The 54,722-nt window shown below is 61.3% G+C and carries 60 protein-coding genes, 2 pseudogenes and 1 riboswitch (2 of these 63 running past the window's edge); of the genes and pseudogenes, 32 read left to right on the forward strand and 30 right to left on the reverse strand.

Annotated features, from left to right (window positions below):
- From BM416_RS04875 to BM416_RS04890, 4 genes are all read left to right on the forward strand, one after another.
- Positions 1-610 carry the 3' portion of a DNA/RNA non-specific endonuclease gene (locus BM416_RS04875; RefSeq protein ID WP_092486092.1) on the forward strand. It extends 320 nt beyond the left edge of the window, so only the last 610 of its 930 coding nucleotides appear in the window; the start codon falls outside the window, past its left edge; it ends in the stop codon at positions 608-610.
- A 36-nt stretch (positions 611-646) separates the two neighbouring features.
- Positions 647-841: riboswitch (cobalamin riboswitch) on the forward strand.
- A 113-nt stretch (positions 842-954) separates the two neighbouring features.
- The gene (locus BM416_RS04880; protein ID WP_092486096.1) at positions 955-1,965 is read left to right on the forward strand and encodes an ABC transporter substrate-binding protein; all 1,011 of its coding nucleotides are present in this window, start codon (positions 955-957) and stop codon (positions 1,963-1,965) included.
- Entirely contained in the window at positions 1,962-2,966 is a 1,005-nt protein-coding gene (locus BM416_RS04885) for a FecCD family ABC transporter permease (RefSeq protein WP_065940391.1), read from the forward strand. Before BM416_RS04880 ends, BM416_RS04885 begins: the two co-directional genes overlap by 4 nt.
- The gene (locus tag BM416_RS04890; protein WP_092486099.1) at positions 2,963-3,727 is read left to right on the forward strand and encodes an ABC transporter ATP-binding protein; all 765 of its coding nucleotides are present in this window, start codon (positions 2,963-2,965) and stop codon (positions 3,725-3,727) included. Before BM416_RS04885 ends, BM416_RS04890 begins: the two co-directional genes overlap by 4 nt.
- 99 nt (positions 3,728-3,826) lie before the next feature.
- On the opposite strand, the gene BM416_RS04895 is transcribed toward BM416_RS04890, so the two are convergent.
- The 6 genes from BM416_RS04895 to BM416_RS04920 form a co-directional block, all read right to left on the reverse strand.
- Positions 3,827-4,300, reverse strand: coding sequence for a DUF1203 domain-containing protein (locus tag BM416_RS04895; protein WP_092486102.1), 474 nt, complete (start codon positions 4,298-4,300; stop codon positions 3,827-3,829).
- A 76-nt stretch (positions 4,301-4,376) separates the two neighbouring features.
- Positions 4,377-4,829 carry a GNAT family N-acetyltransferase gene (locus BM416_RS04900; protein WP_092486105.1) on the reverse strand — a complete coding sequence of 151 codons (453 nt, stop codon included), beginning with the start codon at positions 4,827-4,829 and terminating at the stop codon, positions 4,377-4,379.
- Positions 4,826-5,365 carry a hypothetical protein gene (locus BM416_RS04905; RefSeq protein ID WP_256577443.1) on the reverse strand — a complete coding sequence of 180 codons (540 nt, stop codon included), beginning with the start codon at positions 5,363-5,365 and terminating at the stop codon, positions 4,826-4,828. The genes BM416_RS04900 and BM416_RS04905 overlap by 4 nt, the downstream gene beginning before the upstream one ends.
- A 208-nt stretch (positions 5,366-5,573) precedes the next feature.
- Positions 5,574-6,500: an alpha/beta hydrolase fold domain-containing protein gene (locus tag BM416_RS04910; RefSeq protein ID WP_092486108.1), complete on the reverse strand. Its 927-nt coding sequence runs from the start codon at positions 6,498-6,500 to the stop codon at positions 5,574-5,576.
- Complete coding sequence (locus tag BM416_RS04915; RefSeq protein WP_065925072.1) at positions 6,500-6,940, reverse strand: tryptophan-rich sensory protein TspO; 441 nt, start codon at positions 6,938-6,940, stop codon at positions 6,500-6,502. Before BM416_RS04915 ends, BM416_RS04910 begins: the two co-directional genes overlap by 1 nt.
- Before the next feature lie 68 nt (positions 6,941-7,008).
- The gene (locus BM416_RS04920; RefSeq protein WP_092486111.1) at positions 7,009-7,581 is read right to left on the reverse strand and encodes a nucleotidyltransferase family protein; all 573 of its coding nucleotides are present in this window, start codon (positions 7,579-7,581) and stop codon (positions 7,009-7,011) included.
- Positions 7,582-7,710: 129 nt separating this feature from the next.
- Between BM416_RS04920 and chrA the strand changes: the two genes are divergently transcribed.
- On the forward strand, positions 7,711-8,919 hold the full coding sequence (gene chrA / locus BM416_RS04925; RefSeq protein WP_092486114.1) for a chromate efflux transporter: 1,209 nt from the start codon (positions 7,711-7,713) through the stop codon (positions 8,917-8,919).
- Positions 8,920-8,954: 35 nt separating this feature from the next.
- On the opposite strand, the gene BM416_RS04930 is transcribed toward chrA, so the two are convergent.
- Entirely contained in the window at positions 8,955-9,188 is a 234-nt protein-coding gene (locus BM416_RS04930) for a hypothetical protein (protein WP_074847337.1), read from the reverse strand.
- Between the two features lie 223 nt (positions 9,189-9,411).
- Here BM416_RS04930 and BM416_RS04935 point away from each other — a divergent pair, with 223 nt between their 5' ends.
- A complete protein-coding gene (locus tag BM416_RS04935; RefSeq protein ID WP_092486117.1) occupies positions 9,412-10,563 on the forward strand; it encodes a hypothetical protein in 1,152 nt (383 codons plus the stop codon).
- Positions 10,564-10,701: 138 nt separating this feature from the next.
- Here BM416_RS04935 and BM416_RS04940 read toward each other — a convergent pair whose 3' ends face one another.
- The gene (locus BM416_RS04940) at positions 10,702-11,388 is read right to left on the reverse strand and encodes a tetratricopeptide repeat protein (protein ID WP_174562739.1); all 687 of its coding nucleotides are present in this window, start codon (positions 11,386-11,388) and stop codon (positions 10,702-10,704) included.
- A 14-nt stretch (positions 11,389-11,402) separates the two neighbouring features.
- Entirely contained in the window at positions 11,403-12,068 is a 666-nt protein-coding gene (locus tag BM416_RS04945) for a hypothetical protein (RefSeq protein WP_092486120.1), read from the reverse strand.
- 192 nt (positions 12,069-12,260) lie between these two features.
- Here BM416_RS04945 and BM416_RS04950 point away from each other — a divergent pair, with 192 nt between their 5' ends.
- Together BM416_RS04950 and BM416_RS04955 are read left to right on the forward strand one after the other, a co-directional pair.
- A complete protein-coding gene (locus BM416_RS04950) occupies positions 12,261-13,214 on the forward strand; it encodes a hypothetical protein (protein WP_092486123.1) in 954 nt (317 codons plus the stop codon).
- A gap of 60 nt (positions 13,215-13,274) precedes the next feature.
- Positions 13,275-13,646, forward strand: coding sequence for a hypothetical protein (locus BM416_RS04955; RefSeq protein ID WP_092486126.1), 372 nt, complete (start codon positions 13,275-13,277; stop codon positions 13,644-13,646).
- A 97-nt stretch (positions 13,647-13,743) separates the two neighbouring features.
- Here the strand turns inward: BM416_RS04955 and BM416_RS04960 are convergent, their stop codons facing one another.
- Entirely contained in the window at positions 13,744-14,466 is a 723-nt protein-coding gene (locus tag BM416_RS04960) for a hypothetical protein (RefSeq protein WP_092486130.1), read from the reverse strand.
- A 142-nt stretch (positions 14,467-14,608) separates the two neighbouring features.
- On the opposite strand from BM416_RS04960, the gene BM416_RS04965 reads away from it, so the two are divergent.
- From BM416_RS04965 to BM416_RS04975, 3 genes are all read left to right on the forward strand, one after another.
- Positions 14,609-14,989, forward strand: coding sequence for a cupin domain-containing protein (locus tag BM416_RS04965; RefSeq protein ID WP_027604035.1), 381 nt, complete (start codon positions 14,609-14,611; stop codon positions 14,987-14,989).
- Positions 14,990-15,295: 306 nt separating this feature from the next.
- Entirely contained in the window at positions 15,296-16,552 is a 1,257-nt protein-coding gene (locus tag BM416_RS04970; protein ID WP_092486133.1) for a hypothetical protein, read from the forward strand.
- 99 nt (positions 16,553-16,651) lie between these two features.
- Positions 16,652-17,278 carry a glutathione S-transferase family protein gene (locus BM416_RS04975; protein WP_092486137.1) on the forward strand — a complete coding sequence of 209 codons (627 nt, stop codon included), beginning with the start codon at positions 16,652-16,654 and terminating at the stop codon, positions 17,276-17,278.
- Between the two features lie 26 nt (positions 17,279-17,304).
- Here the strand turns inward: BM416_RS04975 and BM416_RS04980 are convergent, their stop codons facing one another.
- The 3 genes from BM416_RS04980 to BM416_RS04990 form a co-directional block, all read right to left on the reverse strand.
- Positions 17,305-19,044, reverse strand: coding sequence for an OPT family oligopeptide transporter (locus BM416_RS04980; RefSeq protein ID WP_092486140.1), 1,740 nt, complete (start codon positions 19,042-19,044; stop codon positions 17,305-17,307).
- A gap of 131 nt (positions 19,045-19,175) precedes the next feature.
- Entirely contained in the window at positions 19,176-19,634 is a 459-nt protein-coding gene (locus BM416_RS04985) for an REP-associated tyrosine transposase (protein WP_092486143.1), read from the reverse strand.
- A 520-nt stretch (positions 19,635-20,154) separates the two neighbouring features.
- On the reverse strand, positions 20,155-21,063 hold the full coding sequence (locus BM416_RS04990) for a hypothetical protein (protein WP_256577445.1): 909 nt from the start codon (positions 21,061-21,063) through the stop codon (positions 20,155-20,157).
- 126 nt (positions 21,064-21,189) lie between these two features.
- On the opposite strand from BM416_RS04990, the gene BM416_RS04995 reads away from it, so the two are divergent.
- Positions 21,190-22,311 (forward strand): lactonase family protein, encoded by a 1,122-nt coding sequence (locus BM416_RS04995; protein WP_092486146.1) that lies wholly within the window; start codon positions 21,190-21,192, stop codon positions 22,309-22,311.
- Positions 22,312-22,370: 59 nt separating this feature from the next.
- Here BM416_RS04995 and BM416_RS05000 read toward each other — a convergent pair whose 3' ends face one another.
- From BM416_RS05000 to BM416_RS05010, 3 genes are all read right to left on the reverse strand, one after another.
- Positions 22,371-24,428, reverse strand: a complete 2,058-nt coding sequence (locus BM416_RS05000) for a methyl-accepting chemotaxis protein (protein ID WP_092486149.1) — start codon at positions 24,426-24,428, stop codon at positions 22,371-22,373.
- Between the two features lie 311 nt (positions 24,429-24,739).
- Positions 24,740-25,435 carry a tRNA (adenine(22)-N(1))-methyltransferase gene (locus tag BM416_RS05005; protein ID WP_092486152.1) on the reverse strand — a complete coding sequence of 232 codons (696 nt, stop codon included), beginning with the start codon at positions 25,433-25,435 and terminating at the stop codon, positions 24,740-24,742.
- A gap of 13 nt (positions 25,436-25,448) precedes the next feature.
- Positions 25,449-26,159 carry a FadR/GntR family transcriptional regulator gene (locus BM416_RS05010; RefSeq protein ID WP_092486155.1) on the reverse strand — a complete coding sequence of 237 codons (711 nt, stop codon included), beginning with the start codon at positions 26,157-26,159 and terminating at the stop codon, positions 25,449-25,451.
- A 337-nt stretch (positions 26,160-26,496) separates the two neighbouring features.
- Here BM416_RS05010 and BM416_RS05015 point away from each other — a divergent pair, with 337 nt between their 5' ends.
- The 4 genes from BM416_RS05015 to BM416_RS30765 all read left to right on the forward strand — a co-directional run bounded on the left by BM416_RS05015 (position 26,497) and on the right by BM416_RS30765 (position 30,337).
- Positions 26,497-27,858 carry an MFS transporter gene (locus BM416_RS05015; protein WP_092486158.1) on the forward strand — a complete coding sequence of 454 codons (1,362 nt, stop codon included), beginning with the start codon at positions 26,497-26,499 and terminating at the stop codon, positions 27,856-27,858.
- Between the two features lie 19 nt (positions 27,859-27,877).
- Complete coding sequence (gene gudD, locus BM416_RS05020) at positions 27,878-29,203, forward strand: glucarate dehydratase (RefSeq protein ID WP_092486161.1); 1,326 nt, start codon at positions 27,878-27,880, stop codon at positions 29,201-29,203.
- A 144-nt stretch (positions 29,204-29,347) separates the two neighbouring features.
- Positions 29,348-29,989, forward strand: coding sequence for a hypothetical protein (locus BM416_RS05025; RefSeq protein WP_092486164.1), 642 nt, complete (start codon positions 29,348-29,350; stop codon positions 29,987-29,989).
- Positions 29,990-30,088: 99 nt separating this feature from the next.
- Positions 30,089-30,337, forward strand: coding sequence for a hypothetical protein (locus BM416_RS30765; protein WP_256577447.1), 249 nt, complete (start codon positions 30,089-30,091; stop codon positions 30,335-30,337).
- 15 nt (positions 30,338-30,352) lie between these two features.
- On the opposite strand, the gene BM416_RS05035 is transcribed toward BM416_RS30765, so the two are convergent.
- The 4 genes from BM416_RS05035 to BM416_RS05050 all read right to left on the reverse strand — a co-directional run bounded on the left by BM416_RS05035 (position 30,353) and on the right by BM416_RS05050 (position 32,096).
- The gene (locus BM416_RS05035; protein ID WP_092486167.1) at positions 30,353-30,595 is read right to left on the reverse strand and encodes a hypothetical protein; all 243 of its coding nucleotides are present in this window, start codon (positions 30,593-30,595) and stop codon (positions 30,353-30,355) included.
- A 12-nt stretch (positions 30,596-30,607) separates the two neighbouring features.
- A complete protein-coding gene (locus tag BM416_RS05040) occupies positions 30,608-31,087 on the reverse strand; it encodes a hypothetical protein (protein WP_092354986.1) in 480 nt (159 codons plus the stop codon).
- 128 nt (positions 31,088-31,215) lie between these two features.
- Positions 31,216-31,722, reverse strand: coding sequence for a peptide-methionine (S)-S-oxide reductase MsrA (msrA, locus tag BM416_RS05045; RefSeq protein WP_027604018.1), 507 nt, complete (start codon positions 31,720-31,722; stop codon positions 31,216-31,218).
- Between the two features lie 188 nt (positions 31,723-31,910).
- On the reverse strand, positions 31,911-32,096 hold the full coding sequence (locus BM416_RS05050; RefSeq protein WP_371856037.1) for a CGNR zinc finger domain-containing protein: 186 nt from the start codon (positions 32,094-32,096) through the stop codon (positions 31,911-31,913).
- A 491-nt stretch (positions 32,097-32,587) separates the two neighbouring features.
- Between BM416_RS05050 and BM416_RS05055 the strand changes: the two genes are divergently transcribed.
- Both BM416_RS05055 and BM416_RS05060 read left to right on the forward strand, forming a co-directional pair.
- Positions 32,588-32,926, forward strand: coding sequence for a DUF6124 family protein (locus BM416_RS05055; protein ID WP_092486170.1), 339 nt, complete (start codon positions 32,588-32,590; stop codon positions 32,924-32,926).
- Positions 32,927-33,056: 130 nt separating this feature from the next.
- Complete coding sequence (locus BM416_RS05060) at positions 33,057-33,395, forward strand: hypothetical protein (protein WP_092486173.1); 339 nt, start codon at positions 33,057-33,059, stop codon at positions 33,393-33,395.
- Positions 33,396-33,488: 93 nt separating this feature from the next.
- Here the strand turns inward: BM416_RS05060 and BM416_RS05065 are convergent, their stop codons facing one another.
- Positions 33,489-34,049 (reverse strand): hypothetical protein, encoded by a 561-nt coding sequence (locus BM416_RS05065; RefSeq protein WP_092486176.1) that lies wholly within the window; start codon positions 34,047-34,049, stop codon positions 33,489-33,491.
- A 384-nt stretch (positions 34,050-34,433) separates the two neighbouring features.
- Here BM416_RS05065 and BM416_RS05070 point away from each other — a divergent pair, with 384 nt between their 5' ends.
- Positions 34,434-35,480 carry a hypothetical protein gene (locus BM416_RS05070; RefSeq protein WP_092486179.1) on the forward strand — a complete coding sequence of 349 codons (1,047 nt, stop codon included), beginning with the start codon at positions 34,434-34,436 and terminating at the stop codon, positions 35,478-35,480.
- Positions 35,481-35,621: 141 nt separating this feature from the next.
- Here the strand turns inward: BM416_RS05070 and BM416_RS05075 are convergent, their stop codons facing one another.
- Complete coding sequence (locus tag BM416_RS05075; protein WP_027606721.1) at positions 35,622-36,137, reverse strand: GNAT family N-acetyltransferase; 516 nt, start codon at positions 36,135-36,137, stop codon at positions 35,622-35,624.
- A 311-nt stretch (positions 36,138-36,448) separates the two neighbouring features.
- Here BM416_RS05075 and BM416_RS05080 point away from each other — a divergent pair, with 311 nt between their 5' ends.
- The 3 genes and pseudogenes from BM416_RS05080 (at position 36,449) to BM416_RS05090 (ending at position 39,295) form a co-directional block, all read left to right on the forward strand.
- Entirely contained in the window at positions 36,449-37,069 is a 621-nt protein-coding gene (locus BM416_RS05080; RefSeq protein WP_092486182.1) for a hypothetical protein, read from the forward strand.
- A 65-nt stretch (positions 37,070-37,134) separates the two neighbouring features.
- Positions 37,135-37,683, forward strand: coding sequence for a hypothetical protein (locus BM416_RS05085; RefSeq protein WP_256577448.1), 549 nt, complete (start codon positions 37,135-37,137; stop codon positions 37,681-37,683).
- Between the two features lie 186 nt (positions 37,684-37,869).
- Positions 37,870-39,295 (forward strand): annotated as a pseudogene (locus tag BM416_RS05090) (IS1182 family transposase).
- 210 nt (positions 39,296-39,505) lie between these two features.
- Here BM416_RS05090 and BM416_RS05095 read toward each other — a convergent pair.
- On the reverse strand, positions 39,506-39,805 hold the full coding sequence (locus BM416_RS05095; protein WP_092486185.1) for a MafI family immunity protein: 300 nt from the start codon (positions 39,803-39,805) through the stop codon (positions 39,506-39,508).
- Between the two features lie 118 nt (positions 39,806-39,923).
- Complete coding sequence (locus BM416_RS05100) at positions 39,924-40,385, reverse strand: hypothetical protein (RefSeq protein WP_256577449.1); 462 nt, start codon at positions 40,383-40,385, stop codon at positions 39,924-39,926.
- Positions 40,386-40,588: 203 nt separating this feature from the next.
- On the opposite strand from BM416_RS05100, the pseudogene BM416_RS31095 reads away from it, so the two are divergent.
- From BM416_RS31095 to BM416_RS05130, 7 genes and pseudogenes are all read left to right on the forward strand, one after another.
- Positions 40,589-41,743 (forward strand): annotated as a pseudogene (locus BM416_RS31095) (FIST signal transduction protein); the annotation flags it as partial.
- Between the two features lie 372 nt (positions 41,744-42,115).
- Positions 42,116-42,610 (forward strand): methyl-accepting chemotaxis protein, encoded by a 495-nt coding sequence (locus tag BM416_RS31100; RefSeq protein WP_371263349.1) that lies wholly within the window; start codon positions 42,116-42,118, stop codon positions 42,608-42,610.
- 96 nt (positions 42,611-42,706) lie between these two features.
- Positions 42,707-43,747, forward strand: coding sequence for an alpha/beta hydrolase family protein (locus tag BM416_RS05110; protein WP_092486193.1), 1,041 nt, complete (start codon positions 42,707-42,709; stop codon positions 43,745-43,747).
- Between the two features lie 90 nt (positions 43,748-43,837).
- On the forward strand, positions 43,838-44,083 hold the full coding sequence (locus BM416_RS05115) for a helix-turn-helix domain-containing protein (RefSeq protein WP_092486196.1): 246 nt from the start codon (positions 43,838-43,840) through the stop codon (positions 44,081-44,083).
- Between the two features lie 16 nt (positions 44,084-44,099).
- Positions 44,100-44,432, forward strand: coding sequence for a low molecular weight protein tyrosine phosphatase family protein (locus tag BM416_RS05120; protein ID WP_092486897.1), 333 nt, complete (start codon positions 44,100-44,102; stop codon positions 44,430-44,432).
- A gap of 138 nt (positions 44,433-44,570) precedes the next feature.
- Positions 44,571-45,797: an MFS transporter gene (locus BM416_RS05125; RefSeq protein ID WP_027604008.1), complete on the forward strand. Its 1,227-nt coding sequence runs from the start codon at positions 44,571-44,573 to the stop codon at positions 45,795-45,797.
- Between the two features lie 11 nt (positions 45,798-45,808).
- A complete protein-coding gene (locus BM416_RS05130) occupies positions 45,809-47,197 on the forward strand; it encodes an aminotransferase-like domain-containing protein (protein ID WP_092486199.1) in 1,389 nt (462 codons plus the stop codon).
- Here BM416_RS05130 and panB read toward each other — a convergent pair.
- The gene (panB, locus tag BM416_RS05135; RefSeq protein ID WP_092486202.1) at positions 47,185-48,000 is read right to left on the reverse strand and encodes a 3-methyl-2-oxobutanoate hydroxymethyltransferase; all 816 of its coding nucleotides are present in this window, start codon (positions 47,998-48,000) and stop codon (positions 47,185-47,187) included. The genes BM416_RS05130 and panB overlap by 13 nt on opposite strands.
- A 164-nt stretch (positions 48,001-48,164) precedes the next feature.
- Between panB and BM416_RS05140 the strand changes: the two genes are divergently transcribed.
- A complete protein-coding gene (locus BM416_RS05140) occupies positions 48,165-48,326 on the forward strand; it encodes a DUF2986 domain-containing protein (RefSeq protein WP_092355016.1) in 162 nt (53 codons plus the stop codon).
- A 1-nt stretch (position 48,327) separates the two neighbouring features.
- On the opposite strand, the gene BM416_RS05145 is transcribed toward BM416_RS05140, so the two are convergent.
- A complete protein-coding gene (locus BM416_RS05145; protein WP_092486205.1) occupies positions 48,328-49,539 on the reverse strand; it encodes a YeeE/YedE family protein in 1,212 nt (403 codons plus the stop codon).
- Positions 49,540-49,842: 303 nt separating this feature from the next.
- Here BM416_RS05145 and BM416_RS05150 point away from each other — a divergent pair, with 303 nt between their 5' ends.
- Positions 49,843-50,022 carry a DUF1289 domain-containing protein gene (locus tag BM416_RS05150; RefSeq protein WP_027604002.1) on the forward strand — a complete coding sequence of 60 codons (180 nt, stop codon included), beginning with the start codon at positions 49,843-49,845 and terminating at the stop codon, positions 50,020-50,022.
- Positions 50,023-50,031: 9 nt separating this feature from the next.
- Here the strand turns inward: BM416_RS05150 and BM416_RS05155 are convergent, their stop codons facing one another.
- The gene (locus tag BM416_RS05155) at positions 50,032-50,829 is read right to left on the reverse strand and encodes a DNA/RNA non-specific endonuclease (protein ID WP_092486208.1); all 798 of its coding nucleotides are present in this window, start codon (positions 50,827-50,829) and stop codon (positions 50,032-50,034) included.
- Positions 50,830-50,985: 156 nt separating this feature from the next.
- On the opposite strand from BM416_RS05155, the gene BM416_RS05160 reads away from it, so the two are divergent.
- Positions 50,986-52,047: an SDR family oxidoreductase gene (locus BM416_RS05160; RefSeq protein WP_092486211.1), complete on the forward strand. Its 1,062-nt coding sequence runs from the start codon at positions 50,986-50,988 to the stop codon at positions 52,045-52,047.
- On the opposite strand, the gene BM416_RS05165 is transcribed toward BM416_RS05160, so the two are convergent.
- The 3 genes in view from BM416_RS05165 to BM416_RS05175 are tightly spaced (at most 8 nt apart) and all read right to left on the reverse strand, a layout consistent with a single transcriptional unit that may run on beyond the window.
- Positions 52,044-53,063, reverse strand: coding sequence for a sensor histidine kinase (locus BM416_RS05165; RefSeq protein WP_092486214.1), 1,020 nt, complete (start codon positions 53,061-53,063; stop codon positions 52,044-52,046). The genes BM416_RS05160 and BM416_RS05165 overlap by 4 nt on opposite strands.
- A gap of 8 nt (positions 53,064-53,071) precedes the next feature.
- Positions 53,072-54,547 carry an ATPase domain-containing protein gene (locus BM416_RS05170; RefSeq protein ID WP_092486217.1) on the reverse strand — a complete coding sequence of 492 codons (1,476 nt, stop codon included), beginning with the start codon at positions 54,545-54,547 and terminating at the stop codon, positions 53,072-53,074.
- On the reverse strand, positions 54,544-54,722 hold the 3' end of the coding sequence (locus BM416_RS05175; RefSeq protein ID WP_256577450.1) for a hypothetical protein. It continues 256 nt past the right edge of the window; 179 of the gene's 435 nt are visible here — the last part of the coding sequence; its start codon lies beyond the right edge, outside the window — the gene reads right to left on this strand; its stop codon occupies positions 54,544-54,546. The genes BM416_RS05170 and BM416_RS05175 overlap by 4 nt, the downstream gene beginning before the upstream one ends.

Consider the following 54,722-nt stretch of genomic DNA (forward strand, 5'->3'; position numbering starts at 1 on the left):
TGTGGAGATAGTCCGCAGCAACGACACCTGGGCCTACGACGGGCGCCTGCCGATCAGCGCCCAGGTGGGCGAAGAGCTCTATGCCAGCAATGGCCTGGATCGCGGCCACCTGGTACGGCGCCAGGATCCCAACTGGGGCGACGCGGCAAACACCGCCAACCTCGACACCTTCCACTTCACCAACTGCTCGCCGCAGATGAGCGGGTTCAACCAGAAGACCTGGCTGGAACTGGAAGACTACATCCTCAATAACACGCAACGTTGGAAAGCCCGGGCAACGGTGTTCAGCGGCCCGGTGTTCGCCGACGACGACCGCCTTTACCGTGGCATCAGAATCCCCAAGGCGTTCTGGAAAGTGGTGGCCTACCTCAGCGATGACGGCAAGCCCTCCGCCAGCGCCTATATGATCGACCAAAGCCGCGAGCTGGGTCAGCTCGACCTGATGTTCGGCCAGGTCAGGACCTACCAGCGCAGCGTGATCCAGATCGAACAATTGACCGGCATCCGCTTCGCCAACCTGGCGGACTACGACGGTTTCAGCAACGAAGAGCGCGCCACGGGCACGCGAATTGAAGCGCTGATCCGCGGCCCCGAGGATATTCGTCTTTGACTGGGCGCCCTTCGGGCTGTATCGCCTCGCCCTAATCAACTACCATACCGCGCCGGTTCCCGAATGGGACTAATAGGGAATCCGAAGCGCGGTACACCGCGTCAATCGGAACTGCCCCCGCAACTGTAGATGCCGAGCCTGCTCCCCACTGCCACTGGACCGCGTCCGGGAAGGCCGGAGCGTGGCGACGACGCATCAGTCAGGAGACCTGCCGGCCCAGTAATCACTAACCGGCGGGGTGTCCGGGAAGGACCTCCTTGCCTGCCCGTTCGGCAGCGTTCGAGGGCGTATTTCCGAACCGTACCTCCCCTGTTTCCACGTACGGTCCACACGGAGATTGCCTCATGCTGCCACGCGTTACCGCCCTGATCAGCGGCCTGGGTTTCTGCGCCCTGGCCCACGCCGCCCCCACGCATTACCCGCTGACCCTGGAAAACTGCGGCAGCCCCCTTACTTTCCCGCAGGCGCCCGCGCGCAGCGTGACCATCGGCCAGGCCGCCACCGAAATGCTCTATGCCCTCGGCGTGGCTGACCGCGTGGTGGGCACTTCGCTGTGGTTCAACAGCGTGTTGCCGCAGTTCAAGGCGCAGAACGACAGCATCGAGCGCCTGGCCAACAACGAGCCCAGCTTTGAAGCGGTAATCGCCAAGCGCCCGCAACTGGTGGCCGCCGAGCTGGAATGGGTGGTGGGCCCGCAAGGCGTGGTCGGCACTCGCGAGCAGTTTCACGACCTGAAGATCCCCACCTACCTGCTGCCCTCCGACTGCGAAGGCAAGGACAACCTGGTGGGCGCCGACGGCACGCGGCTGGAGCCGTTCCGTATCGAGACCATCTACAAGAGCATCCGCCAGCTGGCGCAGATTTTTGACGTACAGGATCGCGGCCAACAGTTGAACGATGAGCTCAAGGCGCGCCTGGCCCAATCCGTGGCCACCGTGCAGAGCAAAGGCCTCAAGCAGGCCAGCGCGCTGGTGTGGTTCTCCAGCGCCGAACTGGCCAGCGACCCCTACGTGGCCGGCCACAAGGGCATTCCGGAATTCATGCTCGAAACCCTCGGCCTGCACAACGTGGTGCAATCCGATGAGGAATGGCCCGCCGTCGGCTGGGAAACCCTCGCCAAGGCCAACCCGACCTTCCTGGTGATCGCCCGCATGGACCGCCGCCGCTACCCCGCCGACGACCATGAAAAGAAACTCGCCTTCCTGCGCAGCGACCCGGTCACGCGCAACATGGACGCGGTGAAAAACAACCGCATCATCATCCTCGACGCCCTGGCGCTGCAGGCCAGCATCCGCATGTTCGACGGCCTTGAACACCTGGCCACGGCCATCGACGGCTACGACCTGCCGCAATGATCCGGACCTTACTCGCCCTGGCGCTATTGCTGATCGCCGTGCTCGCCGGCGTGGCCATCGGCGAAACCGCCATCTCGCCCCAGGTGGTGCTGCAGGTGCTCGCCAACAAACTGTGGGCGGCCGGTTACGTGCTGGACCCCATCGATGAAGGCGTGGTGTGGAACTACCGCCTCACCCGTGCCCTGGTGGCTGCCGCCTGCGGTGCGGGGCTGGCCACCTGCGGGGTGATTTTGCAGTCGTTGCTGCGCAACCCGTTGGCCGATCCGTACCTGCTGGGCATCAGCGCCGGCGCTTCGACCGGCGCGGTGCTGGTGGCGCTGATGGGCGTGGGCGGCGGGCTGATTTCACTGTCGGCCGGCGCCTTTGTCGGCGCGATGGCGGCGTTTGCCCTGGTGATCCTGCTGGCGCGGGCCAGCGGTTCGTCCAGCGGCACCGGGCAGATCATCCTCGCCGGCATCGCCGGCTCGCAGCTGTTCAATGCACTTACCGCGTTCCTGATCACCAAGTCCGCCAGCTCCGAACAGGCGCGCGGCATCATGTTCTGGCTGCTGGGCAACCTCAGCGGCGTGCGCTGGCCATCGGTGTGGCTGGCGGTGCCGGTGGCGGTCACCGGCCTGGCGGTGTGCCTGTGGCATCGTCGCGCGTTGGATGCGTTTACCTTCGGCACGGATTCGGCGGCCTCCCTGGGCATCCCGGTGCGCCGCGTGCAGGTTGTGCTGGTGGGGTGCGCGGCGCTGGTGACGGCGGTGATGGTGTCGATTGTCGGCTCCATCGGCTTTGTCGGCCTGGTGATTCCCCACGCGGTGCGCCTGCTGCTCGGCACCGGGCATTCGCGCCTGCTGCCCGCCAGTGCGCTGGGCGGCGCGTTATTTTTGATTGCGGCCGATGTGTTGTCGCGCACCTTGATCAAGGGCCAGGTGATTCCGGTCGGCGTGGTGACGGCGCTGGTGGGCGCGCCGGTGTTTGCGCTGATCCTGATTGGCCGGAGGAATGCGCGATGAGCGTACTGAGTTGCACCGGCCTGGGCTTCAAGGTGCGTGAGGTGGAGTTACTGCGCGATATCCACCTGGAGGTTCAGTTGGGGGAAACCCTGGGGATTGTCGGGCCCAACGGCTCCGGCAAATCCACCCTGCTCAAACTGCTCGCCGGCCTGCGCACACCGGCCAGCGGCGACGTGCGCCTGGGCGGCCAGCGCCTGGGCGACCTGTCCCGCCGCGCCATCGCCCAGCAGCTGGCGGTGGTGGAACAACAGGCCGACACCGACGACGCCATCCGCGTGTTCGACGCCGTGGCGCTGGGCCGTACACCGTGGCTGTCGGCGCTGAGCCCGTGGTCCGGCGACGACGACGCCATCGTGCGCCAGGCCCTGCATGATGTGGACGCCACCCACCTGAGCCACCGCGCCTGGCGCAGCCTCTCCGGCGGCGAGCGCCAGCGCGTGCACATCGCCCGCGCCCTGGCGCAACGGCCGCAGATCCTGTTGCTGGACGAGCCGACCAATCACCTGGACATCCAGCATCAACTGGCGATTTTGAAAGGCGTGCAAGGCTTGCCGGTGACCACCCTCATCGCCTTGCATGATCTCAATCAGGCGCTGACCTGTGATCGCCTGGCCGTGCTGGACCGTGGGCGCCTGGTCGCGCTGGGCAAGCCGCTGGAGGTGCTGACGCCACAGCGGCTACAGGAGACCTTCGGGGTGCAGGCGCATTACCTGACGGACCCGTTCGATGGGGCGCAGATACTGCGGTTGCGGTCTAACTGAACAGGACATCCCCACTACACCGGATCCTAATGTGCGAGGGGGCTTGCCCCCTCCCACATTGGATCTACAGAGGCCTGCGCATATGGGCCGTCTGCCGGCTTAAGCCGGTACCCGATCTATCCGCCCTGAATAACACCCTTGCCTGGCGTTATGCACATGAATGTAGCTGACCTCGGGATTGGCCAACATCCGTTCAATCAAGGGCTCAATCACCTGCCCTTCCACGACATCTGCATCCACCATCATGCCTTCCTCGGAAAATGCCCGCAGGGACAGCAGCCGGATTCGCATCACCTCAGGCACCTGGTTAACCGCGTCATAAGCCTGCGTCGCCCCCTCGCGGATGAAAATCGCGTGCGACGCACGGTACGGCGAATGCGCCGGCTGGCTGACGTGATTGAGCAACAGCACGCTCTGCCCAACCTGAACGTCTTTCATCTCTATGCGGTCGGGAAAACCGGGGTGACGGTCGACTCGGTAACGCTTGATCCCTCGCGCGGCAAGCTCATCGTCGGGCAAACCAAATACACTGAGAAATGGATCGGGAGCAAGGCCCGTAATGCGGAAGTTCATGGTGGGCGCCTCTTAGGGTGAGCCCTATGAGACGAGCACCTGGACAGCGGTGGCTATCCGATTCTTGCGGTGATATTCACGGGCGGCTGGCTCGCTCGTAGCAAAGGTAGTCGTTCGAATCTATGCCCACACAGACAAACCCGGCACGCTCATACATCAGCCGGGCAGGGTTATCGGAACGTACGCTCAATCGCAACTTCAAGAAGTTATTCTGCCCAGCCGCCGCCGCGTAAGTGTCCAGCAACGTCCGACCGATCCCCTGGCGTCGGTGAGCGTCACTGACGTTGATCGTACACAGCTCGGCAACCCCCTCCTCTGCCGTCCACAGCGAATAACCGGCGAACTCCCCGCCCAGCATCGCGATCGTCAAGCGTTCGAAGTTTTCGACCCAGCGCGTAAGGTGGCGCTCCAACTGGAGCCGCCAGGCTGCTTCGTGGTCGGGCTCCCAGCGGCGGATGTAGTCCTGCTCTCCCCGATAGATCGACGGCAGATCGGTCACCGTCGCCGGCCTCAACGTCAGCGCGTTCACTCACGCAACTCACACACAGCGCTGCCCTTCATACCGGAGGCATGTACGCTCACGTGGCGCACGGAAAAACCGGGCTTGTCCACGAGTTTCCTCTCTTCCCAGGCCCCACCGCTGGCGACCTGATAACCAATGGCGCCGTCCGCTTGCCAGGTCAGGCGCAATGTATACACACCGCGTTGGTCGGGGGCCCGATGGAAGAAGGTGTCGATGACCGGCTTGGCTTTGTTGAAGGTGCGCAGTTGGAACAAGCGCTGGTCACTGTCGGCTGGCGTGTAGCTGGAAAGAAACAGGGTGTCGTCCTCGGCAGCGTCCTCGGCCGCCGCAAGAATCACCGACGGCACCCACTTTTCGCCGCGGTCCTGGTTGTCGGTGGTGACCTTGCAGGTCAACTGGCCTGTTCCGGTGACGTTCTGACGCAGAACGGTTTCATACATCCCATAGGGCACGTCGAACGTCAGTGTTTTTTCGGTGACCTGGCCACAGCCTGCCAGCAGATACAGCGCCGATAGACCGATTGCTCCTTGAAGAACCTTCACGTGCTTTCCTTTGCTTGGGGGGAATGTTGGGAGAAAAGAGGGTACCCGGCCTGCTGATAAAAGATAAGGAGGTTGTGGTGAATCGGTGCTTTCTGTGGGAAGCGGGCTTACTCTGCACTGGCTGGTTTTGGGGCTGCTTCGCAGCCCAACGCGAGCAAGCTCGCTCACCACAGAGGAATGGGTGAGCCTTAAAGAGGCGCCTATACAGTTATGCCTGTTCGCCATCAATGCACTGAGTGATCCACTGTCGGCTATAGGCCAACACCCCATCCGCCATCGCCACCGGAAAATGAATAAACCCATGGGCCGACTCCGGCAACAGGTGTGCTTCAGCGTTGGGCCACCGCTCAGCAATCAGCAGCGTATCGTCTTTGAGCGGGTCCAACTCCCCGACAAACATCAACGCCGGGGGCAGCCCTTCAAAGTCACCATACAACGGCGACAACGGCGGCTGTCGGCGCTCATCATCACTCAGCCCCGGCGTGAGCATGCGCAACGCTTCCACCATCCCCGGCCCGTCCAGCAGCAACGTTTCAGGCCCGGCCGCACGTACGCTCGGTGTACCGCTCAGGTCATAAACGCCGTAATACAGCACCGCGCCGCTTATGCGCTTGAGCAGTTCCGGCCATTGCTTGAGGGCCAGCAACGTCGCCGCCGCCAGATGCCCACCGGCCGACTCACCGACGACGATCACCGGCAGCCCGGCAAATTCATCATCCGTGAGCAACCAACGTGCGGCGTTCAGGCAGTCTTCCATCAAGCCTTCAACCGGCGTATCCACCGCCAACCGATAATCCACCGACACCACCGCGACGTCGCACGTCTGCAGCATGCCCAGGTTGAGGTCGTCATCCATCTGCGCATTGCCGATCACCCAGCCACCGCCGTGGATATCCAGCACCACGCCCTTGGGCTTGCCGCTCGGCCGCAGGATGCGCACCGGGACGTTGTCGACAATCCGGCTTTCAGCCGGTATGGCACGCTTGAGCGTTTGACTGACGCGCAACAGCGCCTGGATCAAACGCGGCGTAACGCGATTGCGGATCTTGAAGCGCGGCAGCCAGGCGAGCTTCTGATTGAAGCGGCGCATCTGCGCCAGTTCCGCCTCGCTGGCGGGCCACGGTTGGCGAGCCATCAGCGGTTATTACGCAGGATCGAGAAATTCAGTGCCGCCGCCACACACAGCCACGCCAGGTACGGGAACAGGATCAGGCCGGTGATCAGGTCCAGGCGCACGGCCAGTACCACCATCGCCGCCACGGTGATCCACAGCAACACGATGATCACCATCCCGGCCAGGAGGCGATGCGCGCCGAAAAATACCGGCGTCCACAGGGTATTCAGGGCAATTTGCGCAGCCCACAGCGCCAGCACCATTTGGCTGCCGGGGATCAGGCTCAAGCGATAGCCGGCCCAGGCCAGCAGCAGGTAGATGATCGTCCAGGCCACCGGGAACAGCCAATTGGGTGGGGTGAAGCTGGGTTTGACGAGGGATTCGTACCAGGCGCCGGGTTTGAAAATGACGCCGGTACTGGCGGCGGCGGCGCAGGCAAGCAGGAAGATAAAGAAGGTCATCGTCTGTCCTTGGCGGAAGTGATTTGAAGCTTGGACGTGCGACACCTACCTAAAAGTTCAGCGCCAATTCATTCCGGTATCTCCAACCCGACAATCCTCAGCCAAGGCCACCGCGCCTGATAACTGCGCGCCTTCTGCTCAAACAACGCCTGCTCCGGATGGAGTGGATTAATCCGCAAAATCCCCCGAGCCACATCCTCCAACCCATACGGCGCATACACCTCGCCCGTGGCAATCTCCAAGCCGATGCACGTACCGGCCACCAGATAACGGTCGACCCCGTCGCGCGCCGACTGCAACTGCGGGTAAGGCCGACCAAAGCGCTGAGCGTACCAAAGGTGCACCCGCGCCTGGTTCTTGACCTCGACATTCACGCCCAGGTCTTTGAACAGTTCATCCGCCGCACGAATTACCACATCCTCCGCCTCGTAGGACAGGTCGGTGTCGAAGTAAAAAACGTCGTAATCCTTCACGCCCTGAGCAGCCGGCAGATTCGCCTGATGATTCCACACCGCCTGGAACAGGCAGCCCGCGGTGAGCATGCACTGGTCCACACCAAGGTCAGGCAGGCGCGCAGTGATTTCGGCGTTGATGGGGTTGGCCATGGCCAGTTCGAGCAGGGTGTCGACGGTCAATGTCATGGAGGCTCCTTCATCATCGGTACGGTCCTGGAGAGCAACGGTACAACATTGAGCGCTGGCGCCGCTTCTTCACGTCATCAAAATTCGCTAAGGTGCCGCGATGCCCAGCCCTCACCGAGACCGCCCGCCTTGGCCCACTCCCCCGCTGATCGCCGCGAAAATCCCTGGTCGGTGTTCCTGATTTTCCTGCGCCTGGGCCTTACCTCCTTTGGCGGCCCGATTGCGCACCTGGGTTATTTCCGGGACGCGTTCGTGACCCGGCGGCGCTGGCTGAGCGAGCGCAGTTACGCGGACTTGGTCGCGCTGTGCCAATTCCTGCCCGGCCCCGCCAGCAGCCAGGTCGGCATCGCCCTCGGCCTGTCGCGCGCGGGGTACGGCGGCGCATTGGCGGCGTGGCTCGGGTTTACCTTGCCGTCCGCCGTGCTGCTGATCCTGTTGGCCTTGGGCATCACCCGACACAGCACCGCCATCCCGCCCGGCGCGTTGCATGGCCTTAAAGTGGTGGCCGTCGCCGTGGTCGTCCAGGCCGTGTGGGGCATGGCGCGCAACCTGTGCACCGACGCCCCGCGCGTGGCCGTGATGCTGCTCGCCGCCTGCGTGGCCCTGCTGCAAACATCGGCGTGGGGTCAGGTCTGCGTGATCCTCATCGCGGGCATGGCCGGCCTGCTGCTGTTCAAGCCCACACCGCCCACCGCGCACGACGCCCTGCCCGTGACCATCAGCCGTCGCGCCGGGGCGCTATGGCTGTCGCTGTTTGTGCTGTTGCTGGCCAGCCTGCCGATCCTCGCCCAGTTGATGCCCAACCCAACCCTGGCCGTGACCGACGCCTTCTACCGCACCGGCGCGCTGGTATTCGGCGGCGGCCACGTGGTGCTGCCCTTGCTGCAAGCCGAAGTCGTGCCCCGCCACTGGGTGAGCAACGACGTGTTCCTCGCCGGCTACGGCGCCGCCCAAGCCATGCCCGGCCCGTTGTTCACCTTCGCCGCATTCCTCGGCGCCTCGATGACCCAAGCGCCGAACGGCTGGCTCGGCGGCCTGCTCTGCCTGCTGGCGATCTTCACACCGTCGTTTTTACTGGTGCTGGGCGCACTGCCCTTCTGGGAAAGCCTGCGCCGCAGCCCGCGCACCCAAGCCGCGCTGGCGGGTGTGAACGCGGCGGTGGTCGGCCTGTTGCTGGCGGCGCTGTACCAACCGGTGTGGACCAGCGCCATCTTCACCGCCCAGGACGTCGCCCTGGCGCTGATTGGCCTGGTGTCGCTGATGGTGTGGAAACTGCCACCGTGGCTGGTGGTTGTAGGAAGCGGCGCGGCGGGATGGTTATTAAGTCTTACGGTGTGAGCCGCCCAGCCACCGCGCCGTGCTCCGGCTGATGATCAGCCTTTCAACTCACCCGCCCGATGACCCGCCGCATCGTCGTAAGCCACATACAACGACTCGGCGATTTGGCTTTTGATAGCCTTGGTGGACTCCAGTCCCAACACAAAACCTTCCGCCTTACCGCCGGCACGGTTGAGTTCTTCGGGGGTGGACGCGCCGGTGATGGCGTCAAGCAGCTTGATGGCGTGAGGGCCTACACCCTTGGGAAGGCTGATTTGGTCGATGGACATGGGCGATACCTTGAAAGAGAGAGATCGGTAGCGCGTGGAACCACTGCCGGGGGTGGCATGGTAGACCGTTATACGCCGCAAGGGGCTGTTTTCCGGGTGAGCCTGATGCCCCCTTTAAACTCAAGACGCCTTCACCATGTCATTTAGCTATCATGCATCACCCCGGCCTCGCGTCATCGCGCGGGCCCCGCACACTTCATCCAACAAAGACCAGGGACAGGCAATGCCGCCATTCAAGACACTGCTCGCCGCCAGCCTGCTGCTGCTCGCGTTCATGCCGGCCACCGCCAGCGCCGGGCTCTACAGTTCCGATAAAAACAACTTCGGCACCCTGAAAACCAGCCTCACCGACGCAAGCAAGTACCGCTACGCCACGCTGGTGTCTACCACGGTCGGTGGTGACAACTTTGAAACCCTGCACCGGCTTGCCCGGATCTACGCCGACATCCTGGAAAAGGACATGGGCGTTCCCGTCAGCCTGTACGACACCGACGCCCTGCAGCTGAAAAACATCGAAAACTACCGCACTTCGGCCATCGAACAGATCCAAGACAAAAACTTTAACGCCACAGTGCAGACCTGCGCGGTCGCCAGCACCTTCCTGTACCCGTCCACGGTCTCAAACCTGCTGCGCATCATGGCTCCCGACATGGTCATCACCCGCAACGACCCCGCCGTGCATGCGCAATTGGTCGATGTGTCCAAGCACTTCCTGGCGCAGGACCTGGGTGTGTTGATGAAAATGTGCGAGGCCGCCCCTTCACGCCAGCAAATCGGTGCGTTCAAGGCGTTTTTGGAAGCGCTGCAAAAAGAACAACCCTACATTGCCAGCACCGCACGCCTCAGCCAGCATCGCGTGCAGGCCAACGCCGAACAAACCAGCGAAGACGCCCGACGCGCAGAGATCGACCGGCAGGCATGGGCGCGCAAGGCCGAGCAAGATAAGGCCTACCAAGCCGCCGAAGACGCCCGCGACGCAAAAAGCCTCGCCGACCAAGCCGCCGTCCGCGAGGAAAAACGACTCAAGGCCCAACGCGACGAAGCCGCCCGCCAACAAGCCCTGGCCGCCCGCACGCCCGAGCAAGTGAATTGGGATAACCAACGCAACGAAGACGTGCAGCAATGCTACAAATATTCCGCCATGAACAAAGTCGCCACCGACGCCAACAACCAAGGCTTTTCCATCGAAAAAGCCGAGCAATACCTGGTGGATGCCAGGGGCCTCAAAGGCCAGGATGCCCAAGATATGCGGAGCATCATCCGAGTGGTGCGCTTGACTCACGCCAACGACACACCGAACCAAGCCTTCACAACTGAATACGACCGCTGCCTGGCGCTACGGGCCAAGAAGCATGCGGCAGCTGCAGCGAACTGACCAAGGCAAACGCTCCCCCCTGTGGCGAGGGAGCTTGCTCCCGTTGGGCTGCGCAGCAGCCCCCCAACCATTCGCAGCACAGATGAACAACAGAGCCTGGCCACCCCGTGCACATTCGCCCCTAAGCGGGTGCTCCAATTACGGCATGGAAATCCTGTATTCGGCGAGCTTGGCCTTGTTCTCCTGCTCCAGGTACTTCTTGTCGACGATCTGCGAGAACTTCATGAAGTCGGCCTTGGCGTCTTCCCTGTTGCCCAAATGGTCGTACGCGATCCCGCGCGCATAATAGGCCCAGGCGTAGTCCGGCTGGCGCTGAAGGCCGGTACTGAATGCTTCGGCGGCCTCCCGGTACTGACCCAGGTCTGTCAGTGCGAGGCCCAGATGATAGTAGGTCGGCATATTGAAGCCGGCCCCCTTTCCTGCTTCTCCCATTCCGTTGTCAAGGTTGAACTGCACGAGCTCAAGGGCTTTTTTCGGGTTACCAGCGGCGCGATACATGGCGCTCAAGTCCAGGTAGGCGCGCGGCTCAGGCTTGACCACCAGTTGCATGGATTTCTCCTTGGCGGCCAAGGCTTCGGGAAAGCGCTTGAGGTTGAGGTAGGCGTCGGCCTGCACCGCATAAATCAAACTATGCAGCGAGGCAGGCAGCGTAGCTTTCTGCAGGCATAGATCACCTTCCTGCAGCACCAGGGGGTAGTTTTCGGCTTTGGACGCCTTTAACTGATTAGCGCAGTGGGCAAGGTTGGCTTTTTGCGGGTTCTGCATCCCTGCACAACCGGTGAGGAGGGCGGAGCAGGCAATCAGTGCGAGCCAGCGAGTATTCATGATCAGCATCCTTGTCAGTCGAGCAGATGAGCGTTGAGGTCAGGGCGATAGACCTGCAGGAGCGGCGCGGTCACGGTGCCTTGCAGCGAGCAGAACACGGTGGTGTGTCCCACGAGCGACGGTGACGTGTCGCCCGCGTCGACCATCAGCACACGGTCTACGAAACCAAACGGCGTAGCGACGCCGGGACCGGTCAGCCCTTCGGTGCGCCATTGGCCGATCGGGTCACCGACACGGCGGATTTCGGCGCGGGTAATGGCTTTGCCCTGGCTGACAAAACGGGCGTTATCAACGATCAGCGGCTTGAGCTTTGCGGCCACCTCTTGCGGCGAGCCATCGGCTACAAAACCCCAGAACAGAAAATTGCCGACGTCCTTGATGGTTTGGGCCTGGTTGTAATAGCCGACCATACGCACGCCGTTAACGATCAGGGGCGTTTCGAAGTGTTGGTAAGTGCCACCTTCCTGCAGCGGACTCATGATGGTCGGTGCCTTGACCGAACCGTAGTCACTCAGGCGCAAGGTACCTGCTGGCAAGCGCGCATCGCGCAGGCTCTCGAAGAAGTGCGCATCGCAACGAGAGAACTCAGTCAACAGTTGTTCGGGCGTGGTGACGGTACGGGCGTGGACAGTGCAGGCGACGGCGAGCAATGCAACGCCGGAAAAAAGAGAGCGGAACATTAAAATCATCCGTGAAGTGGGAACAAAGGCTGTCGGCGGGTGAGTGGGAAACTTTAGCAATACGGGCCTGCCGGAGAATACCCGTGTGCGGCTGGTCCGGCCCTGCACGGCATAAGCTATCCTGCGCTGCGACATGCACCGCCTGTCACAGACTTTCGAGCAATCTTAAAAACGGCGCACCAGGAGAGCTGCATGTTGATCGGCCATCGCTTCGAGCGCACCGTCCAGGGTGACCTGCACATCCACTCGCGCAACCGGGTGCAAAGCGCATTCGTGCTGCTGACCGGTGCAATGGCCTTCATCCTGCCGTTGGCCTTCGTCGTGTTGGGGTTCAGCGCTGAAAATGCGTCACTGGCGGACCTGGACCCACTCTCGTCGCTGCTGATCGTGCTCGGGCTGCTGCTGATTCCTGCCCTTGGCCTGCTGCTGATGGTGTACACCGGCACCCGCGAAACCTTGCTGTTATCGCGGCACAGCGGTGAAGGCACGCGCCGCACCCGTAACTTTTTCGGCCGCCGCGAGCGGGTGCAGTCGGTGTTCAGCATCAACGCCCCCCATGCCCTCGAACTTCGCCGCCGCCCACAGGCCGAGCCGGTCTATACCCAGCTGTGGCTGGTGATGCGCGATGGCAGCGAGCAGCGTTTGACCACCGACAACGTGCCGGTGGTGCCGGGCAGTCAACGCACCGACAGGTGGCTGTATGAGCTGGCCGACTACCTGAACGTGCCGCTGCCCACCGAGGTCGTGGTCGATCCGGCGGCCAGGGCGACCGCCGCCTACAGGCCCGCTCCCGCCTGCGCCAGAGCGGTGAAGGGGGTCAAGCCGAAGGGGAAAGAGCTCACGTCTTCACACGAATCGAGCGAGAAACTCGGCCTTCCCGCCCGCGCCCTGCTCACCCTGCTGGGAGCGTTCCTGGCGGTGCTGGAGTTGACTCACGTGATCGCATTGATGCGTGCGCTGTTGACCGGACGGCTGCGGGTTAGCGGGCTTCGAACGGGGTCGACAAGTTTTTACTGGGCTGAGCAACCGATGGTTTTTTCATTCAACCTGCTTGTCGGCATCGCCGAGGTGCTGATTATCGGGCTGATCGCCTGGGGTTGCCTGCGCACGGCGATACTGGGCCGGCTGAAAGCCAATCCCAGATGAGTACTGCCACCCGCTTGCGCACGCTGCTATTCTCAGGCGTTTGGCTCCTGCAGACTCTCCATGCCCCTGACCCATCGCGAAACCGCCCGCCTCGACCGCCGCCTCATCGCCACCCTCACCGACGCCTGCGAAACCGCCAAGACTGAAATCCCCGGCTTCGACTGGCTGACCCACACCGTCGACTACAGCGCCTTCCCCCAAAGCCTGCGGGTGATCTGGGTGTTCGACAGCCGCGCCAGCAAGGAACACGCCCTCTCGACCGGGGCAGACACACGCATGCGTGAGCTGACCGCCGCCGCGCTCAACGATGCGGACGTGCACGGCGCGCCCATGGAGCGCTGCGTACACTTCGACTCCGAGGAAGAATGCCGCCTGCGCCATGACGGCGATTGGCGCGTGCGCCTGGCCAAGGTGCATACGGCCAAGGTGTGAGTGCGCATCTTCCTGGCGCCGGTTGTACAGTGGGCTGGGCATCTGCGAGCTTTCGCGATGTTCGCTGCACGGCTGCATTTTTACCCCACCAGGCAGGTCACGCCTGCGTACTGAACCGCTGTATTCCACGCCGCTCATACATCGCCGCTTCCGTCTCTTGCGTCGCCAGTTCGCCTTTGGAGGCCAGTTGATTAATAAAAATCCGATCCCTGGACCCTTTGAAGTCAGACGGGTCGAAGTCTCTTGAGAGCGGCGCCAGATCAATGGTCTTGGCGAAGTTTTCGTTAGTCAGGCTGTAAAACCCCAGGCCCGACCAGACCGAATCGGCGTCCACCGTGTCGATGGCGGCATCGCGGTAGGCAACGGCTGCGGTTTTCAGGCCCAGGGATCGGTTGAGCAAATCCGTCAGCCGCTGGGTATCCGAGCTGCTGAGCTGGCTGGCTGAATCCAGCACTTTCAGGCGGCCATCGGCTTCGACGGTGAAGCCGTATTTTTTGCCGGCCAAGTCGGGAGCAGTGGTCGACAGCGCTGACTCGAATGCCTTGAAGGATGCCTTCAGCGTATTGAGCGCGCCGGTGGAAATTTCGACGAGCCGAGGGTGGTCTGGCGACTGGGTCCGACCGACCCAGACGTCGACCACCTCCGGCGGTTCCACCGTGGTGCTTGCTGATCCACTGGGATGGTAGACGGCCGCCGGGGCGGCGTTTGCCAACGCTTCTTTCGTGGCATCTGTCAGTGGCTGGGCCACGAGCTTCTGGTCGGAAGGTGTAAGGCTGGTGTTGGCCGGCGGGAGATAGGCAGCGCTGACGGAAAGAGCCATTTCATCGATCCTTGATTGGCGGGTTCATACAGGTTATCGCCGGAAATCGGCCGAGCTTGAGGCGTCCAACCTGCAGGATCGTACAAGCCAGGCGCCCCGTGGCCTCGATAATCTGGCCGTCTTACCTACCAGAGGATGGATCATGGCTACGTCACAGCACTCGGCACAACCGGTAAACCTCGCGCAAAAGGCATCGCTCATCGACGCGCAGTGGAGCCCCAGGGTCGTCGCCGAAATGAACGACTACCAGTTCAAGGTGGTGCGCATCGAAGGGGAGTTCATCTGGCACTCGCACCCGGAAACCGACGAAGCGTTCCTGGTGCTCGAAGGGACGCTGCGTATCGATCTGCCGGAAGGACCGGTGTATGTGGCGGCGGGCGAGTTGTATGTAGTCCCGCGTGGCGTTGAACATCGGACCGCCGCCGAAGGTGAGGCGAAGCTGATGATGATTGAGCCTCGAGGCATCTTGAATACCGGCCATGAAGGCGGCGAACGTACGGCCACGAATGATCTGTGGATCTGAAAAGTGGCGCGGGTGAACCCATAGCCTTACAGCGTGAGGCTCTTGTAGTGAGCGGGCTTGCCCCGCGCTGGGCTGCGAAGCAGCCCCCATAAAGGCGCTGGGATTCTCCTGTCAGAACTCCGTGTCTGGTTTGGGGCCGCTTCACAGCCCAGCGCGGGCGGTGCGACGATTCGACAAGCCCGCTCACCACAGAGATCGGTGGCAGCCGTCAAAGGTGTATAGATACTCTCCGCCATTGAACCGAGCCTTTAGCGGGTAATTTCTGGATAATGCCCAGCTCCCGCCCCGATACGGACATCCCGCCCGATGAAGTTGCCTACCGCTGCCCTCCTCCTCGCCTCTGCGCTGCTGCCTTCCATCGCCCACGCCGACGACGCCGCGCTGACCGACACGTTCAAGGCCTTCACCCGCTGCGACGCGACGTTCTTCAGCCGCCTGAACAGCCACCGCGACGCCTGGCAGGCCTACGCACCGCTCAAGCAGGACAAAGACTTCGCGTGGATCGCGGTGGTTAACCGCGCGGACCGCAAGGCCAACGCGGTGCCGGTCAGCACGCCGCCGATCGCCGGCTTGAAGTTGTTGTCGTACGCCGACGAGGCCACCGACCTCGGCAACCTGGGGCTCTACTATTACTGGGGCTTTGTTGTGCAAGGCAACATCGACGAGGTTGCCCAACGCCTTGCCCCGCTGCTCGACCAACCGGCTCGCCTGCAAAAAGGCGACGGCGCCTACATCCGCAGCGAGCTCAAGGTCGGCGACCGCTGGCAGGCCATCAAGCCACGGCCCGGCACCGCGCCAGGCACCCGCGAAGTCGAGCGCGTGCTGCTGGTAGAGCCCGAGGGCAGCGACGGCACGCAATCGCGCATCAGTTGTTCGTTGCAGGGTGGTGTCGATGCGGCGCTGCTGGCCTGGTCGCGTCCAGACATCCAACCGGTGGACTACCCGCGCACTATCGTGGAACCAAGCATCAACGACGTCGCCGTTCCCGCCAGCGTGCTTCAGCGCCTCGACTCGGCCCTGCTGCAGCCGAAGTTCAAGACGTTGAACTACACCTACCTGTCGAAAAAAAGCGATGGCAGCAACGACACCCCCACCTCGGTGACCTTCACGGCGGTGGGTGGCTTGCTGAACAAGAACGAGATATACAGCGACACCTTCCATGTCGAGCGCCTGGTGCAGGCGGACCTGATCCAGTTGAAGTCGAAGATGAACGGCGTGGGCGACGGCCAGGTGCTGCTGACCCGCGAAGCCGAGCTGAGTATTCCGAGCAGCTGGACGCCTGGCCAGACGCTGAGCGCCAACCTGCACATGGCGAACGTGCCCGGCAAACCGACCGATACCCCGCTCGAGACCTCCGTGAGCTGCAAGATCGGCCAGCGCTTCCCGGCGCGACAGGTGTTTACCTCGTTGACCGGCGACGCCATTAAGCTTGAGTGCGAGCAAGGCGACTACAAGACCTCGCGCGCGTTTATCGAAGACCTGGGCATTGCCCTGACGCTGGCAACGACCTCGAGCAAAATGCGCTCGGCGTATGAATACACGGCGTTCGAGGTGGTGCGTTGATCGAAGGGACGTTTGCCAAGCAAACATCCCGCTGATTCAGGGCACTCTACGTTGCCGCAGCAGTCTGTTCCTACACACCCCATGCCCCGCGGAGTTCCCATGATCATTGTCCATCACCTCAACAACTCACGTTCGCAGCGCATTCTGTGGCTGCTGGAAGAGCTTGGCCTGCCGTACGAGATCAAGCGCTACCAGCGCGACCCGAAAACCAACCTTGCGCCGCCGGAGCTCAAGGCGATCAATGCGCTGGGTAAATCCCCGGTGATCGAAGACGGCGCCAACGTGGTGATCGAGTCCGGCGCCATCGTCGACTACCTGATCCGCCGACATGGCGATGGCCGCCTGCAGCCGGACCCGGCCACGGCCGCCTACGACCAGTACGTGCAATGGCTGCACTTCGCCGAAGGCTCGGCCATGCTGCCGCTGATGCTCAATCTCTATGTGGGGCGCCTGGGCGATGCCGGGGCACCGCTGCATCCGCGTATCGAATCGGAAGTGGCCAATTACCTCGGTTACCTCAACGAGGCGCTGGCACATACGCCGTATCTGCTGGGGGATGATTTGAGCGGCGCGGACATCCAGATGAGCTTTATCGGCGAAATCGCCAAGGCCCAGGGCAAGCTGCCGGCGTACCCGCACCTGGCGGCGTGGGTGCAGCGTTTCCAGGCACGCCCGGCTTATCGCCAGGCGCTGGAACAGGGTGGGGAGTATGCGTTTGCCAAGTGAGTAGCTTGCCCTCTACTACACAGAGGCTAAGGCGCCGCCATCTGCCACAGCGACGCGCCCACGCCAGTGATGCTCTCCCCCGCAATCAACCCCGCCGCTGCGGTAATCGCAAACCGCTCGGTGAGGCTCGGCCAGCGGCAGCTCACCAGCCAGGTGAGCACCGCACCCAGGGCCATCATCAGCGACACCGAAGCTGGCAGCACAAACGCCAACCCCAACGCGGCAGCACTGGGCAGGTAGCGGGCGCGATGGGCGGGTAACAGGCTGTCGAGTATGCCCAGCAACACCCCGGCCAGCCCTGCGATACCGATCGCCCAGCGAATACTTGCCGACAATGAATCCAGCCCATGGGTGAGGGTTTGCGCCACGGCTTTCCAGGTCGCCACCGCCGGCGCCGGCCATTCCTCGGTAAGCAGCATCGATTGTGGGTCAGGAATCAGCGCCAGGTACGCGAACACCCCGACGATGCTGCCAATGAAAATCCCCAGGATCTGCGCGATCACTTGCTTGTGCGGCGTGGCACCAATGGCCTTGCCGACCTTGAAGTCGTTCATCAGGTCGGTGCACTGCCCCGCCGAGCCGCCGGCGGTGTTGGCGCTCATCAGGTTGATCGGCACCTGCCCCGGCGCGACGATGCCGAAGCTCAGCTGGGACAACTGCCCGATGGCGCCAATCGGCGGAATCCCGGTGGCGCCCACCACACGGGCAGCGACGGCCGCCAGGCAGATCGCCAGGGGAATGGTCAGCAATGCCATCCACAGGTTGATGCCGAACAACAGTGCCTGCAGGCTCACCACCAATACGATCGACAGCACAAAACCAGCGGCCGGCCCGGGTTTGGGTACGCTCCAGGCTAGCCCGCCGGCGGACTTGGTCGAGGTGTATAACGCCCACAGACGAATCGTCAGCGACGCCAAGGTTGAGCACACCATCAGGCTCACTCCCGGCCACAGCAACCATTCCACCAACGCCGCGAATTGCGGGCCGCTGCTGCCGGCCGGCAAGGTCACCAGGCCTTGCGCCAGCAACCACGGGCCGAGGCCGCCCCAGGCGAGCAAGGCGCCGAGCAGCAGGGTCAGGCCGACGCGAATGCCGATAATGCCGCCAAACCCCAGCAGCAACAGCGAAGGGTCGGCAGTGAAGGTCAGGCGCTCCAGATGGGCGGTTGGCGACCAACGCGGGAAAGCCCACACAAAGGTGTCCACCCACTTCACCAGCCCGGACAGCAACGCCGCACTGAGCAGCACCTTCAAGCGCGTCGCCGCTTCGCGCCCATGGTTGTAGATATGCAGCAGGGTTTCCAGGGTGGCCATGCCTTCGGGAAATTTCAGCGCCTTGTCATTGAGCAACGAAGGCCGCAGGTACCAGGCGATCCAGATGCCCAGGAAACTCACCGAGAACACCCAGGCGATCATCGGCAGCGCATCCAGCTGGTTGCCGGTCAGCAGGGTATAGGCCGGGATCGGCGCCACCAGCCCACCGGAAATGATCGAAGCAGCGGCCGAGGCGACGGTCTGGTTGATATTGCTTTCATGCAGCGTCCACGGCAGCTGCTCCGACGACCGCCTCGCCAGGCCCTGCCAGATCGCATACCCCACCAGCAGGGCAATGATCGACATGTTGAACGACCAGCCGATCTTCAACCCGGCGTACACGTTCGAAGGGGTCAGCAGGATACCGAGCAACGTGCCGGTGATGACCGCGCGCAGGCTCAGTTCGCGTTCGACGGGGGGATGAAGGGGGACCGTTGATGAGGTGGCATGCATGCGGATTCCTTTCGGCTGGGGAACAGGGCGACATAACAAGTGAGCCCCTCAAGGCCTGAAGGTTCCTACGCGGCAAGCGGGCACCGTTTTTTGATGAGCGAGCTTCAACCACTGCGCCATCAATTACTCAATCAGAGCCATGCAGCATCCCATAACGAATAATCCCCTACCTGCTCCACCAACCCGGCCCGCAAAGGGTTGGCAATGATGTAGCGAGCCATCTTGCGAACATCATCCTCCGCGCGGACAGCCCTATCGTGATAACCGGGTTGCCAGACACGCTCCTTGCTTTGACGACGCCGGTTGATGGTCAGCGTGCTACGCGACTTCATACGCCGCACCACGTCGGGCAACGTTTTCTGCTTCAGCTCAAACAACCAGTGAATGTGGTCAGGCATGATGACCCAGGCCAGAGAGTCGACCAATCCCAGCTCATGAACCTGCCGGAATTCGGCAACCAGCAGACGACCCAGATAAAGGTCGGTGAATAGGCGCTGACGGTGATGCACGACAACGGTAATGAGGTAACTGCGTCCGTATTCAGAGTAACGACCGTGACGCAGGCGATGGGATTGGGGGGTGGGTCCCATTCCGTTGCTCCTGGGGACCGTCCTGAAGAGCATTAACACTAGCGCGCCGTAGCTGGCGAGCCAGTGTCATCGGGTGACTGAATGTATCCGCCCGGAGTGACCTGGCTTTTGTAGTGAGCGGGCTTGCCCCGCGCCGGGCTGCGAAGCGGCCCCAAAAGCTGTTATCCGGATTTACCTGGAAAAACGCGGTGTTCTTGATGGGGTCGCTTCGCGGCCCGGCGCGGGGCAAGCCCGCTCACCACAAAGAGCTCGTTCACCACTACGCGGGTGCCCTATCACAGAAGATCATCCCATTACAGAAAACCCGTCATCGGGTACCTGAATGTATCCAGCCCGGAGTGACCTGGCTTTTTTGTGGTGAGCGGGCTTGCCCCGCGCCGGGCTGCGAAGCGGCCCCAAAAGCTGTTATCCGGATTTACCTGGAAAAACGCGGTGTTCTTGATGGGGCCGCTTCGCGGCCCGGCGCGGGGCAAGCCCGCTCACCACAGAAGCCTGCTCACCACAAAAAGTCCGCTCACCACTAAGCGTGCGTAAAACCCGTTCCCCCGGCCACCTCGCCATCGGCTTGCGCCTTGTCCAACAGTTGCTGCACCCACGGCGCGTTCCGGGCATTGACCACGCCATAGCGGTCCGGCGGGAAAAACGCCCAGTGATGGGCGATTGCAGTAAGGCGCTTGAGCTCATCGGCCGCCAGCCAATATCCGGTGTCCAACAAGGGCAGCGGTTCGCCGTCGAAACGTTGGCCCAGCATCAGGTTGGTGCCGGGGGCGAAGGTAAAGGCCAGGTCCTGGCAGGGTTGCAGTTGTTTGTCCGGTGCCGGCATGCGGCCGACCCGGTTGTACGTGAAGTCACCGGGGTATTCGTCCTTGAATATCAGCCAGTGGCCCGCCGTGGTCTTGGCGACGATCCACTGCGATACCCCGCTGCTCTGGGTGCGTTCGAGCTGGCCGTTTTTCCATTGCATCAGGGCGTTGCAGTCGGGATCGTAGTCCGAGGCCCACAGGCTGGTGCCCGACACCAGCCTGTGGCGCTCCAGCTCGACCACCCCCTTATCCGGCATGGCCTGCCAATAGCGCTTGATGGGATCGCGGGTATCACGCAGGTAGTTGCGCAGCCCCCAGGCCGCCGTAAAGACCACCGCCGCCAATACCTGCCAGGCAAACGTGTCGCCGATGACACGGTCCACGTCCAGCCCTGGCGCAAACGCGGCCCCGTACAGCCACGCGCCCAGCATGAACACCAGGCTGGGCAGGAACACACCAAAGCACAGCGGCGGCAGCAGCACTTCGATCCAACTGAAGTGATGCCCGGCCGCATGCTCACGTGCCCAGGCCTGCTCCTGCGCGAGCATGGGTGCCTGTTCACGCGGGCCGATGCCGGGATCGGGGGCCTTGAAGCGCCAGTAAAGTGCCACGGGGTCGTTATTCATGCAGCGCATCATGCCCTTGGCGCGGGCAGAGATACAGCGCCCCGACCACCGCTAAAACAATCATTGCCCAGACCCGCCCACAGTCATACGATGACTGATCACACCCATAACAATAAAGGATCATCCGTGAACAAACCCCTGCTCCTGGCCGCCGCCGTTGTCTGCGGCTTCAGTGCCCCCGCCCACGCCGCCACGTTTGCGTATATCTCCAGCCCCGGTGACGGGCTGATTTCCCAGTACCGCCTCGACGAAAGCAATGGCGCCCTGAGCCTGGTCGAGCAAGTGACGGCCGGCGACCAGGTCAACCCCATGGCCGTCAGTCCCGACGGCAAGACCTTGTTCGCGGCCCTGCGGGTCAAGCCGTTTCAGGTCCAGGGCTTCAGCATCGACCCGACAACCGGCCGCCTGACGCCGCAGTCCAAGGCGCCACTGGCCGAAAGCATGGCGTACCTGGCCACTGACCGCGCCGGGCGCTATTTGCTCGCGGCGTCCTACGGTGCCGACACCCTCAGCGTCCAGCCCATCGACAAGCCCGACCCCATCCGCACCTACAAAACCGGCCTGCATGCCCACTCGCTGCGCACCGACCCCAGCAATCGCTTTGCCTACGCCGGCAACCTGGGCACGGACCGTGTGCTGCAATACCGCTTCGAGGCCAACACCGGCGCGCTCACGCCGATCGGCAGCGGCTACGTGAGCGTGCCGGCCAACACCGGGCCTCGGCACCTGGCGTTTTCGGCCGACGGCAAGTACCTGTATGTGGTCGGTGAAATGAGCGGCACCGTCACCGCGTTTGCCATCGATGACGGCACCGGCGCGCTGACCCAGATTGGCGTGGCCAATGGCATTCCCGAGCGTTTGAAACTGGCCCATGGTGAAGTGCGTGACGCGCGCAACAATGACCTGAAAGACGACCCGACACCGCGCATCTGGGCGGCCGACCTGCGCCTGTCGCCGGACGGCAGGCTGCTGCTGATGAGCGAGCGCACCAGCAGTTCGGTGTCGGCGTTTGCGGTGGATACGACCACGGGCGGCCTGAGCTATGTCGACAACTACCCGGTCGAGGAGAAGCAGCCGCGCAATATCGCATTCTCCCCCAACGGGCATTGGCTGCTGGTGACCGGTGAAAAAAGCGACAAGGTCGGCACCTATGCAGTCAGCGCCAGCGGTGCGTTGAAGCGGGTGGGGGAAGCGGCGTCGGGCAAGGGGGCGCTGTGGATTGAGGTGCTGCATACCTCGGCCAACTGACCTGAACCTGTGGGAGGGGGCTTGCCCCCACAGGGTTGGATCTTGAGGGTGTACAGGCCTCAGCTCAGGCGAAACCGTGCAGTGTTATCACTCAACGCCTGGCTGCCCTTGCTCAAGGTGTCCGCCGCACGGTTTACCGCGCGGGCGCCGTCCAGCAGGCGCCCGGCGGCCTGGTCGACTTGCTGGATATTGCCGCTCACTTCATCCGCCGTCGCTGCCTGCTCCTCCACCGCCGTGGCGATTTGCGCCAGGGTGTCGGTGACGTTCTGCACCGCGCCGGCAATCTCGCCCAGGCGCGTGCCCAGGCCGGTGACGGACTCGGCATCGGTCAACGCCTGCTCGCACGCGGCGCCCATCAGCGTCACCGCCTGGCTCACGGTGGCGCGCAGGCTGTCGACGGTGCCGGCGATCTGCGCCGTCGAGGCCTGGGTGCGTTGCGACAGGCTGCGCACCTCATCGGCGACCACCGCAAAGCCCCGGCCTTGCTCGCCTGCGCGTGCGGCTTCAATGGCGGCATTGAGCGCCAGCAGGTTGGTCTGCTCGGCGATGCCACGAATGGTGTCGACCACCGATTGAATCTGCTGGCCTTGCTGGCTGACCTGCTGCAAGGCGTCCGAGGTGTCGGTCAGGCGCTGGTTGAGCTGCTGGATGCTGGCGGTGGTGCGCTGGCTGTCGCGGCTGCTGTCCTCGGCGATGCGCCGGGTCTGCTGGGCACTGCCCGAGGCTTGTTCGCAGCTGCGTGCGACGCCCATGGACGTGGCGGCCAACTGCGTGGCGGCGGCGGCGATCTGGCTGATCTGGTGCTGCTGGTCTTCGACTTCGCTGAGGGTGCTGCCCGATTGCGAATTCAGGGTAAGCACCGCCGAGCCAAGCTGCTGGGTTTCGTGATTGACGCCGAGGAGGCTGGTGCGCAATTGCACCACCGCGACGTTCAGCGCGATGCTGATCGCCGCGAGTTCGTCGCGCCCTTCCACCGCCACTTCCACACACAGGTTGCCGTCGCGCAGGGACTCGGCCAACGTGGTAATGCCGCTGGCACTGCGACGGATGGAGGCTTGCAGGCACATGAACAGGTACAGCGCCGCCAGGGCCAACAGGCTGAATGTCGCCGCCATCGGGATGAATTGCTTGAGTGAACGGTCGTGGTAATAGCTCAGGCGCGCGTCCAGAGAGGTCAACGACTGCTTGCGCAGCGCACCGAGGCTGCCGAGCATGGCGTCGACACTGCGGTCGAAGGCGGCGGTGTCGAGCTTGATGGTGCCGCCAAACACGCCGTCGTCGAGCACCTTGAGTTCGTTATCCAGCACTTGCAGGCTGTTGTCGTACTGTCCGGTCCAGGGTTCCATGCCCGCGAACTGCTTGGCCTTGAGCGAAGAGGCGGCCTTGATCAACTGGTCGCGCGCATCGCCGATGCGGCTGCGCAAGTCGCGCATCTGCAAACGGCTCTGCAAGGTGAACTGCCCCGAAGAAATGGACGACTGCCCCACGCTGGCCATGCGCCCGATGCGCTCGATCAGGTCGGGCGCGTGCTGGGTGCCCATCTGCATGAGCATGTAGGTTTCCAGCCACGGGTCGAGGATCAGCCCGGCGTCCAGGGCGATCTGTTCGCGCAGCGCCTGCATCGCCGTCAGCGCGGTGGTGAAGCGGTCGTAGCCGTCCGGCCACCAGCCGACGGTGCGCAGCGATGACGAATCCATGCCCTTGACGGTGCCCTGCAACGCTTCGAAGCGGGCCAGGACATCAGCGCTGGCGTTCTGGGTTTTCAACGCCTCGCCGAGGGCTTGCAGGCTTTGCAGGATCAGCGGGAAATTGGCATCGACGTTATCCATCGCCGCCTTCGCTTCCGGCGTTGGGGCGTGCAGGATGTCCGCCGCCTTCCAGCGCGCCGCCAGGTTACGTTGCGCCGTCAGTTGGCCGTCCAGCGCATCCAGGGCCAGCAGCTGGCGAACGCCGGACTGTTCGTTGGAAATCACGCTTAATTTGTCGCGATAGTCCTGGCCGATCATCCACAGGCTGCCCGCCAGGGGCAGCATGAACAGGAAGAACAGGATCTGGAACTTACGCGCGAAGCCGAAACGTCCGAGCAGGCGGATACCGGGTGATAAAAGGCTGTGCATGTCCACTCCCAAAAACAACCCACGCGTTAGACGGCAGGCGAAGCCTTGAAATGACTAACGGCAAAATGCCATGTCATTGATTAGGTTGGCACTAGCAAGATACGGGCCGTGGCTGCACGGCCCTGAAACAGGGCACGCGACGCGCCAAAGCGGCCCGAAGCGTGCGCGAAAATGGGGCGAAAGCACTCAGTCGCGACACAGGCATTGTCACCCGCAGAGACGACTGCCCAAGGCGCGCACTGAAACGCCCTCAATCACCACAGCCTATCGGCCGCCCATGGCGAGAACTTGAAGGGAGTCCGGTGGCCTATTTACGCCAGCAGTCGGGTAATCCACTGGACCTGCTGGGCGATGGCTTGCGCCTTCGCCTGCGGCACCCGCTGCCGAGCCTGTTCAAAGCCCGCCAGGGTGCGTTTTTTCAGACGCAACGCACGCTGCCACTTGGCGAGGAATGCCGGGCTGCGGGCCTGCAGGTGCAAGGGGCCGAAGTACAGCTCCTCAGCGCTGTACACCACGGGTTCGGCGCGCTCGGCCGTGATGATTTCATAGTAGAAGCGGTTTTCGTGCAGCAGCTCCTCACTAAGGATGCGGTAGCCATTGCTCATCAACCAGTAGCGCAACGGCTGTTCGCCGCCGTTGGGTTGCAGGATCAGACGTTCGCGGCCGCTGAGGTGGGCCTTGCCGCTGTCGAGGATGTCGCGGATCGTCTCGCCGCCCATGCCGCAGACGCTGATCGCGGTGATCGCGTCCGCCGGCTCTATCGCCGCCAACCCATCGGCCAGGCGCACCATGACGTGCTGCTCCAGGCCATTATCGCGCACGGTGCGCTGCGCCGCGTGGAACGGCGTGCTCGCCACCTCGCCCGCCACCGCCGCCTCAATCACACCACGGCGCATCAAGGCCACCGGCAGGTAGGCGTGGTCCGAGCCGATATCGGCCAGCCGCGCGCCCCTCGGCACCTGCGCGGCCACACGCTCCAGGCGCATGGACAAGGTGTGTTCGTTCAACCTGCGTTCCTTTTTATTCGCCGGAAAATCGATCGCGGCTGTTGGTCAGATGCAACACCATCGCCGCCCTTGCGGCATCCGGGTCCTGGCGCTTGATCGCGTTGAAGATCGCCTCATGCTCCAGGTTCGCCAGTTGCCCGAGCTTGGCAAAGTCCGCCCCGCCGCGCTCGTCACCCTTCACCTGGGTACGCGGAATCATCGCATTGCCCAGGTGCTGCATGATCTCGGTGAAGAACGTGTTGCCGGTGGCTTCGGCGATCAACTGGTGAAAACGCTTGTCCTCTTCCACGCAGCTGTCGTTGTTGGCCAGCGAGGCCTGGTAGTCGTCGAGAGCAGCGCGCATGTGGGCCAGCTGCGTGTCGGACCTGCGCACGGCGGCCAGCGCCACCGCCTGCACTTCCAGGCCCAGGCGCAGCTCGAGCATGTTGCGCACGCTGGCGACGGTGTCCACATGCAGGCGCAAGCCTTGCTGGGCCCGTTGCGCCAGGACAAAGGTGCCGATGCCATGGCGCGTCTCCACCAGCCCCGAGGCTTGCAGCTTGGACAGGGCCTCGCGCACCACGGTCCGGCTCACCCCATGCTCGAGCACGATGGTGGATTCGGACGGCAGTTTTTCACCGGGCTTCAACTGCCCAAGCAGGATGCGCTGGGTCAGGGCGTCGAGCACGCCTTGGGCCAGGTTGTTGGAGCGTCTACGGACGGGAGGTCCACTATCAATGGGCATCGTTGCGGGTCCACGGGTTGGGCTGGAGGGAGCTTAACATCCCGATCGGGCACGAGGCGGCGTTGATTCAAAAGTCAGCCGACTTGTATGACAACTAATCTTAGCCCTGCCTTATCTCATCATCGTCACCATGAAGAACTCGCGACAGCCAGCGCTCTTCAACGCGCCAAAAAACCCAATAAACATTAAGCAAATAACCAAAATACCCGATAACCCTACGATCTTATAAGAACAAATCACTCACGACCGCATTGCGAACCTCAGAAACTCACTTGTATGATGTCTATCAACAAGACACGCAAACCCGCATAAAAACAATCAGGGGGAGTTTTGAATTGTGAACAATTCAAGCCATGCATCTGCCGCACCAGAAAGTGATCCGGTCCTCGCGCGCGCCGTGAGCAAAGTGAAGGGCCATGTGCTCCCACTGTTCGTGATCATGTTCATCCTCAACTACATCGACCGGGTCAATATCGGCTTTGTGCGCACGCACATGGAACATGACCTGGGCATCGGCGCTGCCGCCTATGGCTTCGGTGCCGGGCTGTTCTTCATCGGCTACGCGCTCTTTGAAGTGCCCTCCAACATGCTGCTGCAAAAGGTCGGCGCCAGAATCTGGCTGACCCGCATCATGTTCACCTGGGGCATCGTCGCCACGCTGATGGCGTTCATCCAGAACGAAACCCACTTCTACATCCTGCGCTTCCTGCTGGGCGTGGCCGAAGCCGGGTTCTTCCCTGGGGTGATCTACTACTTCACGCGCTGGCTGCCGGGGGTTGAGCGCGGCAAGGCCATTGCGATTTTCCTCAGCGGCTCGGCGGTTGCCTCGCTGATCTCCGGTCCGCTGTCAGGCGCGCTGCTGCAGATCGAAGGGTTCGGCTTCCACGGCTGGCAATGGATGTTCGCCATCGAAGGCCTGGCCTCGGTGGTGATCGGTTTCTTTGTGTGGTTCTGGCTCGATTCCAAGCCCCACGACGCCAAATGGATGACCCACGAAGAACAGGATGCGCTGGTCAACGCCATCGACCAGGAACAGCGCGAGCGTGAGGCCCTGACCAGCGTCAAGCCGACCCTCGGCAAGCTGCTCAGGGACCGTCAGATCCTGCTGTTCTGCGCCCTGTACTTCTGCATTCAACTGACGATCTACGCGGCGACGTTCTGGCTGCCGAGCATCATCAAGAAGATGGGTGACCTGAGCGATGTGCAGGTGGGTTTCTTCAACTCGATCCCGTGGCTGATCTCGATCATCGCCATGTACGCCTTCGCGACGCTGTCGGGCAAATTCAAGTTCCAGCAGGCCTGGGTTGCGGCTGCGCTGTTGATTGCCGCAGCAGGCATGTTCATGTCCACCACCGGCGGGCCGATCTTCGCGTTCGTGGCGATCTGCTTTGCGGCCATTGGATTCAAGTCGGCGTCTTCGCTGTTCTGGCCCATTCCACAGGGCTACCTGGACGTGCGCATCGCCGCAGCCGTGATTGCCTTGATCAACTCCATCGGCAACCTGGGTGGCTTCGTCGCGCCGACCACCTTCGGCTTCCTGGAGCAGACCACCGGCTCGATCCAGGGCGGTCTCTACGGCCTGGCCGGCACCTCGGTGCTCGCCGCGATCCTGGTGTTCTTCGCCAAGACCTCGCCCGCTGCCGCATTGGCCTCGCCGGGCGCCGTGCCCACCGGCGCTGCCATCAGCAAATCTCTCTGAGCCTCTTTAGGAATTAGCCATGAATACTCCCGTCATCACCCACTTCCAGGTCATCCCGGTGGCCGGTCACGACAGCATGCTGCTCAACCTCAGCGGCGCCCACGGACCGTTTTTTACCCGCAACATCGTGATTCTCAAGGACAGCAGCGGCAACACCGGCGTGGGTGAAGTGCCCGGTGGCGAACGCATCCGCGAAACCCTGGAAGACGCGCGCGGCCTGGTGATCGGCCAACCCATCGGCCAGTACCAGCGCGTCCTCAACCATATGCGCAGCACCTTTGCCTCACGGGATTCGGCGGGCCGTGGCCTGCAAACCTTTGACCTGCGCATCACCATCCATGCCGTCACCGCCATGGAAGCCGCCCTGCTCGACCTGCTGGGCCAGTTCCTCGAAGTGCCGGTGGCCGCCTTGCTCGGCGAAGGCCAGCAGCGTGATGCGGTGAAAATGCTCGGCTACCTGTTCTATGTCGGCGACCGCAGCGCCACCGACCTGGCTTACCGCAACGAGGCCGACAGCGACGATGCGTGGTTTCGCCTGCGCCATGAAACCGCCCTGACCAGCGAGGCCGTGGTGCGCCTGGCCGAAGCCGCCAACGCCAAATACGGCTTCAACGACTTCAAGCTCAAGGGCGGCGTATTGAGCGGCGACGCAGAGATCGAAGCCGTCACCGCCCTGGCCGAACGCTTCCCCGATGCGCGCATCACCCTCGACCCCAACGGCGCCTGGTCATTGAAAGAAGCCATCCGCCTGTGCCGCGACCAGCACCATGTGCTCGCCTACGCCGAAGACCCATGCGGCGCCGAAAACGGTTACTCGGGGCGCGAAGTCATGGCCGAATTCCGCCGCGCCACGGGCCTGAAAACCGCCACCAACATGATCGCCACCGACTGGCGCGAAATGGGCCACGCGATCCAGCTGCAATCGGTGGACATCCCCTTGGCCGACCCGCACTTCTGGACCCTGCAAGGCTCGGTGCGCGTGGCGCAGATGTGCCATGAGTGGGGCCTGACCTGGGGCTCGCACTCCAACAACCACTTCGATATTTCCCTGGCCATGTTCACCCAAGTGGCCGCCGCCGCCCCGGGCGACATCACCGCCATCGACACCCACTGGATCTGGCAGGACGGCCAACGCCTGACCCGCGAACCGCTGAAAATCGAAGGCGGTTATGTGAAGGTGCCGGCCAAGCCTGGCCTGGGCGTGGACATCGACATGGACGCCGTGGCCAAGGCCCACGAACTGTACAAAGGCATGGGCCTCGGCGCACGGGATGACAGCGTGGCGATGCAGTTCCTGATTCCGGGGTGGCGTTATAACAATAAGCAGCCTTGCCTGGTGCGCTGAAGCACTGGGTTCTGGGGCGGCTCGGTCTCCAGAACACCATCAATCCAATGTGGGAGGGACTTGCCCCGATTGCGGTGTGTCAGCCAGACATGTATCGACTGACACTCCGCCATCGGGGGCAAGCTCAGGCGGCAAACGATAGAGATGAAGCCCAAAGAAAACGTCCTGCACAGCCGCTTCACTTTGCGTAAAATGCGAGCCGTTCTCGATCAGGAAAACTCAACCCAGGAGGGGTACCGCTTGAAACCGCTTGACACCCACGCGCCACAACACGCCGACACGGCCGTCACACGACTTAAGCTCAAAGACCAACTGGCCGTAGCCCCTTACAAGGCATTGGCACTGCTGGAAAGCACCCTCCTCTGTTTTGTAACGACGGCTCTTATGCTGTTCGTTGCACACAGCGTCGGCCTAACCGACACATTCAAGAGCAACGTCCTCTATGGAGGCACCCTGGGTGCATGCATAGGGGCGACCTACAGGATGTACCACGATGCCGCCCTTTCCGAGTGGTGCATGGCCAGCCCTGTCAGCCCTGCGGCGCTGAAAAACGCGATGCTTGCCTTGAAGTATTCCGAGACGCAGGAAGGCGTTTACTGCCCCAAGAAACGTATGTTCACCCCCTTCCATCGGTGCGATTCAGAGCGGATCACGCTCGCCACACTGGATGGAGGCACACGCTTCACAGGCCCCTATTTCAAGCTGAAAGCGCTGTCAGCCATGCAACTTGCTGACGCGCCCGAAGCGCAAGAAACCGACCTCACGCCACCAACGGTGCACGTCTGATCAATTTCGCGGGTTCATGCCTCGGTATCGGAACGCACCACTGAGTCTGTGAGACAGTCGCGCCGCCACTGCGGGCCTCAAACGCAGGGAAACCAGGGCATGGCAACAGCAAAAACCAAAAAGGCGTTTGTGTATTCGGCATGGGGGTTGGTCGATTACGACACCCATCCCGAGGACGTTGACTTGGGCGTGATGAAATCAAGCATCACCAAGGCTGTCTGCGCCGCGCAAATGCCAAGGGACCAGTCCATCATTTCATTGGGTGGCACCTTCATTTACATATTCGGCAGCAAAAACGTAAAAGAGGTTGGACGGTTCGAAATCAACAAGCAGAGCTGTAATGGCTAATGAGCTGCCCCCCCTTCAACCGACTCGCTCAAACCGCCGCCGCTTCAGGAACAACCCCACCCCCAACGCCACCGCAAAAATCGACAGCAGCCCCAGGTCAACCCCCCATGGACGGACCTGGCTCGCCGCCACGCAGCCGACCGCCCCCGCCACCACCAGCAGCCCACCCAGCCACGTGCGAAGCAGGTACGGTTTGACAAACCGATCGAGCAGAAAAAACAGCACCAGGGCCAGGACCAACTGGGTAATGTCAGACATGTGCTTCTCCCGTCAGGTCTTGATGATCAGTGTCGAGGCGCTGCGTTGCGGGCCGATGCCGCCGTTGACCTGCGCTTCGATGCTGACCAGTACGTCGCCGGCATGATAGGTGGGCAGGATTTCATTGGCATACATGCGCACACCCGCGCCAACAGGAACACCCACGTAAGGGGAAGCCACAGCAGAAGTGGCGCCGGCGAAGGCACTGGCGGCCAGGTTGGCGATCCTGGTGCGCTGGGCATTGAGGGTGTCGCCCTGTTGCCGCGTCAGAGGCTTGGAGATGCCGATCATCATCACGCACGGCAGGCTCTTGGCCAACATCTTGTCGTACACCTCGACGACCTTGCTGTTGACCTCGTAATGGGCACTTTTCGCCTCGCCAAAATGCAGCTCGCGCAGGCGTCCGCGTTCGCTGTCGGTGAGGGTGATCTGCGAAACGTTGAACACGATCCCGTGATTGCCCATGTATTGGAACGTCCCTTCGAACTTCACCGCACGCATCCTTTCGAGCCAAAGGCGGGGATTCTCTAGAAGGCGGGCAGTGGATTCAAGGCATAAGAAAGGAAATGAGAAAATAGGGGGTCAGGCCATTCTCACCTGTCGCGACCTTCCCCCCGCCGCTACGCACGCTTGGGCAACTTCCAGTTCGGCCGGATGAAGTGGCAGGTATACCCGTTCGGTATCCGCTCCAGATAATCCTGATGCTCCGGCTCCGCCTGCCAAAACTCCCTGGCGGGTTCAATTTCCGTGACCACAGGCCCCGGCCACAGGTTGGAGGCATCCACGTCAGCCGCGGTATCTTCGGCAATCTCCCGTTGCTGCTCGCTCAGGTAGTAAATCGCCGAGCGATAGCTTGGCCCCAGATCATTGCCCTGCCGATTCGGCGTGCTCGGGTCATGGATCTGGAAAAAGAACTCAAGGATCTGCCGGTAGGAAATCACCGCCGGGTCAAACACGATCTCAATTGCTTCAGCATGGTTGCCATGGTTGCGGTAGGTGGCATTCGGCACATCGCCACCGGTATAGCCGACGCGCGTCTGCAGCACGCCGGGGTAGCGTCGCAACAGGTCCTGCATGCCCCAGAAGCAGCCGCCGGCGAGGATGGCGGTTTCGGTTGGGTTGGTCATGGTCTGTCCTTGCGGTTAATGAAGACAGGGATAGTTATGGGGCAATGCTGGGCAATACCAAGTTCAATCAAAGAAAAACTGCCCCCCTGTGGCGAGGGAGCTTGCTCCCGCGAGGCCTTGATAGCCGACGAGTACCTGACTGATGCCCCACATTCGGATCGACTTATCTCCCAGCCCCCCTTATCGACTCACGGTTTATTCCTGGAACGAAACGCCGCCACCTTCATCCGGTTGCCGCACGTCGCCATGCTGCACCAGCGGCGGCGGTGTGACTTGCTCAGGTCATGGAACAGCAGCACGCAATCATGGGCCTCGCACTGGCGGACGAATTCAAACTTATCGTTCGTGACCAAACCCACCAGCGACGCAGCCACCGGCCCAAGCAGGCTGGCCGGGCGTCCCTCGACAACAACCTCCAGTGATCAACGCAACCCAATGTAGGAGCGAGCTCGCTCGCGAAAAACGTCAACGATAACGCCGCGACACTGGTTTCACGCGGCGCTCCAAGATTCTTCGCGATCAAGCTCGCGCCTACCTTGTGGACATGTCCTACAGCAAGCTACGGCGCCTTGCTCCGTTGCCTACAGTTGCGTCAGAATCCGCCGGCTTGTGCGCTTGAGTGGGCGTCTCTAAGGTGGCCCGGTCGCTGACAACTCAGTGATCGGGTTTAGTAGCCCGAGTGACAACATAAAGTGCATGAGCCTCATCGATCAGGTGTCCTTGTCTGTACTTGATGGTGGCTGTGCGCAGGGCGCCCTCGGGCGCGCCGGCTTTGTGTGTTTCCCCGGTCTACTAACCTGCGTACAGCCGCCACCCTCTCGTTTAGTAGCGAAAAGGTGTTGGCCCTAAAACAGGTACAACACACATGTACAAAGTCACGCCTAACCCTCCGAACGGTCCCGACCTGAAACTGAATCAGGCGGCGCATCGTGCGATTGATCACTACCTCAACGCGGGCGCCGAACCGCCAGGGCCGCCTCCTCCACCTTCGACTACGCTGTTCAGCGTTGCGAACGATGTCAGCACTGAAGTGCTGATTGCCAATAGCTATGAGACTTTTTCTTCGGTGACTGCGTTGTTGCTGGACCTGTCGGATGAGCTGAAAGGGAAGCAGCGGGATGTGGCGTTGGCGATTTACCAGTTGAGTGAGTTGGGGGTTTTGTTGGTGGATAAGTTGATGGAGCGGCAGGCGGCCGTTAACTAGACGCGTCACTCACAAAGGGTCGCCGAGTCGTCTCAGCCCATGCAAAGACTCGGCGACCTCTTGCATCTATGGCCGGCGCCCGATCTTCTCTATGCTGTTCACCTTCCATCCACAATGAAGGGCAGCCCCAATGAATGTGGGCCGTGCACGGCAATTGCTTCAAGAAGGAATCAATCATGAGACCCCGATTGAAAGCCTCATCCACGTCCTCGAAGCCGCGATAGAACTGATCGGTCTTCCAGACAACGACTTCTGCTGGTCAAGCTGGGAAGACGAGGCACAAGCGAAGGGTGAATTGCTAGGCTTGATCAGCGTGCTCAAATCAGGTGGTTTGCCCAACAGGCTGGATGTGGCGGTTCTGTTCACCGTCACCGGCCCACTGCAAGAACTCAGCCTCAGCAGTGGCTGGGCGAACACCTTCCTCAAGTTGGCAGATAAGTACGACGAAGTTGAAGCGCTGCTGTGGTGAGAACCCATTCGGCCCTCCACCACGTCGCACGGAATTGCCGATGAGGCCAGCAGGGAAATGCCGATCGGCAACAATTCCGAAGTCTTTTAGGCTTTATGTGTTTTCCTCAGCGGCGATGAATTTCTTGCGATTCACCATCCAGGGTAGCGCCGGCTGACTGCGTATTTTCTTGCAGCGGTTTTTTGTAAATTGGTAGGTCACAAGATCAACGAAGTGACGGTTGCCTTTAACCACATCGTAGGTAATAAGAAAATAAATCAAGGGGCTTTTAGCATCGATCCATTTGTTCAACGTTTGGTCCAGAGCCTTTTGAATATCCTCTACACGGCTGTAGCCAATGAACGTCTGAAAGGCTGCCTGACCGGCCTTGCTATACAGTTTTTCGATTTCGTTGATGTCCGTGTGGGCACGCTTCCACTCCCATTCCACGAAGGTCAAAATATCCTTTTCGGAGTACTGCACCACCGCATCGGTACGCCCGCCCGATTCGAAAAGCGCCCGTGCCCCCAGCAGGCTGGCACATTGCCGAATTACGAGGCCCATATGAATCGTCCAGTTGGCCCGATTCGCCAGGCCGGCTGCTTCAGTAACGGGAAAATCCTTGTACCAGAGGTAGTTAAACAGCGTAACGAAGTCCCGCTCAATCCGTTTCATTATGGCTTCCATATGTCTAATGATTAGGTGTAATTAACGTTCCAGCCATGACTCCCAACGTCCTGAGGATTTCGTTAAAAGATCCCTGAGCGCGTAGCAATAGTCGTCAATGTATCGGCACGACGCCGCTGACCTTTATTTTCACGCACTGTCGTTGCCACGCCCTGTCGGCTGAACGCTGTCAGTGAATAACCACTAGGCCTCCAGGCCTTATTGGTTGGATTACTGACTTATTAAATGGGGGCGAACGCAAGGCGATTGGGCTTAAGCGCAGCCCTGCCTGAAGTCTTAGCCGTACGTTTACCACACTGGATTACGCGCCCTACGCCGAGTAGCCTATCGCTATAACGGAAAACCTCTTATCCCCAGCATTTGGAATGCCTAATGGCCCTGCACGATGCAATCGCCCTTGAAATCCACGCCGGCGCGCTACCGCTACACTTCCGCGCTGCAGACCTTAAAACCAGTGGCCGCAGGGTCTATTTAAGCCCCACCGATGCCAACGAACGCTATCGCGTGGGCCTGGACTTTTTCGCCGCCAACACAATCAATACGCAGCTGGCAAACCTGTGTGAGCACACCGGTTACTGGGCGCGCAACGGCCAAGTGGCGCGTTACCGGCGTGTCGCCGACGGGTTGTATGAATTGCTTGGCCTGGACGAAACGCAGGAGCTGACCGCTGAAGTCGAGCCGGCTGCCGAGGCGCCCCTGGGTTGCCATGATTTGAGCCCCTGGGAAGCGCGCTTTGCCTTCTACCTTGAACATGAACCCTTTCAAATCTACGATCGCCGCCGCCGGAAGGTATACCCAGCCCAGGCAGCCCAGGGGCTGGATGCACGATTGAGCAGCTACTTCTGGCCCTCCCCGGGAGTGAATTTTGCAGCGACTGAGCAAGTACTGCAGGGGTTTATTACGCAGGCTCAGGAGCTAAGTCTTGACCTTGCCGGTAATGCCGACGCCGTGTTGGCGTTATTCGCGTCTATCTGCCAGTGGGGCGGGGTGCGCCTGCCTACACAGGATGCCGATTCCGTGGTCGCCAACCTGCAACGTGCGGCTAATCGCAACGCTCAGAACCCTGCTGCAATGAACAGTGCATGGACGAAGCTGTACGCCATATTTTACCCAGACGACTTTGTGATCTACGACTCGCGTGTAGCCACCGCATTGGTGGCTATTGCTGAGGCCGTGTTCGATGACGTCGAGCTCGATTCCTTCAAGACGCAGTATCCCAACCTAGGCCTGATTGCTGGACGTGGCGGTAGTCGGCCACGAGCGACTCGTACCGTATGGCGCAATGCATATATGTCATGGCCAGCGCAGCTCGATGCAAATCGTCTCGTGGTGTCCATTGTGAAGGCGCTTAATACACGATCGGGCTTGAGCTACAGCGCTCGCCAGTTGGAGGCTGTGCTGTTTATGGAAGGATATTGAGCGACCGTCCAGGGGACGCCTCTTTTTGAAGAGCATTGCCACACCTCAGCGTGACGACTGACAGCGTTTGGCCGATTGCTGCCGTGCGCCAAAGGCAGCAATCGGCCAGAAGCAGTCAGTCGACGGGTTTGATAAAGATGATTAAACAGTTGGTATTTGGTAAACAACCGAGTCGTACTTGGCTGATGTGCGCATCTCGAGGATGATCCCACCAAGAGCCTCGGCAATACGTCGACTCGCATGGTTGTCCGTCGCAACGGGGTAGATGAAACTTTTTGCTACCACTCGCTGGCTGGCCCACTGAACAACCGCTTGGACCGCTTCACCTCCAAAGCCTAGCCCGTGTTTATCTTCACGAATCCAGATACCCAGCTCCGGCGTTTCACCGTGGGTATCGTGCAAGCCGACAAGGCCAGTAAAACGAGCATCGTCGAGTTGTCTAATTGCGAACACAAAGTCGCTGCCATCTGCGATTGAAGGCAGCCAGTGCCGCCAGACGTTTGCGTAGTCCTCAAGAGAAGCAGGTGGTTCCCACGACATGTAACGAGTCAACGAGGCAGTTATACAAGCGAAGGATTCAACGGCGTCCTGCGCGCAGAATGGCTGAATACTAAGGCGTGGCGACTGAATGCAGATTTCGCGGGTATCGACGAGCATCGTAATTTCCTTACAAGAGGTGCAGTACTCCGTGTGTGTCAAGGAAAAGTAACACGCTGACCATTTCTTCAGCGAATCGGACGTCCTCTTTGGGTCGGTTTCTTCCATCCACGACCGGCTGAAAGCGGCCGATTGTGTTGAAAAAATCAGTTTTTCCAGGCTACCTGCATGCTGACTGTAAGCGTCCAGTCAAGTCATCTACCGATCCAACTATCAGCACGAGGATGACTGCTTGCCGCCCATGCCGTAAGGTTCGCTACCAAAATCGCCACAGCCTTCCAGTGGTGGTAATACAGCAAGGAGAGCGAACAATGAACACCTTCAAATCATTAGTTCAAAACGTAGCTGCGGCCATAGGCCTCATCGCAGCAGTGACAGTCGGTGGATGCGTGATGATCCCTTACGACACGCCGGAATCAAAAGCCCAAATCCAGCGCGATCTGAAAATTGCACCATCGGATATTCAAGCCGTGTCGGAAACGAACTGGTGCTTGTTCCCATATGGAAGCGAAGGCAGCTGCAGAGTTACTCAAGGCCTGGGAGTGTTGACCAGCAAAGGCCTGATCCTTAGCCTCTACAACAACCACACCTACACTGAAACCGCACGCATCCTCCCAGAACAAGTGCAGTGCGTGAAGACAGTTGGTGGTCGCACTGGAGTCGAACCGTTCGTTGTATTCACCAAAGACCGCGCGATCATGCTCGCCGTCATTACGCCGGGCGGGCAAATGAATGTGCCTGTGAAAGTCAGTTTCTTTGATTATCTGACGAAGCCAGGGCAGCACGTCTTCACTGGGACGGATGGCGGATATGTGCGCAAGTCGGGTCGACAGCAAACCGTGGGCGGAATGGTGTCAGGCACTGCCGTCCCGTGGCATACAACACTCGACGTAACCGAGGTTTTTAACCCTTGCCCGCAGGTTACAGATTAACGAGGAGTGGTGCGCTCCCTCGCAAGCGGTGCGCGCATGCCGAAGCCCGTAGGTGTGAAGGATGAATGCCCGAAGGCCCAGACGCCCCGGCGGCTCGGCTCGAGACCGCTTCTGGCCGATGGCTGCCAGTCGCCACCGGCAGCTATCGGCCCAGGCTGTGTGAAAACATTGCCGATGAATCAATAGCATTAGACAAACAACCTCAGGTCTTTCACATTCCATCTAAAGCGGGTCAGGAAAAAGACATGCCTTCACGTTTGGCATCCAGCTACCCAGATATTCAACATGCATTGGACGCGATCATTCCAAGCAAAAAATTGGACGTGGCTACTCGTATTGTCCTATGGGCGGCGAGTGACGCTGGGCTAGACCCAGCCGAAATTATGGTCACGCTGTCAAAACTAGATCCAGTGCTGTTCGACAACCTTTGTTCTGAAATGGAGGCGCAGTATTTCCGACTGTTCGAGCGCGGAGATGAGATGCATCTATCGTTTTTTTGCAAGGCTCGAGCCTACAGCGCCAGCGCTTGGTTGGCTCGTGAGGCACCCTACGAAGCAATTTACGAGTCAATCTTTGCCACAGAGAAACCCCTTGTGATTGCTGATTTTTTGTAGGTAAAAGAACCTCCCGAACAACATTACTTAGCTCTGAGACCGCAACTTTCGGGGCTTTGAAGCCTACTATTGGGTGGGGCCGCTGAGTTTCAGCTGTAGCCTGATGACTCGCCCATCGACCTTGGCTGTGTGAAGCGCTAATGATTGTCTAACCTTCTGATCGTTGAGATCGTATCGGGGGCGATCATGAAGCGATTTATTGAAGGTGAGGCTCGCACGCAAGTGACGCTGCTGCCGGAGTGCCTGGACGATTACGTAACCGAAGAAAATCCAGTCCGAGTGGTCGACGTTTTCGTCGATGAACTCGACTTGGGGGCACTTGGGTTTGAAGGTGTTGATCCTGCTGCAACGGGTCGTCCGGCCTATCATCCAGCGGTCTTGCTAAAGATCTATATCTACGGCTATTTCATCCAGCCGCCGGCTTGAGCGTGAGGCTGAGAGCAACGTCGTGTTGATGTGGCTAACGGGGCGTTTGGCTCCGGACTTCAAAACCATTGCCGACTTTCGCAAAGACAACGGCAAAGCCATTCGCAGCGTATGCCGCCAGTTCGTAGTTCTTTGTCGCAACCTCAATCTCTTCTCCCAATCGATCATCGCCATCGACGGCAGCAAATTCAAAGCCGTCAATAATCGCGACCGCAACTTCACTCAAGGCAAGGTGAAGGCACGCATGCAGCAGATCGAGCAGAGCATTGATCGATATCTGGCGGCGATGGATTCGGCGGATCGGGCAACACCCGAAGTGGCCGAGGTCAGAGCGGTGCGGCTGAAAGAAAAGATAGAAACACTGAAAAAGCAGATGCAGCAACTCAAGGAAATCGAGGCGCGGCTCCACGAAAGTCCAGACCAGCAGATTTCCCTCACCGATCCAGATGCACGCTCAATGGCCACGAGCGGCCGAGGCACCGGAGCGGTTGGCTACAACGTACAAACAGCGGTCAACGACAAACACCATCTCATTATTGCCCATGAGGTGACCAACGTTGGTAATGATCACGGGCAACTGAGCAATATGGCGCACCAGGCACGTGCAGAGATCGGGGCTGAATCGCTCACGGTGGTGGCCGACCGAGGCTATTACAAGGGGCTGGAAATCCTTGCTTGCGAGCAAGCCGGCATCACTACCTTCGTACCGAAACCCCTCACATCTGGCAGCAAAGCCGAAGGCAGATTCGGCAAGCAGGATTTCATTTATCTTATTACGTCGGACGAGTATCGATGCCCTACGGGGCAGTTACTAACCAGGCGGCATTCGTCGATGGAAGACAGCATGTTATTGCATTGTTACTACTTCTCGGGCTGCCAGTCCTGCTCAATGCCAAAGCAATGTACGACGGGTAAGGAGCGCCGTGTGAAACGCTGGGAACATGAGGCTGTAGTCGACGCGATGCAGGTTCGGCTAGAACATGATCCAGCGATGATGAGGGTTCGTCGACAGACCGTTGAACATCCTTTTGGAACGCTCAAATACTGGCTGGGAAGTACCCACTTCCTGACCAAAACCCTGCCGAGGGTGAGCACTGAGATGAGCCTTCATGTTCTCGCCTACAACCTCAAACGAATGATGAGCATCTTCGGCATTGCAGGACTGCTTGAGGCGATCAGGGCGTGAATCCAGCCGCTTGGCTCGCCAGTTAGCGGCTGTTTGGGCCGCTAACGCGGCCCAAACAGCATTACGAACGTCTATGTAGCTGACTAGCGCTATTCGCGCTTCCGTCTGCTGGTTTTGCAGACAATGCCCGTCGTTCTCAACTTTCGACGTATTTAGTGCGTTTTCACACAGCCTGGACCCAAAGCTGACCTTCAGGTGGGTTAATTTTTGTCATCTCTTGAATGGTATCTTCAAGGACTTTGCGATCCGAGCTAAAATTTTTATGCATTTTTCAGAAACAACGAGCGGTGGTTCGTTAATCATGTAAAGCAGGTGTTCAAACGCTACACCAGCCTCGTTGTGATCGACATAATCCAGAACGATTTCACCACCATTCTCTAAACCTGCCTGAGCTAATGCATGGTCTTCCGGTACAGGGCCGAGCTGTTCGTATGCAATGGACATCAGCGTCGAGATTTCCTCAAGTGCCTCAACGAAATCGGACCTCAAGTCGTTGTTAAGGTGGCTCATAACAAACATTCCTTCGATTATGGTGACCTGTGTTCCGTTCCCGTCTGGTCGATTGTTGCCCAAGACCTGGTCTTTGCGCACGCGCTTGGGCAGCTAAGGTCAACTGTCCGCTCTTGGGTCACGCTTTACCCATTTCCTCGTACGAAGCATCGACGAACGTGATGTGCTCCTCCCAAGCAGCTTCAGCTAGATCCCGGATAATTTCAGCGAGCGTCTCAACATCTACCGCCTGAGCTTCGATGCAGGCCAAGCGTCCGGGCGACCAGTCGATGACGGAACACTGTGGATACTTCCCTAGCAGTGCGGACAGTGCTTCCTGAGGCGGCTCTTTGTGGGTATACATGAAGTCAAAGTACGGGGCACTGGCATTCTGAAGCGGGTACACCAAAGCCCAGGCATTTGATGGGCCGGGAAAGCAAATGTGGACGTTACGATGCACCCATTTCGGCCCACTGTGTTTGATGTGGCGAAGAACTTCGATGATCGAATGACAATCGGCTATTCGGATCATGCGATGAGGGTCAAACATCCAGCCAGGTCCAGGCTGGGTTGCTGCGTTACTGGTCAGTGGTGCAGTCATTCTTGTTGTTCTCTTCATCGCATTACCTTAGGTTCGAACGTCTGCTCTTGGCCGAAAGCAGCCCCTCTATAAACACCAACCTAAGAACACCCGCGTCCATCCGTCGCATCCCCCACCCTCCCCCTCCAGCCCCCACCCAACCTGCCGATAACCCTACTAATCACATGCCTACCCCCGCATCCCCACCCGACCGAGCCCACCCCATGAATCCACTCTCCCTCCTGAAAAAATCCCGGCCCGCTCGCCAAGGCACCACCACCCTCACCAGCACCGCCAACAACCTGGACGCCGCACTCACGGCCCTGCGTATCACCCCCACCCTGATCACCGGTTTCATCTCCCCCCACCTGGACATCGACGCCATCGCCGCCAAGCTCAAGCGCCGTTTCCCCCAGTCCACCCTCAGCCTGTGCACCACCTCCGGCGAGCTCTGCAATGCGCCCGGTTCGCTGTATTGCGCCACCGGTGAGCGCTGGGACCGGGTGGTGTTGCAGTTGTTCGACGACAGTCTGATCGCCTCGGCCGAGGTGGTGATGGTGCCGTTGGAGTGTGAGGACATTCGCGGTGGCGGTAAGCGGTTGGGGATGCAGGAGCGGATTGCCAAGTTGGTGGCGAATATCAAGCGGGTGCAGGTACGTAAGTCGATCGATCATCGCGATACCTTGGCGTATGTGGTGTTCGATGGGTTGTCAGCGTCGGAGTCGTTTTTCATGGAGGCGTTGTATGAGTCGGGGCGGTTTCCGTGTTTGTTTGTAGGGGGATCGGCCGGGGGTAAGTCGGATTTCCAGAAGACGCTGATTCATGACGGCCAGCGCAGTTATCAGAACCATGCGCAGATTGTGTTCCTGAAGACGGCGGCCCATGTGCGGTTTGGGGTGTTCAAGAGCCAGAATTTCAAGGCGGCGGATTTGACCTTCAGTGTGCTGACGGCGTCGGTGGAGGACCGCACGATTGACCAGGTGATCGACAGCAACGGCAATATCAAGAGCATGGTGCAGGCGCTGTGTGATGCGTTCAGTTGCGCGCCCCAGGCGTTGGAGTCGAAGCTGGCGGATTACTCGTTTGCGATTCGGGTGGGCAGTGAGTTGTTTGTGCGGTCTATCGCGCGTATCGATTATGAGCAGCAGATCGTGCAGTTGTTTTGCGACGTGGCGCCGGGCGAGGAGTTGGTGATGGTGCGGCGTACGCCGTTGCGGGAGGCGACGCGCCTGGACTATGAGCAGTTCCTGCGCGGCAAGGGTGGCCAGCCGGTGGCGGGGATTTTGAATGACTGCATTCTGCGCCGGCTGAACAACGGCGCCGAGCTGGGCAGCATGGCCGGCATTTTTGGGGATGTGCCGTTGGCGGGGTTTTCGACCTTCGGGGAGATTCTGGGCCTGAACCTGAACCAGACGCTAACGGCGATTTTCTTCTTTCGGGTGGCCAAGGGTGCGAGTTTCAGTGATGAGTACGTGGACAATTTCATCGCCCATTACGGCGAGTTCAAGGCGTTTTTCCTACGGCGTCAGGTGAAGAAGCTGGCGGGGTTGAACCATGTGGTGGTCAAGCAGATTACCGCGTTCAAGAACAATGACTTCACCGACACCCTGAATACCCGAGGCCTGGACCGCAATATCCTGCCAGTCTTCGAGGGCCTGGCCGACTTGGGCCTGGTGTTGGCCCAGGCCGAGCGTCAGCAGGAGGACATCGCTTCGCAGCTCAAGCATTACTCCGGCGAGTTGCACGCCTCGATGGATGAACTGGTGGGCACGATTGGCCAGCAGAACAGCGTGTCTGCCCAGGCAGGGGCCACGGTGGAGGGGCTGTCGAGCCAGGCGGATGTCGCGGTGCAGGGGGCGCGCACGCTGGCGGGGTCGAGTTTGCGTATCCAGTCGATTGTGCAGGTGATCCAGCAGATCGCCGGGCAGACCAACCTGCTGGCACTCAATGCCGCGATTGAAGCGGCGCGCGCGGGCGACCTGGGCCGGGGCTTTGCGGTGGTCGCGGACGAGGTGCGCAAGCTGGCGGAAATCACGCGCAAGAATGCGGCGGAAATTGGTGTGGATATCGACTTGTTGTCGAGTGAGATCCAGCGGGTGGCCCAGCAGATTGAAGACCAGTCCACCGGGGTGGGTGCGCTGCGGGAGATGCTGGATGTGCTGGAGGCGTCGAGCCGGGCGACGGAGGGTACGGCGCAACGAACCAAGACCATTGCGGATACGTTGACGGGGTTGACCCATGGGTAGGCGTTAACGGCGGGTAAAAAAACGGCGCGGGGCTCATGGCACTGAACGGGGGATTCAGTGCATGATGCGTCGCTCATATCAAGGACGATAACAACCGTGAAAAACGCCCTCGCCGCCCTGCTATTGCTGTGCCTGACCGCTCCTGCCTTCGCCGCCGAAAACCCCGTCGGCTTCAAGACCGTCACCCTGCCCGATGCGCAAGACAACCGACCACTCGAACTGGTCGTCTGGTACCCCGCCACCACCAGGGCCAAACCCACCCTGATCGCCGACAGCGCGGTCTTCATCGGTGCCCTTGCCGTACCCGACGCGCCGCCGGCTGCCGGTGAGTATCCGCTGGTGGTGCTCTCCCACGGTTATGGCGGTAACTGGGGCAAGCAGGTGTGGCTGGCGAGTGCGTTGGCGCATCAGGGGTACATCGTCGCGGCGGTCAACCACCCCGGCACCACCACCCAGGATCGCAACCCGCAAACCGCCGCGCAGTTATGGCAACGCCCGGCGGACCTGAGCCGCGTGATCGACGCGGTGTTGGCTCAGCCAAAACCATTTGGCGCGGTCGCGAAAGGCCAGATCGCTGCCGTGGGCCATTCCCTGGGCGGCTGGACCGTGCTGGAACTCGCCGGGGCGCGCTTCGATCCCGAGCTGTTCAGCCGCGACTGCAGCGTCCACCCCAAGCTCGGCGGTTGCATCGGCTACCAGGAGATGAACCCCGCCGGCACTCCAGCCGGCAAGGCCCGATTGGCCGCTGATTTGAGCGACAAGCGCGTCACCGCCATCGTGTCCCTGGACCTGGGCCTGTCCCGCGGCTTCACCGACGCCAGCCTGGCGGCATTGCCGGTACCGGCGCTGGTGATTGCGGGGGGCGTGCCGTCGGAGGATATGGACCCGCAGCTGGAGTCCGCCGACATGGCCAAGCGGCTGCCTGAAGCAACGACGAAGTACGTGGAGATCGCCGATGCCACCCACTTCAGCTTTATGTCGATCTGCAAGCCGGGTGGCATGGCGCTGATCGAGGAGAGTTCGCCAGGCGACGGCATGATTTGCCGCGATGGTGAGGGGGCTCGGCCACGGGCGGTGATTCAGCAGCAGGTGGTGGGGCTGATCAGTGAGTTTTTGAAGCGCTCGTTTCGCAATTGAAGAAAGCAGGATGTTCATCTCATAGTGCATCAAATACGATGCGGTCTCGGTGAGCACCTCACTGATGCACTGTATAGGATGCAATCGGGTATGAACGATCTAGGCCCCCTGATCAAAAATTTGCGTAAAGCCGCCGGCCTCTCCCAAAGCCAACTCGCACAACGACATGGTATGAGTCGCGCAACCATCTCGGGGATCGAAAACAACACCGTCCCAGAGGTGGGGATTCGCAAAGTTGCGGCGATTCTTGAGGGGCTGGGATATACATTGACGGCGACGCCTCGGCGTCGCCGTATGACCCTCGATGAGCTGAAAACAATAAATATCCATGACTAGCTGGATAGGCAACAACGTGGCAAACCTACTGTTTATCTGTAGCCGCAACCAATGGCGCAGCCCTACTGCGGAAGCCATCTGGCGCCGTCGCCCGGGTTTTAATGCGCGCTCGGCGGGCACCAGTCCGAATGCGCGTAAAACTATCGGCGCAGCGGATATTCGTTGGGCAGATGTCATCTTCGTCATGGAACGTAAACACCTGCATCGACTAAAAGCAGAATACGCACGCTTGCTTGAGCATAAGCCGCTTCACTGCTTGGATATTCCGGATGACTTTCGCTTTATGGATCCGGAACTGGTGCAAATGCTCGAAGACACTGTGACGCCCTATCTCATCACACACGCCTAGCCCCCCTCACATCGATAGCACTGATGATTACTATCGAACCGCTCGCCTATAGGGTGGCCAGGCCCGATTCCTATAATCGCCTCCCAATTCCTCCCCTTCGCCTGGCCTCAGGCGACATCCCCCTTGGAACCCAGCATCATGCCAAGTGCCCTCCAGGCCCCCAGCGGCCGTCCCGAACATAATCAGCAAAGCGTCAAACAGCAGTGGCTGGCAATCCTCTCGGTCGCGGTGGGCGCTTTCGCCCTGGTGACCAGTGAATTCCTGCCGGTAGGTGTGCTCAACGACGTCGCCAGCGACCTCGGTATCAGCGCCGGCCACGCCGGACTGATGGTGACGTTGCCCGGCATCATGGCCGCCCTCGCTGCGCCGTTCCTGTCGGTGAGCATTGGCGCGATGGACCGGCGTTACCTGCTGATCGGCCTGACGTTGATCATGATCATCGCCAACTCGGTGGTGGCCTTTGCCAGTGACTTCAGCCTGCTGCTGTTCGGCCGTGTCTTGCTGGGCATCAGCATCGGCGGGTTCTGGGCCACGGCCATTGCCCTCAGTGGGCGCCTGGCGCCCAGGGGTGTGGACGTGGCGAAGGCCACCTCGATCATCATGATGGGCGTGACCCTGGCCACCGTGCTCGGCGTGCCCGTGGGCACCTGGCTCAGCGGGCTGATGGGCTGGCGCATGACGTTCCTGGTCACCGCACTGCTGGGCGTGCCGGTGCTGCTGGCGCAGGTGTTCCTGCTGCCGCGGCTCACCCCGGAGAAGGCCATTCGCGTCAGCGACCTGCCGGCGTTGTTTATCAACCCACAGGCGCGGATCGGGTTGATCGCGGTGCTGTTGATCGGCCTGGCGCACTTTGCGGCCTACACCTATGTAGCGCCGTTCTTCAAATACAGTTCCGGCTTCGACGGGCCGACGATTGGTTCGCTGTTGCTGCTCTTCGGCGTGGCCGGGGTGTTCGGCAATATCTTTGCCGGTTTCGCCGCCAACCGCAGCGTGCGTCACACCCTGTTGCTGGTGGCGCTGATGATCGGCACCAGCACCGCGCTGTTCCCTCACTTCGCCACCGGCATGACCGGCGCAGCGATGCTGATCGGGCTGTGGGGCTTCGCCTTCGGCGCCTTCCCGGCCTGTGCCAGTATCTGGATGTTTGTGGTGGCGCCCAAGGATGTCGAACGCGGCATGCCGCTGTTCGTGGCCTTGTTCCAGGTGATCATTGCCTTGGGTTCGTTCTTCGGCGGGCGCATCGTCGACCAACTGGGCAGCTCGGTGCTGTTGAGCCTGGCCACGGCGTTGGTGGGCTGCGGTTTTGTTACAGTGCTGGTGCTGGGACGCAACATCAGTAATAGCCTGGCGGCCCAGCCTGGCTAAACCGAGGGACCATGGATACCGCCAACGACGCTTCTTTCGCCTATCAGGCGGTGTACCGCTACCTTGTCGAGTTGATCGAGGCGAGCCCTTCGGCAGGCGAACGCCAACTGCCGTCCCTGCGCCAGTTGGCCCGGCGCCTGGGCGTGTCGGTGTCGACCACCAAGTACGCCTATGCGCTGCTGGAGGATGAGGGGCGTGTCCAGGCCAGGCCCAAGCGCGGCTATTTCACCCGGGCCGTGCCGGCGCCGCTGTTGAGCGAAGGTTCGCCTGACTTGCTCGACCAGGTATTCGCCAACGCCCGCCAGCCGGGCATGCTGGCCCTGAGCAGCGACGCCCCGGCGATGCTGCTGTCGTTGGAAAACCCCTTGTTGATGATGGAGCGCGAACTGGCCCGCCAGTACCCGCGCGCCCTCACGCCGCTGTACCTGCCATTCGGCGAGCCCGAGTTGCGTGCGGCGCTGGCCGCGCGCTACACCCAATCCACCCACCGCTATTGGCAGGCCGAACAGGTGTATATCGGCTCGGACCTGCACAGCGTGCTGGACCTGTCGCTCAGCGCCCTGGCGTTGCGTGGCACGCTGGCGCTGGTGGAGTCGCCGTGTTCGTGGGCGGTGCTGCGTCAGTTGCAGGCGGCGAATATCCGCGTGATTGAAATGCCCCTCGGCGCGGACGGGCGCTTCGACCTGCCCGCCTTCCAGGCACTGCTCGAGCGGGAGCCGATCCGCCTGGCGGTGCTGTCATCCAGCGTGAACGTGCCCCAGGGCGGCGTGATGCCGGCGCAGGATAAACAGCAGATCTGCCGCTGGCTGGCAGAGCGGGACATCTGGCTGTTCGAAAACGACACCTACGGCGAGCTGTGTTTCGAGCCGCCCGCCGCCCGCTATCGCGACTTTGCCGACCCACAGAAACTGCTGGTGTTCTCGACCTTCGACAAGGTGATCGGCGCGGAGGCACCCTACGCTTATGTGCTGTGTCGCGGGCAAGGGCCGCAGTTGCAGCGGGTGTTCCTGGAGCGGGGATTTCGCCTGTCGCCGACCCGCCAGAAAGCGATCGCCAAGCTGCTCACCTCCGGGCGCATCGACCAGCACCTGCTGATGCTGCGCGCTGCCTTGCGGGAACGGATGACGCGCATGAAAGCCCTGCTGGAAACGCACGGCGAGTGGCACGTGGTCGAACCCCATGGCGGCGCGAGTTTCTGGCTGGAGGCCAGGCGCCCGGTCGACATGGGGCACGTGTTCGAGCGCCTGCTGGCCCAGCGCGTCGTGATCGCTCCGGGGCAGTTGTTCAGCCTGCACGGCAGCTGGACGCAGCATGTGCGCCTGAGCTACACCCTCGACTGGAGCAAGGATATCGCCCAGGCCGTGGAGCTGTTGGCCCAGGCGATCCGTCAAAGCCCGTAACAGTGCCGCGCTTCGGGGAAGCGGCCGTGACGCACGTCTTCGGCGAACTGCCCGCACGCTTCGCGGATCACCGCGCCGACATCGGCGTACTGCTTGACGAAGCGCGGCAGGTGCTCGCCGCCCAGGCCCAACAGGTCTTCGGTGACCAGCACCTGGCCGTCGCAGGCCGGTGAGGCGCCGATGCCGATGGTGGGCCTGTCCGAGTCCTGGGTAATCTGCCGCGCCACGCCTTCGGCCACACCCTCGAGCAGCAGGCTGAAGGCGCCCGCCTCCAGATTGGCGCGGGCGTCTTCGGCAATCACTGCGCCGGTTTCAGCCGTGAGGCCCTGGGCCTTGAACCCACCCATCACGTTGACGAACTGCGGCATCAGCCCCACGTGCGCCATCACCGGAATACCACGCGCCACCAGGAACGCCACGGTGCCCGCCAGCGCCTGGTTGGCTTCCAGCTTGACCGCGTCGCAGCCGGTGCGCGCCAACACCTGGGCGCAATTGCGGAACGCCTGTTCATGGGATTCCTGATAGCTGCCAAATGGCATGTCGGCAATCACACAGGCCAGGCGCGTGCTGTCGACCACGGCGCGGGTGTGGCCGATGATTTCTTCGAGCTGCATGCTCAAGGTCGACGGCCGGCCATAGCCGACCATGGCCGTGGAGTCACCGACCAGAATGAAGTCCACCAACGGATCGATCAGCCTGGCGATGGAACTGGTGTACGCCGTGAGGGAGACGATTTTCTGCTGGCCTTTCATGGCGACCAGTTGGGGCACGGTCATGCGTTTGGTGCGGGTGTGCAGGCTCATGGTGTGTTCCTTCTCGCGTTCAATACTCGGGGAATGCGGGGCCCGAGTATTGGCGAAAGACACGGCGATTCAATGCACAGATCGGCGCTAAAAAGCGACCCAGGCAGCCGTCGCGGTTTTTTAAGCTGGTATCATCCGCACACGTACACGCCAGGTAACAACCCATGAATCGCCAGAAAAAACTGCAACAGCTGTTCAAGGCCAAAGCCAAAAAGGCCAGCGCCAAATTGGCACCGAAATCCAAGGATAAGTACATCAGCAAGGCCGAGCGGGAAAAGCTGGCGGCTGAGGCCGCCCAGGCGCCAGACATTTCCCCCGAGGGTTAACTCAGCAACCGCTCAGCGCTTCGGGCCGGCGCTCACCCGCAAAAAAGAACGGCCGCAGGCGCACGCCCACGCCGTTGCCGATAAACGCCGCCACCAGCCACACCCAGCCATGCAGGCTGCCCGAGGCGATGCCGCTGAAGTACGCGCCGATGTTGCAGCCATAGGCCAGGCGCGAGCCGTAGCCGAGCAGCAGGCCGCCGATCACTGCGGCCAGCAACGAGCGGGCCGGGATCTTCAGGCTGGGGGCAAAGCGCCCGGCCAGGCCGGCGGCCAACAGCGCACCGAGGACGATACCGATGTCCATGACGCTGGTGATGTCTTCCCACACCGGCGCAGCCAGGGCCTTGGCGTTGCCCGGCATTTGCCAGAACGCCCAGCTGGCCACGTCCACACCCAACCCGTTTGCCACCTTGGCGCCCCACAGCGCGAAGGCAGAGGTAATCCCCCACGGCCGCCCGGCCAGCGCCAGGGTGGCGTAGTTGAGCAACGCCAAACCAATCGCGCCCCACACCAACGGCCATGGCCCGCGCAGAAAGCGGCGCAGGCCTTGGTGTTCGCTGGTCACGCCGGCTTCAAGCTGGCCGTGGCGGCGCTTTTCCAGGCGCACGGTGACGGCCGCGATGAGCGCAAACATGGTCAGGCTGACGAGCAACGCCGGCACCACGCCAAAGCTCTTGACGATGGACACCGCCGGGAATGCAGGCAACGCAAACCACCAGTCCACATGGTGGGTGGCAATCAGCGAACCGCAGATAAAGAACAACAGCGTCACCAGCATGCGCGCATTACCGCCGCCCACCGTGAACAGCGTGCCCGAGGCACACCCGCCGCCCAACTGCATGCCGATGCCGAAAATAAACGCGCCAAACACCACCGACACCCCGGCCGGCGCCACCAGCCCGACCACCGGTTGCCCGAACAACGTGCCCGCCCCCAGCGCCGGGAAAAACAGCAGCACCGCCAGCGCGAGCATCACCATCTGCGCCCGCAGGCCAGCGCCACGGCGATCATTGATAAACACGCGCCAGGCGGAGGTGAAGCCGAAGGCAGCGTGGTAAAGGGTCAAGCCCAGCGCGGCGCCAACCACCAGCAACAGCACCTGGCGCGAACCGACGCTGTTTTGCAGGAACAGGGCGCCCAACACCAGGATGACAAAGGCCACCAGCGGCGCGACAGGCTTGCGCGCGGGGGTGAAAGGGAGAGAGGTGCTCATGGGGTATCTCGGTTTGTTTGAAGGGGGATTGCGAACGGGCGAGTATAGCCTGTGGGAGTTGTCGGGCTTAAGTGAGGCTGCGATAGCGATGTGTCAGGCAACATAGAGGTTGGCACTGCCGCCGTCATCGCAGCCTCGCCAGGGTTCGACAACGCCCACATTGGCGGTCACTGTGGCTGAGTACTGCGTCGGCCACGCCATGTCAGTCATCGTCCCCCTGGCAACGACCACAACCTGGAATCAGCCTATGTGCATATACTCGCGGGCAGGGTGCGTCCCTTTACCCCATCTCCAGGTGACCTATTGGCTAAAGACATCGAAAACCCCTGCGTCTCCACCTGCCAGCTCAGCGGCGACCTGTGCGTCAGCTGTGGCCGCAGCAAGGACGAGATCCGCAAGTGGAAACGCATGAAACGCCCCGAGAAAATGGCCGCCGTGCAACGCGCAACCCAACGCTTGAAGGCATTGAAAAAAGCCAGGTAAGCCGCTTGATCAGGAGCGCCCTACCGACCCCGACACCGGCAGATTGCCCAGCAATTTGAGCCCGGTGCTTTTCACAAAGGTGTCGTAGTCCATCGGCTTCTGGATGCGCGTTTCGGCGTTGGGCAGCACGTAGGCCCAGGCGCGCTGGCTGGAGGCGTCGTACACCAGCTTGAACAGGCGCGTCGGCACCCAGACCTTGTTGTCGCCGATGGTGCTGTAGCCTGGGTCGAACAGCGGCCCGGTGAACACATACACGTCACCGCCCGCGCGCACCGCGAACTTGCGTACGTCGGCCTCGACCTTGCTCCAGATCTTGCGGTTATTGGTGGGGTCCTGGGGCACCATGTTCGACAGCGCAAAGGATTGGGCCATGGCCCGGGCGTTGGGTGCGTCGGCGGCCGGGGCCTGGTGGCCACGGTCCATGGCCGGGTGCTGGCTGCGGTAGTCGCTCAGCTCCGCGCGGCCGCTTTTGGGAATGCGTGGGTCGGGGTAGAACTGGTTGGTGCGCTCCTCGCCCTTGGCATTTTTCAACTGCGCGGTGTTCAGGCGTTCGACCACCACCAGCGGGGTCTTGCTGGTTTGTGAGTAGAGCACCGCAAACGTCTCGGAACACAGCGCCAGCGGCTTCATCGACGCCGGGACGGTGGCCGTCTTGATCGGGGCAGCGCCAGGGAAGAGATCGGCGCAGCCATCGAATGAGGCGCGTTGCTCGGTGGGGGTGTAAGGGTTGGCCAGACTGCGGGCTTCTACAGCGCTGGAAAGCAAAACAAGGGCCGACAGCCCGACTGCGATGGTGCGTAGGTACATGCTTTAAATCTTATAGTGAGGGTAACGGATGAGCGCGAATGTTCGTGCGGGGCTTATGGACCCTGATTCGTGTGTTTGGTGCCGCGAGACTCACGGATAAGGTTGAACCTCTCCTACACCCAGGGGCTCAGAACCCTACATCCTCGGGAGAAACCTATGACCCAGACCGCACTCGTCGTGGGCGCCAGCGGCATCGTTGGCAGCGCCATCACCCAGTTACTGCTCGAACACCAGTGGCAAGTCGCAGCCCTGTCCCGTCAGCCCTCGCAGGTGCCCGGCGTGATTCCGGTCGCCGCCGACTTGCAGGACCCGGCATCGCTGCAACAGGCCCTGGCCGATCTGAAACCCACCCATGTGTTCATCACCACCTGGTCACGCCAGGCCACCGAAGCCGAGAACATCCGCGTCAACGCCGCCATGGTGCGCAACGTGCTGGACGCCGTGCGCCCGGCCGGGAGCGTCCAGCATGTGGCGTTGGTCACCGGCTTGAAGCACTACCTCGGGCCGTTCGAAAACTATGGCAAGGGCAGCCTGCCGCACACCCCGTTCCGCGAAGAGCAAGGCCGCCTGGACGTGGAAAACTTCTACTACGCCCAGGAAGACGAAGTGTTCGCCGCCGCAAAAAAGGACGGCTTCACCTGGAGCGTGCATCGCCCGCACACCGTCACCGGCGTGGCGGTGGGCAATGCGATGAACATGGCGACCACCCTCGCCGTCTACGCCAGTGTCTGCAAACACACCGGTCGCGCGTTTGTATTCCCAGGCTCCCGCGTGCAGTGGGACAGCCTCACGGACATGACCGATGCGCGGCAGTTGGCCAAGCAACAGTTATGGGCGGCCACCACGCCCGCTGCCGCCAACCAGGCCTTCAACGTCACCAATGGCGATGTGTTCCGCTGGAAGTGGATGTGGGGCCGGATTGCCGATTACTTCGGCCTGACAGCGGCCGACTTCCCTGCCTCGCCCTCGCCGCTTGAGACGCAGATGGCCAATGATCAGGCCGCCTGGCGCCAGATCGCTGCGGAGCATGGACTCAAGGAGGTTGAGATGGATCGGCTGGTGTCGCCGTGGCACACCGACGCCGACCTGGGCCGGCCCATCGAAGTGGTCACGGACATGTCCAAGAGCCGGAAGATGGGCTTCACCGCTTACCAGGCCAGCGACCAGGCGTTCTTCGAGGTGTTCGACCAACTGCGCGCAGCGCGTTTGATCCCTTAATCCATCAGGGGCAGCGTCACCACAAATTCGCTGCCCTTGCCATGCCCCTCGCTCATGCCCGTCACGCTGCCGCCGTGTGCCTCGACCAGTTCACGCACCACCGTCAAGCCGATGCCCAGGCCGGCGCCGTTGAAGCCGACGGCGTGAACATCCTGCACATAGGGGTCGAAAATAAACGGCAGGGCCTGGGCGGTGACGCCGATGCCGTTGTCGCTGATGCTTATCCTCAGTACCCCGGCCTGCGCAATACAGGCCACCTTGATGCGCCCGCCGATGGGCGTGTACTTGGCCGCGTTGGCCAGCAGGTTATGCAGAATCTGCGCGAGCCGCCCAGGGTCGCCGTTGATGCTCAAACCAGCGTCGGGAAGCTCGACATCCAATTGCTGCTGACGCGTGACCATCACAGGGCTGCAGGCGTCGATGGCGGCATTGAGGACGCGCAGCATATCCACCTGACGGCGGTTGATACGCAACTTGCCGGTGCTGGCGCGGGATACATCCAGCAGGTCGTCGACCAGTTGGGAAATATGCCGGACCTGGCCCTCGATCAGTTCACGCATGCGCGGCAACTGGTCGCTCGGCAGCCGGACCATACGCTCGGCGATCAGGCTGATCGGCGTCAGCGGGTTGCGCAGCTCATGGGCGACCATGGCGAGGACGTTTTTCTGCTGGCCCAATGCACGCTCGGCTGTTGCCTGCAAGTCCTGGGCGCTGAGCGCTGCGATCACCAGATGCGCGTTGGCCTCACGCAGTTCCTGGTAGAGGTGCTGCTCCTCCCGATGAGGTGCCGCGACGGCGTCCGATTGCGCCAGTAGTATCGCCAGCACCAACTGCTGGTTGGCCTCGATCAGTTGCTCGACGTGCTGGGAATCCACCAGGCGGCTGTTGGCCTCACTCAATTGTTGCTGCAATGCCGCCAGTACCGCGCGGGCCTCAACCGTTTTCTGGCCGAGCAGGAAGAGTTCATGGGCGGCACTGGCCACTTCACGCTCGTCCTGTCCTTCGCCTTTACTCATGGCTCAGCTCAAACATTTCCGTCTCCCGCGTCCCGCGTGTGCGGATGCAATGCGGTTGGCCGCCCGCCGAGCAACCCTTCCTGGTCCGCAAGCCTTTCACCGATCTGCAGGCCATCGTCATTGATGTGGTATTGGCGCAGTTCATCGGAGTGTGCGCTGGCACGCACCTTGACCACGGCCATGATCCTCAGCAGCCGGCTGCGCACCTCGATGTAGCGCTGCACAATGATCGCATCGGTAAGGAACGCAGTGCCGTAGGGGCTGAAACGCAGGTCGGTGTAGCGGTCTTCAAGCTCCGAGGTCATCAATACGCTGACCCCGGCACCGGTCAACGCCGTGACCATGCGCGACAGCGACTCACGGAAGTCCGCTCGGAAGGTCGGCGCCAGGGCCAGCTCAAAGCCCGACAGCGAATCGATGACCACCCGTGTAGCGTTCAAGCGGCGGATCTCGCTGAGCAGCAGCTGGACGATTTCATCAATGGACAAGTCAGGTGCGCGGCTGTCGACCAGGCCGACTTGCCCACTGTGAATCAGGTTGGCCAGGGTGGCGTTCTGTGAGTGATGGGGGCGCTGCTCGAACACCGCGATAACGCCGTTTTCACCATTACGTGCACCTTCAGCGAGGAAGGTCGCCGCCAGGATGCTTTTGCCCGACCCCGAGGGCCCGGCCACAAGCAACGAATAGCCCCTGGGCAGCCCGCCGCCGAGCATTTCGTCGAGGCGTGGCACGCCCATTTTCAGGCGTTGGATAGGCCGTGCCATCGGCGCCTCGACCGGATTGAACGCGGCAGGTGCGAACACCTTGATGCCTGAACTGGCGATCCGAAAGGTGTGCAGCCCCGGCAATGTCGGTTGGCCGCGCATCTTCATGATTTCCATCTTGCGCACCATGGAATTGCGCTCGACGCTCTGGCGCAGCCAGATCAAGCCATCGGCCACGGTGAAGATGGGGTTGGTGTCGGTTTCGGTGAAGTACTCACCGATCAGGAAGGTCGTCGCCTGCCACGTGGTCATCAACATGCCCAGTTGCTGGACGAACTGCGGCAAGTTGTTGTTGGGGTTGTGCTGCGTCTGGCTGGCCAGCACCACCGAGCGGAAGGAGTCGACAAACACCAGCGACGGCGAATGCGCCTCCACCTCACTGACAATGCGCCGCAGCACTTCGTCCAGGTTGCCGGCCAGCGTGTCGTCGGCCAGGTTGATATAGCGGATCGACTGGTTGATCGCCTCGCTGTCGAAAAAATCGAACTGCTGCTGATAACGCAGCATCTTCAGCGGCGGCTCGCCCAGTACGGTGAAAAACAGTGCAGGCCGCTCCGGCGTCGCAAGGGCAAACATCATTTGATGCGCCAGCGTGGTCTTGCCGCAGCCAGGCGGGCCCGCGATCAGGTTGAACGAAAACTCCGGCAATCCTCCGCCCAGCACCTCGTCCAGTCCTGGCACGCCGGTGGCCAGGCGGTTGATAGTTACTTTGGTGCTCATGGCGATTGTTCCTGGGAAGGGGTGTCGCTCAAGGAGGGCTCCCACACGTCGCGCAGCAAACGGGCGGTCAGCGAAGGCCCGATCAGCGTGGTCAGCAACGTGTAGAACGTGGTCAGCAGTACTTCACCGAAGAACAGCGCATCGGCTTCAGTCTGCTCGATCAACAGGGCTTTGA

The organism is Pseudomonas sp. NFACC42-2 (genome assembly GCF_900116055.1).
Taxonomy (GTDB): domain Bacteria; phylum Pseudomonadota; class Gammaproteobacteria; order Pseudomonadales; family Pseudomonadaceae; genus Aquipseudomonas; species Aquipseudomonas marginalis.

Coding starts and splice junctions, on each gene's coding strand:
- BM416_RS04880 (WP_092486096.1), top strand. CDS start 955: ATGCTGCCACGCGTTACCGCCCTGATCAGCGGCCTGGGTTTCTGCGCC.
- BM416_RS04885 (WP_065940391.1), top strand. CDS start 1,962: ATGATCCGGACCTTACTCGCCCTGGCGCTATTGCTGATCGCCGTGCTC.
- BM416_RS04890 (WP_092486099.1), top strand. CDS start 2,963: ATGAGCGTACTGAGTTGCACCGGCCTGGGCTTCAAGGTGCGTGAGGTG.
- BM416_RS04895 (WP_092486102.1), bottom strand. CDS start 4,300: ATGAACTTCCGCATTACGGGCCTTGCTCCCGATCCATTTCTCAGTGTA.
- BM416_RS04910 (WP_092486108.1), bottom strand. CDS start 6,500: ATGGCTCGCCAACCGTGGCCCGCCAGCGAGGCGGAACTGGCGCAGATG.
- BM416_RS04915 (WP_065925072.1), bottom strand. CDS start 6,940: ATGACCTTCTTTATCTTCCTGCTTGCCTGCGCCGCCGCCGCCAGTACC.
- BM416_RS04920 (WP_092486111.1), bottom strand. CDS start 7,581: ATGACATTGACCGTCGACACCCTGCTCGAACTGGCCATGGCCAACCCC.
- BM416_RS04930 (WP_074847337.1), bottom strand. CDS start 9,188: ATGTCCATCGACCAAATCAGCCTTCCCAAGGGTGTAGGCCCTCACGCC.
- BM416_RS04935 (WP_092486117.1), top strand. CDS start 9,412: ATGCCGCCATTCAAGACACTGCTCGCCGCCAGCCTGCTGCTGCTCGCG.
- BM416_RS04940 (WP_174562739.1), bottom strand. CDS start 11,388: ATGAATACTCGCTGGCTCGCACTGATTGCCTGCTCCGCCCTCCTCACC.
- BM416_RS04945 (WP_092486120.1), bottom strand. CDS start 12,068: ATGTTCCGCTCTCTTTTTTCCGGCGTTGCATTGCTCGCCGTCGCCTGC.
- BM416_RS04950 (WP_092486123.1), top strand. CDS start 12,261: ATGTTGATCGGCCATCGCTTCGAGCGCACCGTCCAGGGTGACCTGCAC.
- BM416_RS04955 (WP_092486126.1), top strand. CDS start 13,275: ATGCCCCTGACCCATCGCGAAACCGCCCGCCTCGACCGCCGCCTCATC.
- BM416_RS04960 (WP_092486130.1), bottom strand. CDS start 14,466: ATGGCTCTTTCCGTCAGCGCTGCCTATCTCCCGCCGGCCAACACCAGC.
- BM416_RS04965 (WP_027604035.1), top strand. CDS start 14,609: ATGGCTACGTCACAGCACTCGGCACAACCGGTAAACCTCGCGCAAAAG.
- BM416_RS04970 (WP_092486133.1), top strand. CDS start 15,296: ATGAAGTTGCCTACCGCTGCCCTCCTCCTCGCCTCTGCGCTGCTGCCT.
- BM416_RS04975 (WP_092486137.1), top strand. CDS start 16,652: ATGATCATTGTCCATCACCTCAACAACTCACGTTCGCAGCGCATTCTG.
- BM416_RS04980 (WP_092486140.1), bottom strand. CDS start 19,044: ATGCATGCCACCTCATCAACGGTCCCCCTTCATCCCCCCGTCGAACGC.
- BM416_RS04985 (WP_092486143.1), bottom strand. CDS start 19,634: ATGGGACCCACCCCCCAATCCCATCGCCTGCGTCACGGTCGTTACTCT.
- BM416_RS04990 (WP_256577445.1), bottom strand. CDS start 21,063: ATGAATAACGACCCCGTGGCACTTTACTGGCGCTTCAAGGCCCCCGAT.
- BM416_RS05000 (WP_092486149.1), bottom strand. CDS start 24,428: ATGCACAGCCTTTTATCACCCGGTATCCGCCTGCTCGGACGTTTCGGC.
- BM416_RS05010 (WP_092486155.1), bottom strand. CDS start 26,159: ATGCCCATTGATAGTGGACCTCCCGTCCGTAGACGCTCCAACAACCTG.
- gudD (WP_092486161.1), top strand. CDS start 27,878: ATGAATACTCCCGTCATCACCCACTTCCAGGTCATCCCGGTGGCCGGT.
- BM416_RS05025 (WP_092486164.1), top strand. CDS start 29,348: ATGAAGCCCAAAGAAAACGTCCTGCACAGCCGCTTCACTTTGCGTAAA.
- BM416_RS30765 (WP_256577447.1), top strand. CDS start 30,089: ATGGCAACAGCAAAAACCAAAAAGGCGTTTGTGTATTCGGCATGGGGG.
- BM416_RS05035 (WP_092486167.1), bottom strand. CDS start 30,595: ATGTCTGACATTACCCAGTTGGTCCTGGCCCTGGTGCTGTTTTTTCTG.
- msrA (WP_027604018.1), bottom strand. CDS start 31,722: ATGACCAACCCAACCGAAACCGCCATCCTCGCCGGCGGCTGCTTCTGG.
- BM416_RS05055 (WP_092486170.1), top strand. CDS start 32,588: ATGTACAAAGTCACGCCTAACCCTCCGAACGGTCCCGACCTGAAACTG.
- BM416_RS05060 (WP_092486173.1), top strand. CDS start 33,057: ATGAATGTGGGCCGTGCACGGCAATTGCTTCAAGAAGGAATCAATCAT.
- BM416_RS05065 (WP_092486176.1), bottom strand. CDS start 34,049: ATGAAACGGATTGAGCGGGACTTCGTTACGCTGTTTAACTACCTCTGG.
- BM416_RS05070 (WP_092486179.1), top strand. CDS start 34,434: ATGGCCCTGCACGATGCAATCGCCCTTGAAATCCACGCCGGCGCGCTA.
- BM416_RS05075 (WP_027606721.1), bottom strand. CDS start 36,137: ATGCTCGTCGATACCCGCGAAATCTGCATTCAGTCGCCACGCCTTAGT.
- BM416_RS05080 (WP_092486182.1), top strand. CDS start 36,449: ATGAACACCTTCAAATCATTAGTTCAAAACGTAGCTGCGGCCATAGGC.
- BM416_RS05085 (WP_256577448.1), top strand. CDS start 37,135: ATGCCCGAAGGCCCAGACGCCCCGGCGGCTCGGCTCGAGACCGCTTCT.
- BM416_RS05095 (WP_092486185.1), bottom strand. CDS start 39,805: ATGAGCCACCTTAACAACGACTTGAGGTCCGATTTCGTTGAGGCACTT.
- BM416_RS05100 (WP_256577449.1), bottom strand. CDS start 40,385: ATGACTGCACCACTGACCAGTAACGCAGCAACCCAGCCTGGACCTGGC.
- BM416_RS31100 (WP_371263349.1), top strand. CDS start 42,116: ATGGATGAACTGGTGGGCACGATTGGCCAGCAGAACAGCGTGTCTGCC.
- BM416_RS05115 (WP_092486196.1), top strand. CDS start 43,838: ATGAACGATCTAGGCCCCCTGATCAAAAATTTGCGTAAAGCCGCCGGC.
- BM416_RS05125 (WP_027604008.1), top strand. CDS start 44,571: ATGCCAAGTGCCCTCCAGGCCCCCAGCGGCCGTCCCGAACATAATCAG.
- BM416_RS05130 (WP_092486199.1), top strand. CDS start 45,809: ATGGATACCGCCAACGACGCTTCTTTCGCCTATCAGGCGGTGTACCGC.
- panB (WP_092486202.1), bottom strand. CDS start 48,000: ATGAGCCTGCACACCCGCACCAAACGCATGACCGTGCCCCAACTGGTC.
- BM416_RS05140 (WP_092355016.1), top strand. CDS start 48,165: ATGAATCGCCAGAAAAAACTGCAACAGCTGTTCAAGGCCAAAGCCAAA.
- BM416_RS05145 (WP_092486205.1), bottom strand. CDS start 49,539: ATGAGCACCTCTCTCCCTTTCACCCCCGCGCGCAAGCCTGTCGCGCCG.
- BM416_RS05155 (WP_092486208.1), bottom strand. CDS start 50,829: ATGTACCTACGCACCATCGCAGTCGGGCTGTCGGCCCTTGTTTTGCTT.
- BM416_RS05160 (WP_092486211.1), top strand. CDS start 50,986: ATGACCCAGACCGCACTCGTCGTGGGCGCCAGCGGCATCGTTGGCAGC.
- BM416_RS05165 (WP_092486214.1), bottom strand. CDS start 53,063: ATGAGTAAAGGCGAAGGACAGGACGAGCGTGAAGTGGCCAGTGCCGCC.
- BM416_RS05170 (WP_092486217.1), bottom strand. CDS start 54,547: ATGAGCACCAAAGTAACTATCAACCGCCTGGCCACCGGCGTGCCAGGA.